General features: G+C 61.8%; 48 protein-coding genes and 1 pseudogene. 28 read left to right on the top strand and 21 right to left on the bottom strand.

From position 1 onward, the window contains the following. Positions 1-104: 104 nt before the first annotated feature. Positions 105-677 (bottom strand): xanthine phosphoribosyltransferase, encoded by a 573-nt coding sequence (locus ACIPQ1_RS04510; protein ID WP_434573604.1) that lies wholly within the window; start codon positions 675-677, stop codon positions 105-107. Between the two features lie 56 nt (positions 678-733). Then, on the bottom strand, positions 734-2743 hold the full coding sequence (gene rep, locus ACIPQ1_RS04505) for a DNA helicase Rep (RefSeq protein WP_446533657.1): 2010 nt from the start codon (positions 2741-2743) through the stop codon (positions 734-736). A 274-nt stretch (positions 2744-3017) separates the two neighbouring features. Between rep and ACIPQ1_RS04500 the strand changes: the two genes are divergently transcribed. Next, entirely contained in the window at positions 3018-4691 is a 1674-nt protein-coding gene (locus ACIPQ1_RS04500) for a putative bifunctional diguanylate cyclase/phosphodiesterase (RefSeq protein ID WP_411385940.1), read from the top strand. Positions 4692-4804: 113 nt separating this feature from the next. Here the strand turns inward: ACIPQ1_RS04500 and ACIPQ1_RS04495 are convergent, their stop codons facing one another. Next, positions 4805-6199, bottom strand: a complete 1395-nt coding sequence (locus tag ACIPQ1_RS04495; RefSeq protein ID WP_411387568.1) for a NorM family multidrug efflux MATE transporter — start codon at positions 6197-6199, stop codon at positions 4805-4807. A 158-nt stretch (positions 6200-6357) separates the two neighbouring features. Here ACIPQ1_RS04495 and ACIPQ1_RS04490 point away from each other — a divergent pair, with 158 nt between their 5' ends. The 3 genes from ACIPQ1_RS04490 (at position 6358) to ACIPQ1_RS04480 (ending at position 10921) form a co-directional block, all read left to right on the top strand. Beyond that, positions 6358-7278, top strand: coding sequence for a LysR substrate-binding domain-containing protein (locus ACIPQ1_RS04490; RefSeq protein ID WP_186730321.1), 921 nt, complete (start codon positions 6358-6360; stop codon positions 7276-7278). A 207-nt stretch (positions 7279-7485) separates the two neighbouring features. Beyond that, positions 7486-9462 carry a methyl-accepting chemotaxis protein gene (locus ACIPQ1_RS04485; RefSeq protein ID WP_446533656.1) on the top strand — a complete coding sequence of 659 codons (1977 nt, stop codon included), beginning with the start codon at positions 7486-7488 and terminating at the stop codon, positions 9460-9462. Positions 9463-9706: 244 nt separating this feature from the next. Continuing rightward, positions 9707-10921, top strand: coding sequence for an aldose 1-epimerase family protein (locus ACIPQ1_RS04480; protein WP_411385938.1), 1215 nt, complete (start codon positions 9707-9709; stop codon positions 10919-10921). Positions 10922-10927: 6 nt separating this feature from the next. Here ACIPQ1_RS04480 and ACIPQ1_RS04475 read toward each other — a convergent pair whose 3' ends face one another. After that, positions 10928-12421: a YifB family Mg chelatase-like AAA ATPase gene (locus ACIPQ1_RS04475; RefSeq protein ID WP_411385937.1), complete on the bottom strand. Its 1494-nt coding sequence runs from the start codon at positions 12419-12421 to the stop codon at positions 10928-10930. A gap of 214 nt (positions 12422-12635) precedes the next feature. Between ACIPQ1_RS04475 and ACIPQ1_RS04470 the strand changes: the two genes are divergently transcribed. The 3 genes from ACIPQ1_RS04470 (at position 12636) to ACIPQ1_RS04460 (ending at position 15603) form a co-directional block, all read left to right on the top strand. Beyond that, positions 12636-13544, top strand: a complete 909-nt coding sequence (locus ACIPQ1_RS04470; protein ID WP_446533655.1) for a hypothetical protein — start codon at positions 12636-12638, stop codon at positions 13542-13544. Between the two features lie 82 nt (positions 13545-13626). Further along, positions 13627-14082: a hypothetical protein gene (locus tag ACIPQ1_RS04465; RefSeq protein ID WP_446533654.1), complete on the top strand. Its 456-nt coding sequence runs from the start codon at positions 13627-13629 to the stop codon at positions 14080-14082. Positions 14083-14325: 243 nt separating this feature from the next. Then, on the top strand, positions 14326-15603 hold the full coding sequence (locus tag ACIPQ1_RS04460; RefSeq protein WP_446533653.1) for a sensor histidine kinase: 1278 nt from the start codon (positions 14326-14328) through the stop codon (positions 15601-15603). A gap of 18 nt (positions 15604-15621) precedes the next feature. On the opposite strand, the gene ACIPQ1_RS04455 is transcribed toward ACIPQ1_RS04460, so the two are convergent. After that, the gene (locus ACIPQ1_RS04455) at positions 15622-15882 is read right to left on the bottom strand and encodes an accessory factor UbiK family protein (RefSeq protein WP_053126510.1); all 261 of its coding nucleotides are present in this window, start codon (positions 15880-15882) and stop codon (positions 15622-15624) included. A 415-nt stretch (positions 15883-16297) separates the two neighbouring features. Between ACIPQ1_RS04455 and glnK the strand changes: the two genes are divergently transcribed. From glnK to sutA, 4 genes are all read left to right on the top strand, one after another. Further along, a complete protein-coding gene (gene glnK / locus ACIPQ1_RS04450) occupies positions 16298-16636 on the top strand; it encodes a P-II family nitrogen regulator (RefSeq protein WP_002555808.1) in 339 nt (112 codons plus the stop codon). A 33-nt stretch (positions 16637-16669) separates the two neighbouring features. Further along, positions 16670-18004 carry an ammonium transporter gene (locus ACIPQ1_RS04445; protein WP_186706865.1) on the top strand — a complete coding sequence of 445 codons (1335 nt, stop codon included), beginning with the start codon at positions 16670-16672 and terminating at the stop codon, positions 18002-18004. Positions 18005-18216: 212 nt separating this feature from the next. Next, positions 18217-18642, top strand: coding sequence for a secondary thiamine-phosphate synthase enzyme YjbQ (locus ACIPQ1_RS04440; RefSeq protein ID WP_186706864.1), 426 nt, complete (start codon positions 18217-18219; stop codon positions 18640-18642). 102 nt (positions 18643-18744) lie between these two features. After that, the gene (gene sutA / locus ACIPQ1_RS04435) at positions 18745-19068 is read left to right on the top strand and encodes a transcriptional regulator SutA (RefSeq protein WP_072406034.1); all 324 of its coding nucleotides are present in this window, start codon (positions 18745-18747) and stop codon (positions 19066-19068) included. Positions 19069-19410: 342 nt separating this feature from the next. On the opposite strand, the gene ACIPQ1_RS04430 is transcribed toward sutA, so the two are convergent. From ACIPQ1_RS04430 to lptM, 6 genes are read right to left on the bottom strand one after another with little or no spacing between them, the layout of a single operon-like run. Then, the gene (locus ACIPQ1_RS04430; protein WP_250964773.1) at positions 19411-20115 is read right to left on the bottom strand and encodes an HAD family hydrolase; all 705 of its coding nucleotides are present in this window, start codon (positions 20113-20115) and stop codon (positions 19411-19413) included. Next, on the bottom strand, positions 20112-21011 hold the full coding sequence (gene xerC, locus ACIPQ1_RS04425) for a tyrosine recombinase XerC (protein WP_186706862.1): 900 nt from the start codon (positions 21009-21011) through the stop codon (positions 20112-20114). The genes ACIPQ1_RS04430 and xerC overlap by 4 nt, the downstream gene beginning before the upstream one ends. Positions 21012-21013: 2 nt before the next feature. Then, positions 21014-21736, bottom strand: coding sequence for a DUF484 family protein (locus ACIPQ1_RS04420; protein WP_053126501.1), 723 nt, complete (start codon positions 21734-21736; stop codon positions 21014-21016). 13 nt (positions 21737-21749) lie between these two features. After that, positions 21750-22580 carry a diaminopimelate epimerase gene (gene dapF, locus ACIPQ1_RS04415; protein ID WP_411385934.1) on the bottom strand — a complete coding sequence of 277 codons (831 nt, stop codon included), beginning with the start codon at positions 22578-22580 and terminating at the stop codon, positions 21750-21752. Between the two features lie 4 nt (positions 22581-22584). Next, complete coding sequence (gene lysA, locus ACIPQ1_RS04410; protein ID WP_446533652.1) at positions 22585-23832, bottom strand: diaminopimelate decarboxylase; 1248 nt, start codon at positions 23830-23832, stop codon at positions 22585-22587. Positions 23833-23841: 9 nt separating this feature from the next. After that, the gene (lptM, locus tag ACIPQ1_RS04405) at positions 23842-24021 is read right to left on the bottom strand and encodes an LPS translocon maturation chaperone LptM (protein WP_018605419.1); all 180 of its coding nucleotides are present in this window, start codon (positions 24019-24021) and stop codon (positions 23842-23844) included. Positions 24022-24205: 184 nt separating this feature from the next. On the opposite strand from lptM, the gene cyaY reads away from it, so the two are divergent. The 3 genes from cyaY to rnk all read left to right on the top strand — a co-directional run bounded on the left by cyaY (position 24206) and on the right by rnk (position 25507). Then, a complete protein-coding gene (gene cyaY / locus ACIPQ1_RS04400) occupies positions 24206-24538 on the top strand; it encodes an iron donor protein CyaY (RefSeq protein ID WP_250964771.1) in 333 nt (110 codons plus the stop codon). Positions 24539-24542: 4 nt separating this feature from the next. Then, on the top strand, positions 24543-24761 hold the full coding sequence (locus ACIPQ1_RS04395; RefSeq protein ID WP_250964770.1) for a DUF1289 domain-containing protein: 219 nt from the start codon (positions 24543-24545) through the stop codon (positions 24759-24761). A gap of 335 nt (positions 24762-25096) precedes the next feature. Beyond that, positions 25097-25507, top strand: a complete 411-nt coding sequence (gene rnk / locus ACIPQ1_RS04390) for a nucleoside diphosphate kinase regulator (protein ID WP_186706858.1) — start codon at positions 25097-25099, stop codon at positions 25505-25507. 13 nt (positions 25508-25520) lie between these two features. Here rnk and ACIPQ1_RS04385 read toward each other — a convergent pair whose 3' ends face one another. The 3 genes from ACIPQ1_RS04385 to ACIPQ1_RS04375 form a co-directional block, all read right to left on the bottom strand. After that, the gene (locus ACIPQ1_RS04385; RefSeq protein ID WP_446533651.1) at positions 25521-28361 is read right to left on the bottom strand and encodes a class I adenylate cyclase; all 2841 of its coding nucleotides are present in this window, start codon (positions 28359-28361) and stop codon (positions 25521-25523) included. Between the two features lie 168 nt (positions 28362-28529). Then, on the bottom strand, positions 28530-28775 hold the full coding sequence (locus ACIPQ1_RS04380; RefSeq protein ID WP_157711860.1) for a TIGR02647 family protein: 246 nt from the start codon (positions 28773-28775) through the stop codon (positions 28530-28532). A 279-nt stretch (positions 28776-29054) separates the two neighbouring features. Then, positions 29055-29339: a hypothetical protein gene (locus tag ACIPQ1_RS04375; protein ID WP_186706856.1), complete on the bottom strand. Its 285-nt coding sequence runs from the start codon at positions 29337-29339 to the stop codon at positions 29055-29057. A gap of 124 nt (positions 29340-29463) precedes the next feature. Between ACIPQ1_RS04375 and ACIPQ1_RS04370 the strand changes: the two genes are divergently transcribed. Then, entirely contained in the window at positions 29464-30123 is a 660-nt protein-coding gene (locus tag ACIPQ1_RS04370) for a glutathione S-transferase family protein (RefSeq protein WP_250964767.1), read from the top strand. 130 nt (positions 30124-30253) lie between these two features. Here ACIPQ1_RS04370 and argH read toward each other — a convergent pair whose 3' ends face one another. Continuing rightward, a complete protein-coding gene (argH, locus tag ACIPQ1_RS04365; RefSeq protein WP_411385932.1) occupies positions 30254-31648 on the bottom strand; it encodes an argininosuccinate lyase in 1395 nt (464 codons plus the stop codon). A gap of 462 nt (positions 31649-32110) precedes the next feature. On the opposite strand from argH, the gene ACIPQ1_RS04360 reads away from it, so the two are divergent. From ACIPQ1_RS04360 to rsd, 7 genes and pseudogenes are all read left to right on the top strand, one after another. Next, positions 32111-32857, top strand: coding sequence for a LytR/AlgR family response regulator transcription factor (locus ACIPQ1_RS04360; protein WP_060740100.1), 747 nt, complete (start codon positions 32111-32113; stop codon positions 32855-32857). Positions 32858-32994: 137 nt separating this feature from the next. Next, the gene (hemC, locus tag ACIPQ1_RS04355; RefSeq protein WP_446533650.1) at positions 32995-33936 is read left to right on the top strand and encodes a hydroxymethylbilane synthase; all 942 of its coding nucleotides are present in this window, start codon (positions 32995-32997) and stop codon (positions 33934-33936) included. Beyond that, positions 33933-34679 (top strand): annotated as a pseudogene (locus ACIPQ1_RS04350) (uroporphyrinogen-III synthase); the annotation flags it as partial. The gene hemC and the pseudogene ACIPQ1_RS04350, both read left to right, overlap by 4 nt. 36 nt (positions 34680-34715) lie before the next feature. Continuing rightward, a complete protein-coding gene (locus tag ACIPQ1_RS04345) occupies positions 34716-35849 on the top strand; it encodes a uroporphyrinogen-III C-methyltransferase (RefSeq protein ID WP_250964782.1) in 1134 nt (377 codons plus the stop codon). Then, positions 35846-37078 (top strand): heme biosynthesis protein HemY, encoded by a 1233-nt coding sequence (locus ACIPQ1_RS04340; protein WP_250964765.1) that lies wholly within the window; start codon positions 35846-35848, stop codon positions 37076-37078. Before ACIPQ1_RS04345 ends, ACIPQ1_RS04340 begins: the two co-directional genes overlap by 4 nt. 451 nt (positions 37079-37529) lie before the next feature. Continuing rightward, entirely contained in the window at positions 37530-38072 is a 543-nt protein-coding gene (locus ACIPQ1_RS04335; RefSeq protein WP_250964764.1) for a disulfide bond formation protein B, read from the top strand. A gap of 175 nt (positions 38073-38247) precedes the next feature. After that, entirely contained in the window at positions 38248-38706 is a 459-nt protein-coding gene (gene rsd / locus ACIPQ1_RS04330) for a sigma D regulator (RefSeq protein ID WP_250964763.1), read from the top strand. Between the two features lie 59 nt (positions 38707-38765). On the opposite strand, the gene ACIPQ1_RS04325 is transcribed toward rsd, so the two are convergent. Continuing rightward, positions 38766-39431, bottom strand: coding sequence for an FKBP-type peptidyl-prolyl cis-trans isomerase (locus ACIPQ1_RS04325; RefSeq protein WP_250964762.1), 666 nt, complete (start codon positions 39429-39431; stop codon positions 38766-38768). A gap of 191 nt (positions 39432-39622) precedes the next feature. Between ACIPQ1_RS04325 and ACIPQ1_RS04320 the strand changes: the two genes are divergently transcribed. Next, a complete protein-coding gene (locus ACIPQ1_RS04320) occupies positions 39623-40795 on the top strand; it encodes an AlgP family protein (protein ID WP_250964761.1) in 1173 nt (390 codons plus the stop codon). Here the strand turns inward: ACIPQ1_RS04320 and ACIPQ1_RS04315 are convergent. Further along, positions 40792-41256, bottom strand: a complete 465-nt coding sequence (locus ACIPQ1_RS04315) for a TIGR02444 family protein (RefSeq protein ID WP_411385930.1) — start codon at positions 41254-41256, stop codon at positions 40792-40794. The two genes, ACIPQ1_RS04320 and ACIPQ1_RS04315, sit on opposite strands and share 4 nt — an antisense overlap. A 50-nt stretch (positions 41257-41306) precedes the next feature. On the opposite strand from ACIPQ1_RS04315, the gene ACIPQ1_RS04310 reads away from it, so the two are divergent. The 3 genes from ACIPQ1_RS04310 (at position 41307) to ACIPQ1_RS04300 (ending at position 44575) form a co-directional block, all read left to right on the top strand. Further along, positions 41307-43217: an ATP-binding cassette domain-containing protein gene (locus ACIPQ1_RS04310; protein WP_411385929.1), complete on the top strand. Its 1911-nt coding sequence runs from the start codon at positions 41307-41309 to the stop codon at positions 43215-43217. Continuing rightward, positions 43217-43798, top strand: a complete 582-nt coding sequence (locus ACIPQ1_RS04305) for a mechanosensitive ion channel family protein (RefSeq protein ID WP_186706844.1) — start codon at positions 43217-43219, stop codon at positions 43796-43798. The genes ACIPQ1_RS04310 and ACIPQ1_RS04305 overlap by 1 nt, the downstream gene beginning before the upstream one ends. Positions 43799-43942: 144 nt before the next feature. Continuing rightward, positions 43943-44575, top strand: coding sequence for a LysE family transporter (locus ACIPQ1_RS04300; RefSeq protein ID WP_434573634.1), 633 nt, complete (start codon positions 43943-43945; stop codon positions 44573-44575). 239 nt (positions 44576-44814) lie between these two features. Here the strand turns inward: ACIPQ1_RS04300 and ACIPQ1_RS04295 are convergent, their stop codons facing one another. The 4 genes from ACIPQ1_RS04295 to ACIPQ1_RS04280 all read right to left on the bottom strand — a co-directional run bounded on the left by ACIPQ1_RS04295 (position 44815) and on the right by ACIPQ1_RS04280 (position 48140). Continuing rightward, positions 44815-45558, bottom strand: coding sequence for a penicillin-binding protein activator LpoB (locus tag ACIPQ1_RS04295; RefSeq protein WP_250966054.1), 744 nt, complete (start codon positions 45556-45558; stop codon positions 44815-44817). 3 nt (positions 45559-45561) lie between these two features. Next, entirely contained in the window at positions 45562-46149 is a 588-nt protein-coding gene (gene lpoB, locus ACIPQ1_RS04290) for a penicillin-binding protein activator LpoB (protein ID WP_053126460.1), read from the bottom strand. Between the two features lie 206 nt (positions 46150-46355). After that, positions 46356-46727, bottom strand: a complete 372-nt coding sequence (locus ACIPQ1_RS04285) for a YcfL family protein (protein ID WP_186706841.1) — start codon at positions 46725-46727, stop codon at positions 46356-46358. A gap of 18 nt (positions 46728-46745) precedes the next feature. Continuing rightward, positions 46746-48140, bottom strand: coding sequence for a COG3014 family protein (locus tag ACIPQ1_RS04280; protein WP_446533649.1), 1395 nt, complete (start codon positions 48138-48140; stop codon positions 46746-46748). A gap of 315 nt (positions 48141-48455) precedes the next feature. Between ACIPQ1_RS04280 and ACIPQ1_RS04275 the strand changes: the two genes are divergently transcribed. After that, positions 48456-50354 carry an FTR1 family protein gene (locus ACIPQ1_RS04275; protein WP_446533648.1) on the top strand — a complete coding sequence of 633 codons (1899 nt, stop codon included), beginning with the start codon at positions 48456-48458 and terminating at the stop codon, positions 50352-50354. Positions 50355-50464: 110 nt separating this feature from the next. Continuing rightward, positions 50465-50920 carry a YaiI/YqxD family protein gene (locus ACIPQ1_RS04270; RefSeq protein WP_446533647.1) on the top strand — a complete coding sequence of 152 codons (456 nt, stop codon included), beginning with the start codon at positions 50465-50467 and terminating at the stop codon, positions 50918-50920. Positions 50921-51017: the final 97 nt, after the last annotated feature.

The raw sequence follows: 51017 nt of genomic DNA, 5'->3' as shown, positions 1-51017 counted from the left end.
CTGTGGGAGCGGGCTTGCTCGCGAAGGCGGTGTGTCAGCCACATCAATGCTAACTGATACACCGCCTTCGCGAGCAAGCCCGCTCCCACAGGGGTATGAGGGGGTTATTCTATGAAGGTCACAACCCCACCCGCCAGCGACTTCACCCGGGCCAACGACTCGACGCGATAGCCCTGTGCATCCAATTCCGCGCGACCGCCCTGGAATGACTTCTCGATCACGATCCCCAGACCTGCCACGGTGGCGCCGGCCTGCTTGATGATGGAAATCAGCGCCTGGGAGGCTTTGCCGTTGGCCAGGAAGTCATCGATGATCAGCACCCGGTCACTGCTGGTCAGGTGACGCGGGCTGATGGCGACGGTGCTTTCGGTCTTCTTGGTGAACGAATACACGGTGGCCGACAGCAGGTTCTCCGTCAGGGTCAGGGACTGTTGCTTGCGGGCGAAGATCACCGGCACGCCAAGGTTCAGCCCGGTCATGATCGCCGGGGCAATGCCCGAGGCTTCGATGGTGACGATCTTGGTAATGCCCGAATCCTTGAACAGCGCGGCGAATTCGTCGCCGATCAGCTTCATCAATTGCGGGTCGATCTGGTGGTTGAGAAACGCATCGACCTTCAGGACTTGGTCGGACAGCACGATGCCTAGCTCGCGGATTTTCTGGTGCAGGGCTTCCATGAAGCCTCCTCTGATGGCGCGTGGGCGCCTGAAGTCGGTAAAAAAAGTAGTCGATTCTAGCGCTTTAACATCGCGCGTATATCCGCCAGGGCACTGTTGCCGCGAACGACTTTGACTTCCGTCGGCGTGTCGTCGTTACCTTCCCAGGCCAGGTCGTCCGGCGGCAGTTCATCGAGAAAGCGACTCGGGGCGCAGTCGATCACTTCGCCGTATTGCTTGCGCTTGGCGGCGAAGGTGAAGGCCAGCGTCTGGCGTGCCCGGGTAATGCCGACATAGGCCAGGCGCCGTTCTTCCTCGATGGTGTCGGCCTCGATGCTGGAACGGTGCGGCAGGATTTCCTCTTCCATGCCCATGATGAATACGTAGGGAAACTCCAGGCCTTTGGAAGCATGCAGTGTCATCATCTGCACGCCTTCGGCGCCTTCTTCCTCTTCCTGCTGGCGCTCGAGCATGTCCCGCAGCACGAGTTTGCCGATGGCGTCCTCGACCGTCATGTCGCCGTCTTCGTCTTTTTCCAGAGTGTTCTTCAACGCCTCGATCAGGAACCAGACGTTGCTCATGCGGTAGTCGGCAGCCTTGTCGCTGGAGCTATTGGTGCGCAGCCAGTTCTCATAGTCGATGTCCATCACCATGCTGCGCAGCGCCGAGATTGGATCTTCTCCGGCGCACTGCTCGCGGACCTTGTCCATGAAGCGCTTGAAGCGCGCCAGGCGATCGGTGAAGCGGCTGTCCAAGTGCTCGCCCAGGCCGATTTCATCGGTGGCGGCGTACATCGAGATCTTGCGCTCGGTGGCGTAGTTGCCGAGTTTTTCCAGGGTGGTCGAACCGATTTCCCGGCGCGGCACATTGATCACCCGCAGGAAGGCGTTGTCGTCGTCCGGGTTCACGATCAGGCGGAAGTAGGCCATCAGGTCCTTCACTTCCTGGCGTCCGAAGAAGCTGTTGCCCCCCGACAGGCGATAAGGCACCTGGTGATGCTGCAATTTCAGCTCGATCAGCTTGGCCTGGTAGTTGCCGCGGTACAGGATCGCAAAGTCGCTGTACGGCCGGTCGGTGCGCAGGTGCAGGCTGAGGATTTCCATGGCCACGCGCTCGGCTTCGGCGTCTTCGTTGCGGCAACGGATCACGCGGATCTCGTCGCCGTGGCCCATCTCGCTCCACAGCTGCTTTTCGAACTCGTGGGGGTTGTTGGAAATCAGCACGTTGGCGCAGCGCAGGATGCGGCTGGTGGAGCGGTAGTTCTGCTCCAGCATTACCACTTTGAGCGACGGGTAGTCATCCTTGAGCAACATCAGGTTTTCCGGTCGCGCGCCGCGCCAGGCATAGATCGACTGGTCATCGTCGCCCACCACGGTGAACTGGTTGCGTTTGCCGATCAGCAACTTCACCAGCAAGTACTGGCTGGCGTTGGTGTCCTGGTATTCATCCACCAGCAGGTAGCGGACCTTGTTCTGCCATTTTTCGAGAATGTCGGCGTGGTCCTGGAACAGCTTGACCGGCAACAGGATCAGGTCGTCGAAGTCCACCGCGTTGAACGCCTTGAGCGTGCGCTGGTAGTGGGTGTAGACGATGGCGGCGGTCTGCTCCTTGGGATTGCGGGCGTTTTCCAGGGCCTCGGGCGGCAGGATCAGGTCGTTTTTCCAGGCGCCGATCATGTTCTTGATCTCATCCACGCCGTCGTCGCCCGAATATTCCTTCTGCATGATGTCGGTCATCAGGGCCTTGACGTCGGTCTCGTCGAAAATCGAGAAGCCTGGTTTGTAGCCCAGCCGCGCGTGTTCCTTGCGGATGATGTTCAGGCCCAGGTTGTGGAAGGTACAGACCGTCAGGCCGCGACCTTCGCCGGCGCGCAGCAGGCCGCCGACCCGCTCTTTCATTTCCCGGGCGGCCTTGTTGGTGAAGGTCATGGCGACGATGTACTGGGCGCGGATGCCACAATTCTGGATCAGGTGCGCGATCTTGCGGGTGATCACGCTGGTCTTGCCGGAGCCTGCACCGGCGAGCACCAAAAGAGGGCCGCCGACATAGTTCACGGCTTCTTGCTGCCGGGGATTGAGTCGGGACATGACAGGGTTCAGGGAGTCGTTTGCGAAATGGGCCGGCATTTTAACAGGCTCAGAGAATTGTGCTGCTCTGTCCGACTTGTGACGCACACAGGATTGTCATTTGCCGCTTTTGTCACTTTCACGCAGGATGTGGAGCCAATTGGGTCCTGCGTAGCATTTCGAGCGGAAAAAACCACCGAAAAGCGCGTGTTTGAGAACCATTGGCATTGGTCATTGCCCATCGGCAGGTCATAATGCCCGGCGCCTACCACCTTGCAGAGTCTAGGGAGTCAGCTTGTCAACGCCTGTCGAACCCTTGCGTTTGCTGTTATTGGCCCAAGAGCCAGAGTGGGCAGCAATCTTGCGCGAGTGCCTGGTGCCCTTGGGGCCCTCGGTCGTGTTGATCAGCGCTCCAAGCTGGGAGTCAGTGTGCAGCCTGTTCGAAGACAATCGCAACGCGGTGTTGCTGACCGTTGCGGCGTTGCAACCGGCGCCGGGTCGTTGCAGCCTGCCAACCATCCTGTTGCTTGAGCACGAGCCGGCGGCTGCCCCCGACGGTGTCAGCGACTGGCTGGTGCGCGACGTGCTCGACAGTGCGACCCTGCGTCGTTGCCTGCGCCATGTGCGTGAACGCGGCGTGCTGGAAAACACCTTGCAGCGCCTCGCCGAACAGGACCCATTGACAGGCATCGCCAATCGCCAGGGCTTCCAGACCTTGCTGGCGGCGCGCCTGGCGGAAAACGACGGCCGTGGCCTGGCGCTCGGTCACCTGGACCTGGACAACTTTCGCCACGCCAACGACGCCCTCGGCCACCAGGCCGGTGACCGCTTGATCCTGCAAGTGGTGTCGCGGCTCAAGAGCTCGCTCGAGGCCGGCGATCAACTGGCGCGATTGGGCAGTGATGAATTCGCCTTGTTGATAGACACCCGCCGCGCACCACAGCGAGCCGAGTGGATGGCCGAGCGTATTACCGAGGCCTTGGCCGAACCCTATTGGGTGGACGGTGAAAGCTTGCTGATCGGCTGTAGTCTGGGCGTCGCCCATGCCCGCGCCCAGGCCGGCGCCGATCCGCTGATGTGGCACGCCCACATCGCCATGCAACAGGCCAAAAGCACCCAGGGCTGCACCTTTCATATCTTCAACGAGCGCATCAATCGCAATGCCCGCAGCCTCGCCGACCTGGAAAGCGAGCTGCGCCGGGCACTGCGCCGCGACGAGTTGGAACTGCATTACCAGCCCCGATTGAACCTCGATGGCGGCCACATCGTCGGCCTCGAAGCGCTGGTGCGCTGGCGTCACGGCGAGCGCGGCTTGCTGCCGCCGAGTGAGTTCGTGCCGCTGGCCGAACAGAGCGGCCTGATCGTGCCCCTGGGCTACTGGGTGATTTCCCGGGCGCTGCGGGACATGCAGGCCCTGCGCGAGCGAGGGCTGGCGCCGTTGCACATGGCGGTCAACCTGTCGTTCCGGCAGTTCCAGGACAGCCAGTTGCTGCCGACCTTGAGCCGGCTGATTGCCGAGCGGGGTGTCGAGGCGCAATGGCTAGAATTCGAACTCACCGAAACCGCCGTCATGCGCCGCAGCGAACTGGTCAAGCAGACCATGGATGCCTTGGGCCGCCTGGGGGTGCGCTTCTCCCTGGACGACTTCGGCACCGGCTTCTCGTCGTTCGTGCACCTCAACAGCCTGCCGATCGCCTTGCTCAAGATCGACAAGAGCTTCGTCGGCGGCATGGAACAGCGCGAAGAGAACCGCAAACTGGTGCACGCCATGATCAACCTGGCCCACAACCTCAACCTGGAGGTGGTGGCCGAAGGTGTGGAAACCCAGGAACAACTAGACTTGCTACGCGGTTTCGGTTGCGACCAGGTGCAGGGTTTCCTGATCAGCAAGCCGTTGCCGTTGCCGGAGTTGGTTGAATATTTGACGTTCGAGGGTGATCAGCAGTCCACCCACGAAGTCGTGGTCTGACTCCTTTCCCTTGTGGGAGCGAGCTTGCTCGCGATAGCGGTGTATCAGTCAAAAATCGATGTGACTGACCTATCGCCATCGCGAGCAAGCTCGCTCCCACAGGGGGATGAGTTTCATTTGGCCTGGATCGCTTCGAAACTGGGCTGCCCAGGCTCATTGCGAATCATCCGTTTCATCTTCCATTCGAACGCCAGCGTCAGGCTCACGGCCGCACAGGCCAGCCCCAGGGCCAGGCCCCACCAGACACCGGTTGGCCCCCAGTTCAAGTGGAAAGCCATCCACCACGCCGACGGCGCACCGATCAGCCAATAGCAACCCAGGCCCACCAGGAAGGTGGTCTTGGCGTCCTTGAGTCCGCGAATGCAGCCCATGGCGATGGTTTGCGTGCCGTCGAACAGCTCGAACCACGCCGCCACCGCCAGCAGGCTCACCGCCAGGTTGATCACCTCGCGAAACGCCGGGTCGTCGTGGTCCAGAAACAAGCCGATCAATTGATGAGGCAACAACCAGAACACCATGGCGAACGCCAGCATCGCGGCTGCGCCGAAGCCGATCCCGACCCGCCCGGCCAGGCGCGCCATCAGCAGTTGCCCGGCGCCGTAGTGCTGGCCGATGCGCATGGTGATGGCGTAGGACATCCCGGCCGGCACCATGAACGCCACCGAGACGATTTGCAGGGCGATCTGGTGAGCCGCCAACGGTGTGCTGCCCATGGTGCCCATGCACAGCGCGGCGAACGCGAACAACCCGACCTCCACTGCGTACGTGCCGCCAATCGGCAGGCCCAGGCGCCACAGTTCCTTGAGGTATTGGCGGTTGGGCCGCGACAGCCCATCCAGCAGCGGATAGGCACGGTAGGCCGGGTGCCGATGGATGTGCCAGGCCAGCGTCAGGGCCATGCAATTGGCGACGATGGCCGTGACCAGGCCGATGCCCATCAAGCCGAGTTTCGGCAGGCCGAACATGCCGGTGATGAGCGCGTAGTTGAGCAGGAAGTTGGCCACCGTACCGCCGAGGCTGATCACCATTACGGGTGTGGCTCGGCCGATGGCGCTGGTAAAGCCGCGCAGGGCCATGAAGCTCAGGTAGCCGGGCAGGGCGAATGGCAGCGCCAGCAGGAACTGCCCGGCGGACAGTACGTTGGTTTCGGTCTGGCCGAACATCAGCAGCACCGGCTTGAGGTTCCACAGCAGCAACCCGGCCATCAGCGCCATCAACCAGGCCAGCCATAATCCGGCCTGGGTCAGCCGGGTAGCCCCCTCGATATCGCCTGCGCCCTGGCGAATCGCAACCAGGGTGCCCACCGCGGCGATCACACCGATGCAGAAGATCGACACGAACGAATAGGTGGCCGCCCCGAGCCCACCACCGGCGAGGGCTTCGGGGCTCAGGCGCGCCATCATCACGGTGTCGGTGAGCACCATCAGCATGTGCGCCAACTGCGAGGCAATCAACGGCCCCGCCAGCCGCAGGATGGCCCAGAGTTCGGTACGCACCGGATGCCGCATGATCATCACGCTCCCTGTTCAAAGAAGGCAGTAAAGCGACGATTCTCGGCGCTCTCGACGGATTGCACAAAAGGATAAAAAAGATCGCTGGCATGATTAAAACTCATGCTGGACGCGTTTCTGGTAGGGTTTGCAAACACCGCCATGGAGCTTTTGCGATGCCTCGTCGTCTTCCTCCGCTTTATGCGCTGCGGGCATTCGAAGCCGCGGCACGCTACAGCTCGTTCACCCGGGCCGCCGAAGAGCTGTCGATCACCCAGAGCGCCGTCAGCCGGCACATTCGTACCCTGGAAGATCACTTTGCCTGTCGGCTGTTCCAGCGCAGCGGTCGCAACTTGCAATTGACCGAGGCGGCACGGCTGCTGCTGCCGGGCGTGCGCGAAGGTTTCATGGCGCTGGAGCGGGCCTGTCACACCTTGCATGGCGAAGACGGCATCTTGCGCATGAAGGCACCCTCCACATTGACCATGCGCTGGCTGTTGGCGCGCCTGAGCCGTTTCCGGCATTTGCAGCCTGGTAACGAAGTGCAACTGACCAGTGCCTGGATGGACATCGATTCGGTGGACTTCAACGTCGAGCCCTTCGATTGCGCCGTCTTGCTGAGTAACGGGCATTTTCCGGCGGACTGGGAGGCCAGTCTGCTGTTCCCCGAGGAGTTGATTCCGGTGGGCGCACCGAACCTGCTGAACGATCAGCCCTGGGATGTGGCGCGGTTGGCCAGCGCCGAACTGCTGCACCCGACGCCGGATCGCCGGGACTGGCGCAACTGGCTGCAACGTATGGGCCTGGCCGACAAGGTCTCGCTCAAGGGTGGGCAGGTGTTCGATACCCTGGAGCTGGGCATGATCGCGGCGGCACGCGGCTATGGAGTGTCCATGGGCGACCTGCTGATGGTGGCCGAGGACGTTGCCCAAGGGCGCCTGAGCCTGCCATGGCCGACGGCGGTTGCCAGTGGCGAGCACTATTACCTGGTCTGGCCGAAAACCCGGCCGGGAGGTGAACGTTTGCGCCGGCTCAGCGACTTTCTCCAGGGTGAGGTCAAGGCCATGCAATTGCCCGATGTGCAGCGTCTGGGCTGAAACGTTGCTGACACGCGGTTACTGATGGAAAGTGGCGTGCTAGCCACTTGGCATTAATCCGTCCAAACCGCTCAAGTATTTGGCTTTGCCGCCGAATCCGTGAAGATGGAACCCTCGTTCAGAAAGGGTCTACTTACACCTCACCCGAATAAAATGCCGAGCGTGCGACGTGATCAGGATGATCCGGTCTCTCGGCCAGGAGCCGTCATGTCTCAACCCCGCGCCCGGATCGCCTCGCAGCTAGGCCTTGCCCTTGCCGTGATACTGGCGGTCGTGATCTCCGGCAGTACCGTCTTCGCCCTGCGTTCCCTGGACACCGCCAACCTTGCCACCCGTGAAGAGCACTTGGCCAGCGAAGCGCGCCTGATGGCCGACCAGCTCAACACTTTTCACAGCACCTTGCGTGAGAGCACCCAGCGCTTGGCCGGTCTGTTCGAAAAGCGCTTCAGCGCGGGTTTGACCGTGCATCCAGACCAACCGGTGACGGTGGCGGGGGTACAGACCCCAGGCTTGAGCCTGGGCAGCGAAGTGTTGAACAACAACTTCAAGGAAGTGGATGACTTCAAAGCGATGACCGCCGGTGTGGCCACGGTATTCGTGCGCAGCGGCGACGATTTCATCCGCGTCAGCACCTCCGTCAGTAAACAGGACGGCACGCGGGCCATCGGCACCGTGCTCGACCGCGCTGGTCCAGCCTACGGTCCGGTGATCAGCGGGCAGAGCTACATCGGTCGAGCCCTGTTGTTCGGGCGCTTCTACATGTCGCAATACACGCCCGTACGTGACAGCAGCGGCAAGATCATCGCCGTGTTGTATGTAGGCTTCGATTACACCGACGCGCAGAACGCGCAGTTCGAAAACCTCAAGCGTTTCCGCATTGGCCAGACCGGCTCGCTGGCCTTGTTGGATGAGCAAAACAAATGGCTGGTGCCACCGGCAGGTGTACAGGCGCTGGATAACGCGACCACGGCCATTACGGGCCTGATCAAAAAACCGGGCAAGGGTGCGTTCTGGACCGATACCGCCGAAGATTTCTACAGCGTTGCCGTGCCGTTCGAGGGCGGGCCGTGGGCGGTGGTGGCGAGCATGCCGAAAACCGAGATCCGCGCCGTGACCTGGAGCGTCGGTACGCAGTTGGCCATCGGCAGCCTGCTGGCGATGCTGTTGGCGGTCGGCTCGGCGATGTGGTTGTTGCGTAGCAAGCTGGCACCGCTGGGGGATCTGGTGCGCCAGGCCGAAGCATTGGGCGCTGGCGACCTGAGCGTGCGCCTGAACGTGTCGAGCCATGACGAAATCGGTCAGTTGGCCCGTGCCTTCAACCAGATGAGCCAGGCCCTGTCGACCATGGTCGAGCACATCCGCAAGGCCTCCCAGGAAGTCAACAGCCGCGCCCAGGCCCTGTCCGGGTTGTCCAGCGGGGCGTACGAGGGCATGGAGCAGCAGTCCGGCGAAATCACCAGTATGGCGGGCGCGGTGGAAGAGTTCAGTGCGACCTCCTTGAACATTGCCGACAACATGGGCAACACCGAGCGCCTGGCCCAGGAAAATGCCCAGCAAACCCGCATTGGCCGGACCTCGATGGATGAGGCGTCGTCGTCCCTGGAGCAAATTGCCGGCGCGCTGAACAGCACGGCCTCGGTCATCAATACCCTGGGCCAGCGTTCCCAGGAGATCGGCGGCATCGTCGGTGTCATCACCTCGATTGCCGAGCAGACCAACCTGCTGGCATTGAACGCCGCCATCGAGGCCGCCCGCGCTGGCGAGCAGGGCCGTGGTTTCGCCGTGGTGGCCGATGAAGTCCGCAGCCTGGCGTCCCGCACCCGCCAGGCCACTGACGAAATCTCCAGCATGATCAACAGCATCCAGCAGGAAACCGGCAATGCCATCAGCACCATGGAGCAGGGCAACCTGCTGATGCAGGAAGGCTTGTCGCGCAACGCCAACGTGGCCTCGGCCCTGGCGCGCATCGACGAGCAGAGTCGCTCGGCTGGCCAGCAATTCGCGGCGATCACCACCGCCACCCAAGAGCAAAGCAGCACCGCGACCCTGCTCAGCAGCAACCTGCAGAGCATCGCCATGGCCAACAGCGAACAGCGCCAAGTGGTCTCGAACCTGGCGCTCACCGCCAAGGAGCTGGAAAAACTGGCCCAGGACCTGCGCCAAGAGGTTGATCGGTTCCGCTGAGGCCTCTGCAACCAGTGCGAGCAGGCACCCCCGCGATTAATGTGGGAGCGAGCTTGCTCGCGAAGGCGGCAGTCCAGTCACCCTCATCTCAACCTGACCCACCGCTATCGCGAGCAAGCCCGCTCCCACAAAAGCCCTCAATCCAGCGGTCCATCCTTTTTTAAGATTATTGCTGTTTTTTAGCTTGCTGAAACGTTTCTTCAAGTCTATAAAAACCGCACAACTCCAATAAAAGGTCGCGTCCATGACTCCGCTCAAACTGCTCGTTACCCTTGGCGCCTTGGGCGCTGCTTCCCATGCGATGGCTTGGGATTACGTCCTGCTGGATACCGATAAAGCCGCCCAACCCTGGCAAATCACCAGCCAGCAACTCGGCGTGAAGACCGACAAACCCTTTTCCGTGACGATGCGCACCCTGCACGGTGGTCGGCAGGAAGGTGTCAGCGTGGTCGACATCGACAACGGCACCCTGAAGCTTTCAGTGGTCCCGACCCGTGGCATGAATGTGCTGCAGGCATCGGTTGGCGACGTGCGCATGGGGTGGGATTCGCCCGTCAAGGAAGTGGTCAACCCGGCGTTCATCGAGCTCAACGGCCGCGGCGGCTTGGGTTGGCTTGAAGGCTTCAATGAGCTGGTCACCCGCTGCGGCTACGAATGGGTCGGCCATCCCGGCATGGACAACGGCGAGCTGCTGACCCTGCACGGTCGCGCCGCGAATATTCCGGCCAACAAGGTCACCTTGCACATCGATGAGAAACCGCCCTACGCCATTACCCTGCGGGGCGAGTTGAAGGAGCAGGCATTCAAGAAGGTCGATTTCTCGGTGCAGACCGAACTGGTCACCGAGCCCGGCAGCGTGACGTTCGCGCTCAACGACACGCTGACCAACAACGGCGATTACCCGAAGGAATACCAAGCGCTCTACCACAGCAATTTCAGCACGCCGTTCCTGGAGCAGGGCGCTCGTTTCGCGGCACCGGTCAAGCAGGTCTCGCCGTTCAACGACAAGGCCAAGGGCGACTTGTCCGATTGGCAAACCTACCGGGGCCCGACCAAGGATTACGACGAAACCGTTTATAACGTCGTGCCCTACGCCGACGCCAAGGGCGACACCCTCACGGTGCTGCACAACAAGGCCGGCAGTCTCGGGGTGTCGGTGGGCTTCAACACCAGCACGCTGCCCGTGTTCTCCCTGTGGAAAAACACGGATACCCAAGGCCAGGGCTACGTGACCGGGTTGGAGCCCGGTACCAGTTTTTCCTATAACCGCCGCTATCAGCGCCCCTTGGGCCTGGTGCCCACCATCGCGCCGAAAGAGCACAAGCAATTCCAGATCCACTACAGCCTGTTGGCAGACAAGGGCGCTGTGGATAAGGCACTCAAGCGCATCGATACGATCCAGAACGGTCAAAAAACCGAGGTTCGGCAAACACCGTTGGTGGACCTGAGCAAGCCATAAAGCGGTTCAAGCCGTAGCCGGCCGGTACTGCAACGCTTCGGCCAGGTGCTCGCGGCGAATGCTCCCCGCTTGCTCCAGGTCTGCCAGTGTCCGGGCGACCTTGAGCAGGCGGTGGGCGGCGCGCAGCGACAGCGTCAGCCGCTCGCAGGCGGTTTCCAGCCAGGTTTCGTCGGTTGTGGATAACTTGCAATGCCGGCGCAATCCCGGCAGATCGAGGAAGGCATTGGCACAGCCCTGGCGGTCGTGCTGGCGCTCCCGGGCTTCGGCGACGCGCTCGGCGACCGTGGCCGTATCGTCCCCGGGTTCGTGCTTGGGGTTCAAGGCCGTGGCTTCCCGGGCGACGGTCAGGTGCAGGTCGATGCGGTCCAGCAGCGGGCCGGAGAGTTTGTTGCGGTAGCGCTGCACCATGTCCGGTGTACAGGCGCAGCGGCCGCTGGGCTCGCCAAGATAGCCACAGGGGCAGGGATTCATCGCCGCCACCAACTGGAAGCGCGCCGGGAAGCGCACCCGGTCGCGGGCGCGAGACACCACGATGTGTCCGGACTCCAGCGGTTCTCTCAAGACCTCCAACACCTTGCGGTCGAATTCCGGCAGCTCATCCAGAAACAGCACGCCATGGTGGGCGAGGGTGATCTCCCCTGGCTGCGGTTTTGACCCGCCACCGACCAGCGCCGGACCGGAAGCCGAGTGGTGTGGCTGGCGAAACGGACGTTGCGGCCAATGGCTCAACGGCACGCAACTGGCCACCGACTGAATGGCTGCGACCTCCAGGGCTTCGCTCTCGGCCAGTGGCGGCAGCAGCCCGGGCAAACGGCTCGCCAACAGGGTCTTGCCGGTGCCCGGTGGCCCGCTGAACAACAGGTTGTGAGCCCCTGCGGCGGCAATCAGCAACGCCCGCTTGGCCGCGGCCTGGCCTTGCACTTCATTCAGGTCGGGGTAGGGTTTGCTGGCCGAAAGCAGCCCATTGGAAACGAACGGCTCGACCGGCGTGTGACCGTTGAAGTGCGCCACCGCTTCCAGCAGATGGTCCACGGCGATCACCTTCAGCCCCGAGGCCAGGCAGGCTTCCTCGGCATTGGCCCGGGGCACCACCAGCATGCGCCCGGCCTTGCGCGCCGCCAGCGCCGCGGGCAATACCCCTCGCACTGGGCGCACTGCGCCAGACAAGGCCAGTTCCCCGAGGCATTCCACGTCGTCCAAGGTCAGGGTCGGTACCTGCACGCTGGCCGAGAGGATCCCCAGGGCGATGGCCAGGTCGAAGCGGCCGCCGTCTTTTGGCAGGTCCGCCGGCGCCAGGTTCAGGGTGATGCGACGCGCCGGAAAATTCAGCCCCGAGTTGATGATCGCGCTGCGCACCCGATCCTTGCTTTCCTTGACCGCCGCTTCCGGCAGGCCAACCATCGTCAGCGACGGCAAGCCATTGGCCAGGTGGACTTCAACGGTAACGGCAGGCGCCTCGACCCCTACTTGGGCGCGGCTGTGGACAATGGCAAGCGACATGAATCGTTCCTTGAGTGAATGGGGCGCCGCGTCCTGCGGCTCCTGAAGGTTAGTCGTGGGGATGAATTTGGCGCGGCAATTGATAGGGCAAATTTTGGCAGGATGTTGCGGGGTGCTGATCCAGTTTAAGTTTGGCTATAGGAGGTGGATGAGATGATGCCGTGGAGGTGGCAATTCTCTTCTACACTCTTGGCCTATAAAGGGAGGGGGTCGCATGAAGCTCTTGACTTGGCTGATAACAATTATTGTGCTGGTGGGGTGTGCAGGTCATAAGGGGACGGATTACCAGAATGCCAAAATGCATATGCTTTACATTGATGGGGATGGAAACCTCATTGATCCAAACCAGAAAACAATCATCGGTGAGCGAGGCGATCTAAAAAAAACAAAAGAGGACGAGAAGGCCTATCTTGAGAATATTTTCCAGAATTACATGGCGCTCCAGAGCAAGGATAAGACATTAAGAATTACCTTGTTCATACACGGCGGTTTGAATAATTTTTCTACAGCAGTTGACCGTCCTGGAAGAATGGTCGACGACATGCTTGCTGATCATCAATACCCTATTTTTATTGCTTGGAACTCCGATTTTTGGCCTAACTATGGTGACCATCTATTTAGAATTCGAAAAGGGCTGAATAGGCCGGTGTTGGGTGCAATGACCTCTCCCGTTGTGTTGATCGAGGATTTAGGGCGGTCCTTGGTCAGGGTTCCATCATCGCTGTACAAGGAAATTTCAGACCCTGTCGCGGTTCTCAAAAGCGTCACTGTCGCTGATGAGAAGGATTACCAAAAGAGAGTCGATAAACTGGACGAGAAGGGATTTCAAATAAGCAATTCGCCGCCCCATGTCGGTGTGCGCAGTGATTACTACACCGTGTGGAATCCAGTCAAACTGGGGATGGCCCCCTTGGTCGACGGCTTTGGAACTGGGGCATGGGATGGAATGCTTCGTCGTACTGACCTGGTGTTGACTAAAAATATAGCGTTTGAGGGCGATTTAATCACCGAGCCAGATAGAGAGTTCAAGGGGCCGGTTCGCTACGCTGATACGGCCGTTACCGCACTGCTCCATCGTTTGGAAAAAAAAGGGCAATCAACAAGGCTCTCCCTATCATGTTGAGGGGAGTGAGATAAACATCGTTGGCCATAGTATGGGGGCGATTGTCGCGGTTAATATCCTTGCCAGGCATCCGGATCTTAACGTGAATAACCTGGTGTTCATGGGGGCTGCCGCCCGGGTAAAAGAAGTCGAGAATGTCGTTGTGCCTTGGTTGGTAACAAGGCCTGAAGTGGACTTCTGGAATTTGAGCCTGGATCCGTACAGAGAGGTTGGTGAAAATTTCTTTTTTGATTTCATGCCCCGCGGGAGCCTCTTGAACTGGATTGATTACACGTTTGGCGAAGTCAATTCATTCAAGGATCGAACGGCTGGGTCTTGGTGGAACATGACTCGGTTGGCTGAAGATATTTTTCCGGATACCCAGGTTGTTGATGACGTGGCGTGTTACCGGCCACTGCGCAATAGGGTGCATTTAACTCGCTTTCCTATCGATAATCACGGCAAGTGGCCACAAAAACATGGGGAGTTTGCAGACTACAAATTCTGGCGGGAGGGCTATTGGATGGCTGAATCTGCGGTGAAGCTGGACAGGCCATAGAGGTTCACGGTTGTCCATGTGACAGAGCGCGGAGCGTTAAGTCGTTCCGCGCTAACCTTGTGCAACTCCCTTGGCACTCGGCTGCCAGTGTCTTCAGGTTGTGAACCTTTGCGCTTTCTTCACTATCACGGGAGCCCTACAAAAAAGCTCCGCCGGTGGGCAAATTGTCCGGGACCGGCCTGCTAGACTCGATTTTGCCCAGTCGGCACTTGGCGGTATCAACGGCACAGCGAGGAAGTGGCCATGAACGATCTGCTGGCTCTGTTAACCGACAAGCGCTTCATGCCTCACGGGCATTGCTACATGTGGCGTCCGGATTTGCTGTGGACCAATGTGATCGCCGACGGCTTGATCACCCTGTCCTACGTCACCATCCCTTTCACCCTCCTGTACTTCATCCACAAGCGCAAGGATGTGCCGTTCGATTGGATGCTGGCGGCTTTCGGCGTGTTTATCCTGGCCTGCGGGACCAGCCACGTGTTGGAGATCCTGACCATCTGGCAGCCCTATTACTGGCTGTCGGCGCTGGTCAAGGTGATCACTGCGATCGCCTCGGTGATTACCGCCATCCTGCTGGTCCGGTTGGTGCCGGCGGCCCTGAAGATTCCCAGCCCACAGCAACTGGCCAAGGTCAACGACGAGTTGCGCGAGGCGCAGGCCGAACTGGTGACCACTGCGCGCCGGGCCGGCATGGCGGAGATCGCCACCAATGTGCTGCACAACGTGGGCAATGTGCTCAACAGTGTCAATGTGTCAGCCCAGGTCCTCTACGATAAGGTGCACACCTCCAAGGGGCCTGCGGTGGCCAAGGTCGCCCAGTTGATGAAGGACCATCCCGATGACCTCGGCGACTTCATCAGCACTGATCCGAAAGGGCGCGCGCTACCCGACTATCTCGACAAGCTTGCCGACGCGCTGGCCGTCGAGCAGCAAGGCATGATCGCCGAGCTGGCCCAATTGACCCGTCGAATCGACCACATCAAGGAAATCGTCGCCACCCAGCAGTCCTACGCCGGTAATGCCAGTGTCTTGGAGCCGGGCTCGCTGCGGGAGTTGGTCGAGGATGTCGTGCGTATTTGCGATGTGTCCCTGGCCCGCCACCACATCACGCTGATCAAGGAATTCAGCGATACCCCGCAAATGCCGCTGGATAAGCACCGAGTGCTGCAGATCCTGGTCAATCTGATCAACAACGCCAAGCAGGCGCTGGACGCGGGTACGAACCGGCCGCCGCAGATCGTCCTGCGCCTGAAGGTCGTTGACGAGGGGCGCGTGCGGGTCGAGATCGAGGACAACGGCGAGGGGATCGCGCAGGACAATCTGGCGCGGGTGTTCGAGCACGGCTTCACCACGCGTGTCGACGGCCATGGTTTTGGCCTGCACAGCTGCATCCTGGCTGCGCACGAGATGGGCGGCGATCTGACCGTGCAGAGCGCCGGGCCGGGCAGGGGCGCGCTGTTTATCCTGGAGCTGCCGCTGGCACTGAGCCCGGCCCCGTCTCAACATGTTGCGAGGGGTTGAGTGGCCTGCAGGGGCTGCTTATTCCTGTGCCGGAGCCAGTCGCGCTTCCAGCTCCGCGACCTTGGCCTCCAGGCTTTCGAGCCGCGCCCGGGTCCGGGCCAGTACGACCATCTGGCTGTCGAATTCTTCCCGGCTGACCAGGTCCAGCTTACTGAAGCCGCTTTGCAGCAGGGCCTTGAACTGGCTTTCGATTTCGCTTTTGGGCAGCGGCGTGTCACCACTCAAGAGGCGGGAGGCGTGGCCGCTCAGGGCGTCGAGGAGGTCTTTGGGCGCAAGCATGTACAGGTGTCCTGGAAACGATGGCGGGCAGTGTACCACGCAGTGTCTATAGTCAATTCGCAAGCCAGGGATGCACGCTTTTCGCGCATTGCGCCGGGCGTTGCTGCACTGTTGTTGTGCGTAACGTTGCGGTTCATGACGCAGTGCACGTCAAGCAGGTGGCCAAGAGATTGAAATCAGAGGGTTTGGGTGCAGATGGCAAGGTTTCTGCTTAGAGGCTGATGACCCATGCACTGATGCAGTCGCTGTGACGAATGCAGTGCAGCAGGCGGAACGGGGAGTTTCGTCAGGATCGGTTAACTGGCACCTGTCGGGCAACTTGGGCCGACGACGCGTTACAAAGCCAGGCACTGCGCTTAGACTTGAGTCGGGTTTGTTTTCCTGGGGCAAGTCCACCAATTCGGGAGAAAGTTTCATGAAGCTAGTCACTGCCATCATCAAGCCGTTCAAGTTGGACGACGTGCGCGAGTCGTTGTCCGAGATCGGCGTGCAGGGCATTACCGTTACTGAGGTCAAGGGCTTCGGTCGGCAGAAGGGCCACACCGAGCTGTATCGCGGCGCGGAATACGTGGTCGATTTCCTGCCCAAGGTGAAGATCGATGTCGCCATTGACGACAAGGATCTTGACCGGGTGATCGAGGCAATCACCAAGGCCGCCAACACCGGCAAGATCGGTGACGGGAAGATCTTTGTGGTCAATCTGGAACAGGCTATCCGCATCCGTACCGGCGAAACCGATACCGACGCCATCTAAGCCGCCAAACCCAACGCCCCAGGAGAAAACAATATGACTCTGCGTAAATTCGCAGGGCTAGGAGCCCTGTTGTCCTTCGCAATGCCTGGCCTGGCCATGGCAGAAGAAGCGGCAGCCCCTGTCCTGAACTCCGGCGACACCGCCTGGATGCTCACGGCCACGATTCTTGTACTGTTCATGACCATTCCCGGCCTGGCACTGTTCTACGGTGGTATGGTCCGGTCGAAAAACCTTCTTTCCGTGATGATGCAGTGCTTTGCCATTACCGGTCTGATCAGCGTCCTGTGGGTCATCTATGGCTACAGCATCGCGTTCGACACCACCGGCATGGAGCAGGGCGTCGTCAATTTCAACTCCTTCGTCGGTGGCCTGGGCAAGGCGTTCCTGGCGGGCGTCACGCCGGCGAGCATCACCGGTCCGGCGGCGCTGTTCCCTGAAGCGGTGTTCATTACCTTCCAGATGACCTTCGCCATCATCACCCCGGCCCTGATCGTCGGCGCATTTGCCGAGCGGATGAAGTTCTCCGCCATGCTGATCTTCATGGGCGTGTGGTTCACCCTGGTGTATGCACCGATTGCGCACATGGTCTGGTCCGGCAACGGCGGCCTGATGTGGGACTGGGGCGTGCTGGACTTCGCTGGCGGCACCGTGGTGCACATCAACGCCGGTATCGCAGGTCTGGTGGCGTGCCTGGTATTGGGCAAGCGCAAAGGCTTCCCGACCACCCCAATGGCGCCGCACAACCTGGGTTATACCCTGATGGGCGCGGCCATGCTGTGGGTCGGTTGGTTCGGCTTCAACGCCGGTTCCGCTGTCGCCGCCAACGGCACCGCCGGCATGGCGATGCTGGTGACCCAGATCGCGACCGCTGCGGCGGCGCTGGGCTGGATGTTTGCCGAGTGGATCACCCACGGCAAGCCAAGCGCGCTGGGCATTGCCTCGGGCGTGGTCGCCGGTCTGGTTGCAATTACCCCGGCTGCCGGCACCGTGGGCCCGATGGGCGCCCTGGTCATCGGCTTGGCGGCGGGCGTGGTGTGCTTCTTCTGCGCTACCACCCTCAAGCGCAAGCTCGGTTATGACGATTCCCTGGACGCCTTTGGCGTACACGGCATCGGCGGTATCCTCGGCGCGATCCTGACCGGTGTGTTCGCCGCTCCGGCACTGGGTGGCTTCGGCACCGTGACCGACATCGGCGCGCAAGTGTGGATTCAATTTAAAGGCGTGGGTTTCACGGTGGTCTACACCGGGATCGTCACCTTCATCATCCTCAAGGTGCTGGATGCCGTCATGGGTCTGCGTGTCACCGAGGAAGAAGAAGCCGTGGGCCTGGACCTGGCCCAGCACAACGAGCGTGGCTATAACCTGTAAATACGCGCCCTAAAAAATGCCCGGTTCGCCGGGCATTTTTTTGCCTGGAATTTGTCATTGCTCACAGGATGCGGCGGTTTTTCCGACGCCTTTTGTTGTGGATGCGACATGGGTTTTTATACCGCCAAAGGCTTACATCGAAGCAAGAATATTAGGGCCTTTGTTTTTTCCCAGAGCGCGCTAGAATGCGCGCCGAACGTGCGGAGATCTGTATGTGGCAACAGACGCTGATAACCCTGCGGGCAAGGCCCCGGGGCTTTCATCTGGTGACGGACGAGTTGCTGGCCGGCCTGCCTGAACTCAAGGCGTGTCGTGTTGGTCTGTTGCATCTGTGGCTGCAGCATACCTCGGCCTCGTTGACCATCAACGAGAACGCCGATCCGGCGGTACGTCGAGACTTCGAACGATTTTTCAATCGGCTGATCCCACAAGGAGCCGCCGGTTATGAGCACAACGACGAAGGCCTGGACGACCTCCCGGCGCACTTCAAGGCCAGCGTGCTCGGTTGCCAGCTCAGCCTGCCGGTTACGGCAGGAAGGCTGGCGTTGGGAACCTGGCAAGGTGTTTATCTGGGCGAGCACCGTGATCACGGCGGTGCTCGTAAAGTCCTCGCCACCTTGTACGGTGAAGAGGCATAACCGCTGATTGCCGGCGGATGTTGAATTTTTTCTGGCAGCCTTCGAACAGATGGCGAAGCTGGGCTATAACTAATCTGCTTTTCGCAAGTCATGAGGTAGAACATGAGCGACGATGATCTGGAAAACGACGACCTCGAAGTAGGCGACGAAGACGAGACCGAAGAAGGCCTTGAAGTGGCGGCGGAAGACGTTGCCGAAGACGATGGCGCCGACGTTCCGGCTCCTACCGCCAAAGGCAAGGCCAAGGCAGCGGTATCGGTCGACGAATTGCCGAGCGTAGAGGCCAAGAACAAGGAGCGTGATGCGCTCGCCAAGGCCATGGAGGAATTCCTGGCCAGGGGCGGTAAAGTGCAGGAAGTGGAGGCCAACGTGGTCGCTGATCCGCCCAAGAAGCCAGACAACAAGTACGGCAGCCGCCCTATCTGAGTGTCTGCTTCTTGCTTGCTGAAAAAGCCCGCCGTCGCTGCGGGCTTTTTCATGGGGGCGATTCCATTCCCTGGCCTGGCGCGGTCCCTGTGGGAGCGAGCTTGCTCGCGATAGCGGTTTGTCTGTTGGCATTGATGTTGGATGTGCCGCCGTCTTCGCGAGCAAGCTCGCTCCCACAGGGATTTGTGCCTGGCGCAGCGCCTCAGGGCACAGCAGAACCAGGGTGGGAGCGAGCTTGCTCGCGATAGCGGTTTGTCTGTTGGCATTGATGTTGGGTGTGCCGCCGCCTTCGCGAGCAAGCTCGCTCCCACATAGGGGTTTGGGGAGCTGCGAAGCAGGGGTTCAGGGCTGGCTATGCCACCCTGCCAATAACCCCGGCAGTTCGGTCAGGCTGCGGATTTGCGCGTCTGGCGCGTGATCGGCACTCCAGGGCTTGCCCGCCGGGTTGAACCACACCGCGCGCAGGCCGGCCTGTTGGGCGCCGGCGATGTCGTCGCCGGGGTGATCGCCAACGTGTACGGCGGTGCGTGCCGTGGCGCCGCCGCGTTGCAAGGCTTCGTGGAACAGCCGGGCGTCGGGCTTGGCGATGCCGATGTCTTCGGCGCACAGGGCGAACTTGAAATAGTCCGCCAGCCCCAGGCGGCGTACGTCGGCGTTGCCATTGGTGACCACGCCGAGGGCGAAATGATTGGCCAGGATTTCCAGGGTGGGCTGCACCTCGGGAAAAATGTCCAGTTGATGGCGGGCATGCAGGAACGTCTCGAAGGCCTGGTCCGCCAGTTCAGAGGCTTGCCACTGGTCGTAGCCGGCCTCCTGCAAGGCACGGAACAGCACCCGCCGGCGCAACGCACTGATGCGATGCTTCAGGTTGGGTTCTTCGCGCAACACTTGCTCGCGAATCGAAAAAAGATGCTCCACCGGCAGCCCGCCCAGGTTCGGGGCGTTGTCGGTCAGCCATTGGCGGAGTACGGCTTCGGCGCTGGCGATCACCGGGGCGGTGTCCCACAAGGTGTCGTCCAGGTCGAAAGTGATGAGCTCGATGGTCATGATTCGTCGCCCTTGATGCGTTTGGCCCTGGGGTGGGCACTGTCATAGACCGTTGCCAGGTGCTGGAAGTCCAAATGGGTATAGATCTGTGTGGTCTTGATGTCCGAGTGACCCAGCAGCTCTTGCACAGCGCGCAGGTCCTGGGAGGATTCCAACAGGTGGCTGGCGAAGGAATGCCTGAGCATGTGCGGGTGCAGGTTCTGCCCCAGCTCGCGTTCGCCGGCGGCCTTGACCCGCAACTGGATCGCCCGCGGGCCGAGGCGCCGACCGCGTTGGCTGACGAATACCGCATCGTCGGCAGGGTTGGCCAGTGCTCGCAGGGGCAGCCACTGCTCCAGGGCTTCCCGGGCCTTGCGGCCGACGGGCAGCAGGCGCGTCTTGCTGCCCTTGCCGAGCACCTGGACCATGCCGTCGGCCAGGTCCAGCTGATCCAGGTTGAGCCCCGTCAGCTCTGAAAGCCGCAGGCCGGAAGAATAGAACAGCTCGAGAATCGCCTGGTCGCGTCGGGCCAGGAAATCATCCTCGACGGCGCCTTCAAGCAATTGCAGGGCGCGGTCGGTGTCGAGTGTCTTCGGCAGTCGACGTTCGCCCTTGGGCGGCGCCAGGCCAGTGGCCGGATCGTGATCGCACAGGCCTTCGCGATTGAGGTAGTGGTACAGGCCACGCACCGCCGATAACAGGCGCGCCAGGCTGCGGGAGGATTGGCCTTGTTGATGCAAGCGGGCGATCAGGCTGCGCAAGCGCTGGATGTCCAGGGCCGACCAACTGCCGATATTCTGCTTCTGGCACCAGCCCAGCACTTTTTCCAGGTCGCGGCGATAGGCCGATAACGTGTGGGGCGACACCTGGCGCTCACTGCGCAGGTGTTCGCAGTAGGCGTCCAGTTGCCGTTCCATCATCAGCGTACCGGGCGCAGCGAGCCGGCGACCCTTGGCAGCACCCGGCCGGTAACTTCGGCGATGTAGCTCAGGAACAGCGTGCCCACCGAACTCTTGTAGTGCTGCGGATCGCGGCTGGCGATGGCCAGCACGCCGTGCACGCCCTGGTGGGCGATGGCGACGACGGCAGTGGAGCCGATCTGCTTGCGTTGTTCTTCGCCAAACAGGAAATCCAGCTCATGCTCGCGCAGGCTGCCGCTGACGCTTTTGTCTTCCGTGAGCAGGCCGCCAATGGCCGTCTGCGCTTCGGCGTGGGTCACCCAGCGGCCCACCGGCATGGCGTTGTCGCCGAACAGGATCAGGCTGACGAAGGGCACCTGGAAATCCTGGCGCAGGCTGTCTTCGACGCTCATGACCAGGTCTTCGAGGGTGCTGGCGTCCATCAGGGCCAGGATCAGCCGACGGGTCTTGTCGAAGAGCCGGTCGTTGTCCCGGGCCACGTCCATCAGGTGCGAAAGCCGATGGCGCATTTCGATGTTGCGCTCGCGCAGGATTTTCATCTGGTGTTCCACCAGCGACACGGTATCGCCGCGCCGGTGGGGGATGCGCATCGTCGCAAGCAGTTCTTCATGCTCGACGAAGAAGTCCGGATGGGCCTCCAGGTAAGCAGCCACGGCCGCGGTTTCTGGAAGACTGGGGGATTCGTCGGGCTGTGGGGCTGGAACCTGTGGCTGATCGGTCATGGGTTTGGCTCACTCAAAGACGAACTTGTCCTTCGTATACACGCACTGCCGGGCCGGTCATCATCACCGGTTGGCCAGGGCCTGCCCATTCGACGGACAGGCGCCCGCCGGGCAGGTCGATCAACAATGGCGAATCCATCCACCCCTGGCTGATCGCAGCGACGGCAGCGGCACAGGCGCCGGTCCCGCAGGCCTGGGTTTCCCCGGCGCCGCGTTCCCAGACGCGCAATTGTGCGCGGTGGCGGTCGATGACTTGCAGGAAACCGACGTTCACCCGCGCCGGAAAGCGCGGATGATGCTCGATTTTCGGCCCCAGCTCATGCACCGGGGCACTGTTGATATCGGCCACGCGCAGCACCGCATGGGGGTTGCCCATGGAGACTGCCGCCAGTTCCACCAGGGTGCCATCGACGTCCACCTGATAGCTCAAGGCCTGGGCCGGCGCCTGGAACGGGATGTCCGCGGGCACCAGGCGCGGAGCGCCCATATTGACGCCGATCTGGCCGTCGCTGCGCACATCGAGCTCGATGATGCCGCTCTTGGTCTCGACGCGGATCTGCCGCTTGGCGGTCAGGCGCTTGTCCAGCACGAAACGGGCGAAGCAGCGCGCGCCGTTGCCGCATTGCTCCACTTCCGAACCGTCGGCGTTGAAGATCCGATAGCGGAAATCCACGTCCGGGTTGTTCGGCGCCTCGACGATCAGCAACTGGTCGAACCCGATGCCGGTGTGGCGGTCGCCCCATTGCTTGGCATGCTTGGGCTGGATGTGCGCGTGCTGGCTGACCAGGTCGAGGACCATGAAGTCATTGCCCAGGCCGTGCATCTTGGTAAAACGCAGCAGCATGGTTTTACTCCGGCAGCAGGCTTTCGCCGGCAAACAACTCGGCTACCGTCTCGCGGCGACGCACTTCGAATGCCTGATCACCGTCCACCAGCACCTCGGCGCAGCGGCCGCGGGTGTTGTAGTTGGAACTCATGACAAACCCGTAGGCACCGGCCGAATGCACGGCCAGCAAGTCGCCTTCTTCCAGCGCCAGCTCCCGACCTTTTGCCAGGAAATCACCGGTTTCGCAGATCGGCCCGACGATGTCGTAGGGGCGGGCCGCGGTGTCGCGAGGGCGCACGGCGGTGACGTCCATCCACGCCTGGTACAGCGCCGGGCGGATCAGGTCGTTCATGGCCGCATCGACGATGGCGAAATCCTTGTGCTCGGTGTGCTTGAGGTATTCGACCTGGGTCAGCAGCACGCCGGCGTTGGCCACGATGTAGCGGCCGGGCTCGAACATCAGCGCCAGGTCGCGTCCGTCGAGGCGTTCACGCACGGCCTTGATGTAGTCGGCCACCAGCGGCGGCTCTTCGTCGCGATAGCGCACGCCGACACCGCCACCCAGGTCGATGTGACGCAGGTAGATGCCGCAGTCGCCGAGGCGGTCGACCAGCGCCAGCAGGCGGTCGAGGGCATCGATGAAGGGTTCGAGGGTGGTCAACTGCGAGCCGATGTGGCAATCGACGCCCAGCACTTCCAGGTTCGGCAGTTGGGCGGCGCGCACGTACACGTCCTCGGCGTCGGCGATGGCGATGCCGAACTTGTTTTCCTTCAGACCGGTGGAAATATACGGGTGAGTGCCCGCGTCGACGTCCGGGTTCACGCGCAGGGAAACCGGCGCGCGCACGCCCAGCTCGGCGGCGACGACTTGCAGGCGCTCGAGCTCATCGGTGGACTCAATGTTGAAGCAATGCACGCCGACTTCCAGGGCGCGGCGCATGTCTTCGCGGGTCTTGCCGACGCCGGAGAACACGATCTTGTCGGCGCTGCCGCCCGCGGCCAGCACACGCTCGAGCTCGCCACCGGAGACGATGTCGAAACCGGCGTCCAGGCGCGCCAGGACATTGAGCACGCCCAGGTTGGAGTTGGCCTTGACGGCGAAACACACCAGGTGCGGCATGCCGTCGAGGGCGTCGGCAAACGTCCGATATTGCGCTTCGATGTGGGCACGGGAATAGACGTAGGTCGGCGTGCCGAAACGTTCGGCGATCGCGGACAGGGCAACCCCTTCCGCGAACAGCTCCCCGCCACGGTAGTTAAAAGCGTCCATGGCGTTCCCTTAGTAAGTGGTGTGGGTGTCGTGCGAGTGTGACTTGGATTGCGACGACTTGGCCTGTTCTGCTTGTTCTTCGGGAGACTTGCTGTCATCAGGCAGGTACAGCGGACCCTTTTGACCACAAGCTGTCACGAGGCAGGCAACCGCGACGAGCGCAGCAAGGGAAGAGATCAGGCGCTTCATGGCGAAATCCTTGAAAATGCGTTAATTGCGCCGGAGTATACCGGCCACCCGTCAGCTTGCCTATGCAACGGGGCGCCCGTCCGGCGGCACTGGTGTCGTCAGTCGGTATATCCTTTGCAATCGCCGGGAAGCGTCCGTATCTTGCGGCGCTTGAGCATGAGCAGACATTTTCGAGGTTGCCGCAATGAGTTTGACTGAAGCCCGTTTCCACGACCTGGTCGATGCGACCCAGCAAACGCTGGAGGATGTGTTCGATGACAGTGACCTGGACATCGACCTGGAAATCTCCGCCGGTGTCCTCACCGTCAAGTTCGAAAACGGCAGCCAACTGATCTTCAGTCGCCAGGAGCCGTTGCGGCAGTTGTGGCTGGCAGCGGTCTCCGGCGGCTTTCATTTCGACTATGACGAAGAAAGCGAACGCTGGATGTGCGACAAGAGCGAAGAGCAACTGGGCGAGATGCTCGAGCGCATCGTCAAGCAGCAGGCTGGCGTGGAACTCGATTTCGAAGGCCTGTGACGGCGTGAGCCAGACCGCCCCGCCACGGCCACCCAAGCCGCTCTACAGCAACGTCAGCCCCGCCGTACCGTCGCCATGTACCGGCGTGTGCAAGTTGGATGAACGCAAGGTCTGCCTCGGATGTTTGCGCCATGTGGAAGATATCCGCGAATGGCGCTCAGCCGATGACGAGCGCCGGCGGGTTATTTGTGCCGAGGCGCTCAAGCGCCGATCCCTGACGTAACCACTCACCGGGTGGCTGGGTTCGTTGTGCTTGGGTGAATTGAAGATTGCCATCGCGAGCAAGCTCGCTCCCACATTGAGTTGTGTGGCCGCGATATCTACGACAACACCGCCCCTCTGTGGGAGCGAGCTTGCTCGCGATGACTCTTGCCCAGGCAACCCAGAACCTGTGGCGAGGTGGTGTCCTTGGGCAAGGCAAATCCTGCCCGGGTTGTTTATTTATTGAGCTGTGGTAGTGTCCGGCTACGCCTCAACTTATCGAGGCCCGTGAAAACCCCGCCTTTTTGTGGCGGGGTTTTGCTTTTTTTGTGCAGAAGAAAGGAGTCTGCCTGGATCATGACCGCACCTTCCATCACCCTTACCCGCCTGGACGTACAGCGTCTGGAACGCCTGATCGACAGTCTTGATGAAACGCTGCCGGGCGTGATTGCGCTGCAAACCGAGCTGGATCGCGCCGAGAACGTGGTGGGCCACGAAGAAGTGCCTGCCGATGTCGTGACCATGAACTCGCGCGTGCACTGCCGCGAAGAAAGCAGCGGCAAGGACTATCACCTGACCTTGGTTTATCCACAGGACGCCAAGGCCGACGAAGGCCGGATCTCGATCCTGGCGCCGGTGGGCAGTGCCTTGCTGGGCCTGAAGGTCGGCCAGCACATCGACTGGCCGGCCCCGGGCGGCAAGACGCTGAAGCTGACCTTGCTGGACGTCGAATACCAGCCCGAAGCCGGCGGTGATTTTCAGCTCTGAGTGCCCGGGCGCATCAGGCCAGGGCCAGCGCCTCGTTCAGGGCGCGTTCCAGGTCGGCCTTGTAGCGCAGGTACAAGTTTGTTGAGCAGGCACCGTCGCCCACCAGTCCCGAGAGGTCCAGGTCGGTGATGTAGCAGCGATAGCGCTGGGCTTCGCGGCGCTGTTCGACGATCTCCCTGGCGACCACGCGGAACAGCTGGTCGCCATGCTCCAGTTCGGAAAACTCCTGTTGATCGCAGTACAAGGTGACGTGCACCTGCCCGTGCGCCGCTTTGCCGATGATCGCCTGCACGTCATAGAACGGTTTGTTGACCGGCATCTGCGGGGCTTGCCGTGCTTCGATCCGTCGTGCCCGGCCACCCGAAGGCAGCAATTGGTAGTACAGGGTTTCCAGGCTTAGCGGCTGGGCGGCATCCAGCGGCAGCAAGGCGTCGCGGCGGTACAGCACCGATTGCACAAAGCGCTGCAGCGGCACCAGCAGGCTTTGTTCGTCGTGATACGGCACGTGTTGTTGCCACAGCGCGTTGAATTCATCGAGCACGTACAGGTCGGCCTCGTCCTCGTTGGTCCGGTAGAACACCTGGATGCACTCGGGCTGCCCCATGGGCAGGATCAGCGCCAGGTCATGGTCTTCCAGCGCCATCGGGTCCAGGTGCAAGGGGCTGTAGGCCGTCAGTTCTTCGCCCAGGTAATCCATCAGCGCCGACAAGCTGCCCAGGGCTACGTGATTGACCTGGCCGGGCACCAATTCCAGCACGTGATAGTGCTGCTGGACCTGAAGCAGATAACGGTAATTGAGCCTGCTCAATAATAGGGTCTGGGCTGTTTCGATGACGTCCTCGACGCGCCGCGCAATGAACTGGGCGCGGTTGTGGCAGAAGCAGCGCACCTGCAAGCGCGGCTGGCGCTGGGTGACGGGCAGGTCATTGAGGTAGTCGCGCAGGCAATCGAGCAGGGCGTGTTCGCCGTCGAAACGGTTGACCAGCACCTCATTCCAACTATTGAGGGTGACTTGGTCGAGGGTCAGCACCAGGTTTTCCCGGACCCCGGCATAGCTCAGGGAATCGGTACGCTCGGTGGTCATCAGAATGTTCAAGTCGCGGTGGTGCTTGAGCGGGTCGACGCCGACGTTCACCAGGATCAACACTTCGCTGGGCACGCTGGCCCGCAGCAACTGCGCTTCGTCCACCGTGACCAGGGGCAGGGCGATGGACTGCTGCAGGCTTCCCAGCAGGTTGAACAGTTCGAACTCGCTCAGGTCGCTGCTACCTGGGTGCAGCGCCAGGCGGGTGCTGCTGTCGATCACGCCGTTGCGATGGCACCAGGTCAGCAGCTCCAGCAACTCCCGGCAGCGCTTGATCGGCGCGAAGTTCTCCCACTCCAGGGCGTTGAGGCTGCCGTTGTACAGGCCCCACTGGTTCTGCCCGGGTTCTTTCTTGTTGGGCGACTGGACCAGGGTCAAGGTGTCTTCGGCCAGGTCCGGCGCGATGCCGGGGTTGATGAACTCGACCTTGTCGGCCTTGCGCTCGAAGGCGGCGTACAACCGCCGGCCCAGCACGTTGAGATCGCGCTTGTTGATCAGGCTGACGGTTTTCTCGGTGCGGGCGAACTGGGTCAGGAAGCGGTAGCTGTGGGTGAGTTCGTTGACCAGGGCGCGCCGCTCGTGGCTGACCTGGCGGACTTTCCACTGGCTGCGGCTGTCCAGCAAGGCCAACTGACGCTGGTCCCAGCCCCACTCCCGGGCCAGTCGCTCAAGCAGTACCCGTTGCCAGCCACCGCTGCGCGCCTGGCCGGTGAGTTTGCGATTGACCTTCAAGTACAGCGCGCGGCGGATCAGCTCCAGGCGTTCGGGTTCGCCACGGGCATTGAGGTATTCCTCGATGCGGCGGTAAACCAGCATGTATGGGTCCAGCTCTTCCAGGTCCAGGCGATTGGCAAACACCGCCTGCTTGAAACGCAGGCTCAGGCAGCGCACGTTCGGGTGTTCGCTGGCATAGACTTCGGTCAGCAGCAGCTTGAGCACGGACTTATAGGGCGATTCGATGCCCTTGAACAGTTGCCAGAGCCCGGCACCGACGAATTCGCCTGGCGGGATGTAGGCCAGATGTCCCAGGTCCAGGGTTTCATCCGCACGAATGAAACGCTTGGACATTAGCGTATGGGTGTATTGCTCGTAGTTCTCTTCTTCATAGACCGGCACCAGCCACCAGATCGGCGTGCGCCCGGCCAGCCAGATCGCGGTGCGGTAGAACTCGTCGAGCAACAGGTAATGCTGGGTGGTGCCGCAATCGTCGGAACTGAGCTGGTTGTCCCGCTCGCCCCGCACAAAACGCGCCGGGTCGATCAGGAAAAAGTGGGCTTCGGCGCCCTGGGTCGCGGCCCATATCTCCAGCAACTGGCATTTCTTGCGCAGCTCGGCCAGTTCATCGTCGCTCAGGTCCGGCCCATGGCAGACCCACACGTCCATGTCGCTCTGATCGGCCTGGGCCAGGGTGCCGAGGCTGCCCATCAGGAACAGGCCCAGGATCGGGCGAGGCGGGTTGCCGCCGTGCCGAGGCTTGTAGGAAAACGAACGGGTCAGCCGCTGGGCTTCGGCAAGGACGTCGGCGTCAGGCTCGTAATTCGACAGTCCGGCAGGCGTGCTGCCGGAGACGTAGCCGGGCAGCAGCGGGTGGTTGACGTGGAAGAACAGCGGCAACAACGTCAGCACGCCTTGCTGGCGCGGCGACAGGCCTTCGAGGGCGCGCTCCATCCGCACGGTGTTGAGCTTGAGAAAACGTGCGCGCAATTGGCTCAGCACCTTGCGGTCGATTCCTTCGTCCAGATCGGGGCGTATTTCGTGGTTGCGGGTCATGTCGGCTCAAACCGGCTCGCGGCGTCGAACGTGGGGTGATGGCAGGTTAGCGCCCGGTCTTGGGAATACTTAAGCTGAAAACAGGATTTTGAGGTTGGTTTTTTACGCAGGGCGCCAGTGCGCCGGCGGAAATCCCGTAGAGGAGATTTCCGTGGGCGACAGGGGGGATCAGGCGGTTTCTTGAACGCTGAGAATAGTCAGGACGGTTTGTACATTCTGCGCGGCATCACGCCCAAGGCTGGTCAGGTAGCCACCATCGGGTTGATCGATCAGCTCTTTTTCGAACAGGCGTTGGGCAGCGGCAATCGCTTTAGGGGCAGCGGTCTGATGAATTTTCAGGCCTTCCTGGGAACTGTCCAGGTTGAAGAGTGCGAGGATTTCCAGTTCGGCAACCAACTCAGGGGTAAGCGACATAAGGACTCCAGACTTTCTAGGAATTTGGTCGACAGCGTCACTAAGGTGAGCGCACTCGGCCGAGCTGTCCAGTGTCAGTGTCATGCTTTTTTTGTTTAAAGCGATTCTTTTGTGGCCTGTAGGAGCTGCCGAAGGCTGCGATCTTTTGATCTTTCGCTTGGGATTCAAGTGTCAGGGGGAAGATCGCAGCCTCGTTACACTCGACAGCTCCTACAGGGCGCAGCCGAGCGGGAGCAAGCTCCCTCGCCACAAGAGCGGTCCAGTCTTCACAAGAGCGGTTCAGTTTTTTTCCGGCGGCAACTCGGGGAGGGCACGCAAGGCGGCTTCGTACCACTCGGTATTGAACGGACGGTCCTCTTCCAGGATCGCGTCGATTTCCACCGCGAGCACATGGGCCATCAGGTTGAGGATTTCTTCGCGCTCATAACCCACCAGGGTCAATTTATTGAAAACAGCCTTGGCCGCTGGTGGATTGTCACTCTCGATCTGGTTTTCAATCGCCTCGATCAGCGTGTTCTCGACGAACGCTTCTTCGTCGTTGTCGATATCGGTTGGCTCGCTCATGGCAGGCTCCTGTAGGAAAGGCCGCCAGTTTACCTGCATTCAGCGTCGTGATGCGCCTGGCAGGAAACGCCTCGACGGTCTATAACGCAAGGCTGCCAACCCCGCACGGCCTGGAGGCTTTGTAATGCTCAAGCTTTATGGTTTCTCTGTCAGTAATTATTACAACATGGTCAAGCTGGCGCTGCTGGAGAAGGGCCTGCCCTTCGAAGAGGTCCAGTTCTTCGGCGCCCAGACCCCGGAAGCCCTGGCCATCAGCCCACGTGGCAAGGTGCCGGTATTGAAGACCGAGCACGGGTTTATCAACGAGACCAGCGTCATCCTCGAATACCTCGAGCAGACCCAGCCGGGTAAAGCCTTGCTGCCAGCCGACCCGTTCGAGCGCGCCCAGGTGTTGGCCTTGTGCCGGGAAATCGAGTTGTACATCGAGCTGCCCGGACGAGCCTGCTATGGCGAGGCGTTCTTCGGTATGCAGGTGGCCGATGCCATCAAGGAAAAATCCAAGGCCGAATTGCTGCTGGGGTTCGCCTCGCTCGGCCGACACGGCAAGTTCTCGCCCTACGTGGCGGGCGACAGCCTGAGCATTGCCGATCTGTATTTCTACTACAGCCTTTCGCTGGCTCTGCAGGTGGGCAAGAAGGTCTTCGATATGGATCTGCTGGCGGACATGCCGGCGGCCAAGGCGCTGATGGAACGGTTGGGGGAGAACCCGAACGTGCAGCGGATCGCGGCGGACAGGGAGGCAGAAATGCCGGCGTTTTTGGCGAGGATTGCCGCCAAGAAGTGAGCTTTTTGCTGTTTTGAAGTGAGTCATCGCGAGCAAGCTCGCTCCCACATGTGATCTTCATGGCCACACATTATATGTGTTCACCGAAGATCCATTGTGGGAGCGAGCTTGCTCGCGATGCTTTGGGCTTTTAGCGGCTGGCGAGCAGAGCCTGGCCACGCACCACGGCTGCCTTGACCTGCGCCGGCGCGGTACCGCCGATGTGGTCGCGGGCATTGACCGAGCCTTCGAGGGTCAGCACGGCAAACACGTCCTGCTCGATCTGGTCGCTGAACTGGCGCAGTTCATCCAGGCTCATTTCCGCCAGGTCCTTGCCACTGTCTACACCGTATTTCACGGCATGGCCGACAATCTCATGGCAATCGCGGAACGGCAGGCCGCGGCGTACCAGGTAATCGGCCAGGTCGGTGGCAGTGGAGAAGCCGCGCAGGGCCGCTTCGCGCATCACCTCATGCTTGGGCTTGATGGCCGGGATCATGTCGGCGAACGCCCGCAGCGAATCGCGCAAGGTGTCGGCGGCGTCGAACAGCGGTTCCTTGTCTTCCTGGTTGTCCTTGTTGTAGGCCAGCGGCTGGCCTTTCATCAGGGTCAGCAGGCCCATCAGTGCGCCGAACACCCGGCCACTCTTGCCGCGCACCAGTTCCGGCACGTCGGGGTTTTTCTTTTGCGGCATGATCGAGCTGCCGGTGCAGAAGCGGTCGGGCAAATCGATGAATTGGAACTGCGCGCTGGTCCACAGCACCAGCTCTTCGGAGAAACGCGACAGGTGCATCATCGCGATGCTCGCGGCGGCGCAGAATTCGATGGCGAAATCGCGGTCCGAGACATTATCCAGCGAGTTGCCGCCGACGGCGTCGAAGCCCAGCAACTGCGCGGTGTATTCACGATCGATCGGGTACGTGGTGCCGGCCAGCGCGGCGCTGCCCAGGGGCATGCGGTTGGTGCGCTTGCGGCAGTCCACCAGGCGCTCGTAGTCGCGGCTGAGCATTTCGAACCAGGCCAGCATGTGATGCCCAAACGTTACAGGTTGGGCGGTCTGCAGGTGCGTGAAGCCCGGCATGATGCTCTCGGCCTCGCGCTCGGCTTGCTCCAGCAGGCCTTTTTGCAGGCGCGTGATTTCGCCCAGGATCAGGTCGATTTCATCCCGCAGCCACAAGCGGATGTCAGTGGCGACCTGGTCGTTGCGGCTGCGGCCGGTGTGCAGTTTCTTGCCGGTCACGCCGATGCGGTCGGTCAGGCGTGCTTCGATGTTCATGTGCACGTCTTCAAGGTCGACGCGCCAGTCGAACTGGCCGGCCTCGATTTCAGTTTCGATGGTCTTCAGGCCGTCGATGATGCAGTCGCGCTCGGCATCGGTGAGCACGCCGACCTTGGCCAGCATGGTGGCGTGGGCGATCGAACCCATGATGTCGTGGCGATACAGGCGCTGGTCAAAATTGACGGAGGCGGTGAAGCGGGCGACGAAGGCGTCGACGGGTTCACTGAAGCGGCCGCCCCAGGACTGATTGGTCTTGTCAGTGCTCATGAATTCGCTCGTGATCGGCTGTGGAGAAAGTAGCGGTTAAAGGCTGCGGCGGATGATAGCAGGGTTGCCGGGACTGGCGCTGGCACTGGTCGGCAGGTTTTTCCGATATGGCCTTGGGATCCAAGAAGGTTTTCGCACAACGATATTTTTCGATTGAGCAATATCGTCGTGGCAACCGTCTACAGTGGACGGTAGGACTTTTGCTTTTTCCATCCATGGCGCACCGGAAAAATAGAAGAAGGGGGAGCTCATATTGGTCAGATCGACAGTTAACAATCCCTACGGCGACGCCGTGCGACAACGGGCCTCGGGCATCGGTCGGCAAGCGCTGGTAAAGATAGGCAACCGCCTCGCGGCACTTTTTGGCCCTCGAACGAGTCTTAGCGTGGATCGCGGTGACGGATGTCACTTCCCCTGTCTACGCTATCCTTGTGCGAGACTCACGCAGGAATCCAGCGCAATATGAATGTCCTGATCGTTGATGACGAACCACTGGCCCGCGAGCGCCTGAGCCGAATGGTTGGCGAGCTCGAGGGTTACAGTGTCCTGGAGCCGAGCGCCACCAATGGCGACGAGGCATTGGCCCTTATCGACAGCCACAAGCCGGATATCGTGCTGCTCGACATTCGCATGCCTGGCCTGGACGGCCTGCAGGTGGCGGCGAAGTTGTGCGAACGAGAATCGCCGCCCGCCGTGGTGTTCTGTACCACCCGGGACGACTTCCCACCCGAGGTGTTGCAGGCCGGTGCCGTGGGCTATCTGGTCAAGCCCGTGGCGTCCGAGGCTTTGCTCGAAGCCTTGCGCAAGGCCGAGCGGCCCAACCGCGTGCAACTGGCGGCGCTGACCCGTCCGGCCGCCGAAAGCGGCAGTGGCCCACGCAGCCACATCAGTGCGCGCACCCGCAAAGGCATCGAGTTGATCCCCTTGAACCAGGTGGTCTATTTCATTGCCGACCATAAGTACGTGACCTTGCGTCATGAGAGTGGCGAGGTGTTGCTGGACGAACCCCTCAAGGCCCTTGAAGACGAGTTCGGCGAACGCTTCGTGCGCATCCATCGCAACGCCCTCGTGGCCCGCGAGCGCATCGAGCGCTTGCAGCGCACCCCCCTTGGGCATTTCCAACTGTTCCTCAAAGGCCTCAATGGCGACGCGCTGATTGTCAGCCGGCGGCACGTGGCCGGCGTGCGCAAGATGATGCAGCAGCTTTGACCGGGCGGTCCAAGGCGTCCAACGCGTTTCATTTCGAGGATCTGGCGGCCAGGGAGGCCTTGGGGTCGTGATTCAAATCAAAGCGGTTTTGGCTGAGCTGTTATTATCTGCCGTATCTTTTAAGTACGGATTGATCCATGTCCCCTCGCGAGATCCGCATCGCCACCCGTAAAAGTGCCTTGGCCCTCTGGCAGGCCGAATACGTCAAAGCCCGCCTGGAAGCGGCCCATCCCGGGCTGAGCGTGACCCTGGTGCCCATGGTCAGTCGCGGTGACAAGCTGCTGGACTCGCCGCTGTCGAAGATCGGCGGCAAGGGCCTGTTCGTCAAGGAGCTGGAAACCGCGTTGCTGGACAACGAAGCCGACATCGCCGTGCACTCGATGAAAGACGTGCCCATGGACTTCCCCGAAGGCCTGGGCCTGTTTTGCATCTGCGAGCGAGAAGACCCCCGCGATGCGTTCGTCTCCAACACGTTTTCCAGCCTTGAGGCGCTGCCTGCCGGGAGCGTGGTCGGCACGTCCAGCCTGCGTCGCCAGGCACAATTGCTGACGCGGCGCCCGGACCTGAAAATCCGCTTCCTGCGTGGCAACGTCAACACACGCCTGGCCAAGCTCGATGCCGGCGAATACGACGCCATCATCCTCGCCGCCGCCGGCTTGATCCGCCTGGGCTTCGAAGACCGCATCACCTCGGCCATCAGCGTCGATGACAGCCTGCCGGCCGGTGGCCAAGGGGCGGTGGGTATCGAGTGCCGCAGCGCCGACAGCGACATCCATGCCCTGCTGGCGCCGCTGCATCATGCAGACACCGCCACGCGGGTGTTCGCCGAGCGCGCCCTGAACAAACATCTCAATGGCGGTTGCCAGGTGCCGATCGCCTGTTACGCCGTGCTGGAGGGTGAGCAGGTCTGGTTGCGCGGTCTGGTGGGGGATCCCAACGGCGGCCGACTGCTTAGCGCCCAGGCACGGGCGCCGCGCCACGATGCCGAGGCGCTGGGTGTGCGCGTGGCTGAAGACCTGCTGAGCCAGGGTGCCGCCGACATCCTCAAGGCGGTCTACGGCGAGGCCGGCCACGCGTGACGGGTTGGCGGCTGTTGCTCACCCGGCCGGCGGACGAGTCGTCGGCGCTGGCGGCGGTTCTGGCCGAAGCGGGGGTCTACAGCAGCAGCTTGCCGTTGCTGGAGATCGAGCCGGTCCCGCTGTCCGATGCCGGGCGCGCGATATTCCAGGCGCTGGATCAATACGCTGCCGTGATCGTGGTCAGCAAACCGGCCGCGCGCCTGTGCGTCGAGCTGCTGCGCCAATACTGGCCCCAGCCTCCGGACCAACCCTGGTTCAGCGTGGGCGCGGCCACCGGACAGATCCTCGCCGATGCCGGCCTCACCGTGTTTTATCCCGATCACGGCGATGACAGCGAAGCCTTGCTGGAACACTTGGTCTTGCGCCAGGCTGTATCGCGGCCCGACCCCAAGGTCTTGATCGTGCGGGGCGAAGGCGGCCGCGGCTTGCTGGCAGAGCGTTTGCGCGAGCAAGGTGCTAGTGTCGATTACCTGGAATTGTACCGACGCCACTTGCCCAGTCATGGCGAAGGGGCATTGCCGGCAATAGTCGAAGCGGAACGCTTGAACGCCCTGGTGGTCAGCAGTGGGCAGGGCTTCGAGCATTTGCAGCGGCTGGCCGGCGATGCGTGGTCGGCCCTGGCGCGCTTACCGTTGTTTGTGCCAAGCCCAAGGGTGGCCGAGATGGCGCGTGTCGCCGGGGCCCGAACAGTTGTGGATTGCCGTGGCGCCAATGCCGCGGCTTTGCTGGCGGCGTTACGGGAACACTCCGTGCCGTTTTCTAATGCAAAGGATGGATACGTGAGCGAAACAGCCTTGCCAAAAGAAGATCTGGACCAGCCAGCGATCGATGCGCCGGTTGAAACCCCACCTCCCGTAGCGCCGCGTCGTGGCAACGGGCTGGCCGTTGTTGCACTGTTGCTCGGCGCTGCCGGCGTAGCCGTTGGCGGCTGGGGCGTGTGGCAGGTGCGTCACCTGCAAACCAATAACCAGCAGCAGTCCGCCCAGGTCCAGGCGCTGAACGACCAGTCCCAGGCCCTCAAGCTCAACGAGCAACGCCTGAGCGAGCGCCTGGCGCAATTGCCCCCGGCTGAAGAGCTGGAGGAGCGGCGGCGCCTGGTGGCCCAGTTGCAGAGTGATCAGCAACACTTGAATCAGCGCCTGGAAACCGTGCTCGGTGCCAGTCGCAAGGACTGGCGCCTGGCAGAGGCCGAGCACCTGTTGCGCCTGGCCAGCCTGCGTCTTTCCGCGCTGCAAGACATCAACAGTGCCCAGGCGCTGGTCCAGGGCGCTGACGAAATCCTGCGGGAGCAGAACGACCCTGGTTCGTTCGCCGCCCGCGAGCAATTGGCCAAGACCCTCGCTGCGCTGCGCAGCACCGAACAACCGGATCGCACCGGGCTGTTCCTGCAATTGGGTGCCTTGCGTGACCAGGTGCTGCAACTGACCGAACTGGCACCGGAGTACAAGGATCGCGGCGAATCGCTGCTGGGCCTGACCGCCGATGGCGATGGAGCCAGTCGGTGGGCGCAGTGGTGGGATCAGATCTCGCGCTATATCCGCATCGATTTCAACGCGGACGAGAACGTTCGTCCGCTGCTGGCCGGGCAGAGCCTCGTGCAAGTGCGCCTGGCCCTGAGCCTGGCGCTGGAGCAGGCGCAATGGGCCGCCCTCAACGGCCAGGCGCCGGTCTACACCCAGGCGCTGACCGAGGCGCGGGATGTGTTGAAGAGCAATTTCAATCAGGACAACCCGCAAAGCAAAATCATGCTCGAGCGCGTGGGTGAGCTGTCCAAGCAACCGGTGACGGTGGTCACCCCGGACCTGACCGGCACGCTGAGCAGCGTCCAGGCCTACCTTGAGCGCCGCAACCTCAATGCCGAGGAATCGGTCAAGCCGCTGCCCGCGCCTGGCGCGCAGGAGGCCACGCCATGAAACGTCTCTACGTGATTCTGTTCATGGTCATCGCCGCCGCCGGCTTGCTGGGCGTGGCGATTGCCGAGCATTCGGGTTACGTGCTGGTGGCGTACAAGAACTTCCGTTATGAAGCCGGACTGTGGGTCACCCTGGCGCTGGTGGCGGTGCTCTGGCTGGTGTGGCGAGGCCTGAGATTCCTGATCGGGCTGGTGACCACGTCCAGTGGCGTGGTCAACCCGTGGTCGCGGCGCAACCGCAGCCGTCGGGTGCAAGTGGCGATCGAACACGGCCAGTTGGACCTGGCCGAAGGTCGCTGGGCCAGTGCCCAGCGCCACCTGCACCGTGCCGCCGAAGCGGAGCGCCAACCGCTGCTGTATTACCTGGGGGCCGCCCGCGCGGCTAACGAACAAGGTCTTTACGAACAGAGCGACAGTTTGCTGGAGCGCGCCCTGGAGCGTCAGCCCCAGGCGGAGCTGGCCATTGCCCTGACGCACGCGCAACTGCAGACGGACCGGGGCGACACGGACGGGGCATTGAGCACGCTGCAGGCCATGCATGAGCGTCATCCCCATAACGTCCAGGCCCTGCGCCAATTGCAGCGACTGCATCAGCAGCGCGGCGACTGGTCGGCGGTGATCCGGCTGTTGCCGGAGTTGCGCAAGGATAAAGTCCTGCCGCCGGCTGAACTGGCTGAACTGGAACGGCGTGCCTGGGGCGAAAACCTCACTCTGGCGGCCCACCGTGAAGAGGACGGCAGTGTCGGTTTGCAGTCGCTCAATCGTGCCTGGCAACAGCTGACCTCCGCACAGCGCCAGGAACCGGCGTTGGTGTTGGCCTATGCCGAGCAACTGCGTCAGTTGGGCGCTCAGGTCGAAGCCGAAGAGGTGCTGCGCGGCGCGCTCAAGCGTCATTACGACAGCCACCTGGCGCGTCTATATGGGCTGGTTCGTGGCAACGATCCGATCCGCCAACTGCAAACGGCCGAGGGCTGGCTCAAGGATCACCCGGCCGATCCAAGTCTGTTGCTGACCCTGGGGCGCCTATGCTTGCAGAACAGCTTGTGGGGCAAGGCGCGGGATTACCTGGAAAGCAGTTTGCGGGCCCAGCGCAATCCCGAAGCCTGCGCCGAACTGGCGCGCCTGCTGGCGCAACTGGGGGATGCCGAGCGCAGCAACCAATTGTTCCAAGAGGGGTTGGGGTTGCTGGATGAGCGCCTGCTGGCCGCGCCGCTGCCGGTTCCGGCTTAGGTGTTGTCGACTTGAGAGGGGCGTGACTTATTCTTGAACGTGGCATGAGTCATGTGGCGAGGGAGCTTGCTCCCACTCGGCTGAGAGGCCTGTGGTGAATTGAAGATCGCCATCGCGAGCAAGCTCGCTCCCACATCGATCCCTGGTAACCGCCAACCCCCTGTGGGAGCGAGCTTGCTCGCGATGACGTCACCCCAGGCAACCCAGAACCCGTGACGAGTGAGCAAGCTCCCTCGCCACGGGTTGGTGAACCTTAAATGCGCTGTTGCGAATACGGTTTTGGGGCTTTGGTCATACCATCAGTAAAGTCCTACAGCTCATCGCGCCGTATCCTCCTCGGCCTGTTGGGAATTCCCTACACTCCTGGTGAAGTGTCTGCGCGGGGCTGCCTTGAAAGGCCCGAGGGCTTTCCTCTACCGTAACAGCTTGTCTCTTCTGTTACGGAATCGCCATGTCTTTGGCCAGCTCACGTTTCTTGTTTCTCATGGCTTCCATCGCCGCCGCCCTGGCTTTGGGCATCAGCACGTATCTGGAGTATTCGGTCGGCCTGACGCCTTGCAGCCTGTGTGTCTTGCAGCGGTTGTGCCTGATGCTGTTCCTGGTGAACAGTCTCGTGGCCTGCGTACAGGGTCCAGGTCAAAGAGGCACGCTCTTCTACGGTACGGCAGGGTTGGTTTTTGCGACGGGGGGAATGACCCTGGCCTGGCGTCAGGTCTTGATGCAAAGCCATTCGTTCGAGCCGTTTGCTGATTGTGTTGCCCAGCCCAAGCTGATGGATTCGTGGTGGTGTGCGTTGCAGCGTGTCCTCGATGGCACCGTTGACTGCGCGAATATCACTTGGACGTTGTTCGACCTGAGCATCCCCGAGTGGAGCCTGTTGTTTTTTCTTGCGGTGTCCAGCGTGATGACCTATCTGCTGCTGCGCCTTGCCTGGAGTGCTCTGGTACAACCGCTCAGCGGCGAGACGTCGCAGTTGGTCCGGGCCGTGGATTAAACACTTGTATGAACTTTATCTCCTGCGTACCTTGAAGCCGTTGTCGTGCGGGCATAATCTGGCCCGCACGTGTTATTGGAATTGTGCCGCTCGATCATGTTGTGTCTGGCTTGTCCCTGGTTCATCAGGCGTGCACAGGCTGCGAGGGGCATGACTCACAAGGGAAGAAATCACCATGCTCGAAAGTTGTCAGAATGCTCAGGAACGCTGGGGTGGGGTGCATCTGTTGATCGATCGCTGGCTGCAAGAGCGTCGCGAACTGATTCGGGCCTACGATGATCTTGGCGACAAGCCTGAAGCCCTGGGCGAAAGCCGCAAACCCTTGCAAGAGTTCTGCGGTGTGCTGGTCGACTATGTGTCTGCCGGTCATTTCGAGATCTATGAACAACTGACGGGCGAGGCCAAGGCCTTCAACGACAAGCGCGGCCTGGAACTGGCCGAGACGATTTACCCGCGCATCGATGTCATCACCGAGAAGCTGCTGGCGTTCAACGACCTGTGCGATGAGGGCAAGTGTGTAGCGGAAAAATTCAAGGAGCTGGGCGGCTTGCTGCACGAGCGTTTCGAATTGGAAGACTGCCTGATCGAAGTGCTGCACAACGCTCACAAGGAAGAAGATACCGTCCAGGCCTGAGGGCTCGCGGTCATGAAAAAACGGTGCGCATTGCGCACCGTTTTTTTATTGGGTAAACGTCAGGTCGTCGCGCCCAGCAACTCGATCTCAAACACCAATGGCGTGTACGGCGGGATCACATCCCCGGCCCCTTCAGCGCCATAGGCCAGGGACGACGGAATCACCAGTCGCCATTTCGCGCCGACCGGCATTTGCGGCAACGCACTGCGCCAACCGTCAATCACACTGTCGAGGTTGAACCACTGTGCCTGGCGATTGGCGTCGAATACGGTGCCGTCCGGCAATCGACCGGTGTACAGCACCTGGACCTTGCCGTGAGGGCCGGCCTTCGCGCCATGGCCTGGCTTGATTTCGGTCAGCAGGATGCCGTCTGCCAGTTGCTGGACGCCAGGGCGGTTCTTTTCTTCGACGAGAAATTGTTGCTCGGTTTTCAATGCGGCTTCGGTTTGCGGCGTTGTCGAAGGCGCGTTCAGTTGCGCCTGGTGCTCGGCCAGGATTTGTTCGATGCGTTCATCCTTGAGAGCCAGCGGCTTGCCCAGGTAGGCCTGTTGCAAACCTTCGACCAAGGCTTTGATCTGCAGGTCCGGCACGTCCTGGCGCAGGCGTTCGCCGAGGCTGGCGCCCAGGCTGTAAGCCAAATCGTGGGCATCGTTTGCGCTGGTTTTTTCAGCGGCCTGGACCGTGGCGCAAGCCATGCACAGGAGTAAAAACAGGTGACGCGACATGTGTGCTCTCCGGCCTCGAATCGAGGAATTATGCCAGTGCCGATATCTGTAGAGGTGGATTGCCAAGGCACTGGCGCAGAAGATTTTTCCTCCCTTGCAACGCAACGTCTTGTGTACTGTCAACATGCCCTAGCGGCGGTTGCAGCAGAGGTCTAGTATGAGCCGCACTCACGTCAGTCAGGAGGTAAACCATGTCGGCCACCAAGAAGCCTGTAAACACTCCGTTGCACTTGCTCCAACAACTCTCGGGCAGCCTGCTCGAACATCTGGAAAATGCCTGCTCCCAAGCGCTGGCTGATGCTGAAAAACTGCTCGCCAAACTGGAAAAGCAACGCGGCAAGGCGCAGGAAAAACTGCACAAGTCGCGCACCAAACTGCAAGACGCAGCCACCGCTGGCAAGGCCAAGGCCCAAGCCAAGGCTAAAGACGTCGTGAAAGAACTCGAAGACTTGCTCGATGCCTTGAAGGATCGTCAGTCCGAAACCCGCGCCTACATTCTGCAACTCAAGCGTGATGCCCAGGAAAGCCTGAAACTGGCCCAGGGCGTCGGTCGCGTGCAAGAAGCCGCGGGCAAGGCGCTGTCGCTTCGTGCTGCCAAGCCTGCCGCTGTATCGGCCAAGAAGCCGGCGGCTAAACCCGCCGTGGCAAAAGCACCGGCCAAAGTCGCTGCCAAGCCTGCCGCCAAAGCCGCCAGCAAGCCGGCTGCCAAACCCGTCGCTGCCAGCGCTGCAAAACCTGCGGCAAAAAAACCAGTCGTCAAGGCGGCTGCCAAGCCCGCTGCAAAAACGGCGGCCGCTAAACCTGCCGCTGCCAAGCCCGCTGTAAAAGCGGCTGCTAAACCTGCCGCCAAGCCAGCGGCGAAAGCTGTCGCCAAACCTGCCGCTAAAACCGCCGCCGCCAAACCAGCCGCGACGAAAACCGCCGCCGCTAAACCGGCTGCCAAAGCGCCGGTAAAAGCCACTGCAAAACCGGCTGCCGCCAAGCCTGCTGCCAAACCGGCAGCGAAGCCTGCGGCAACCAAAACGGCTGCGGCCAAGCCCGCTGCAAAAACCGCTGCCAAGCCAGTCGCTGCCAAAGCCGCGGCTAAACCCGCTGCCAAACCGGCCGCGGCCAAGCCTGCAGCTGCGAAGCCAACGGCTGCCAAGCCAGCCGCCGCGAAACCAGCTGCTGCCAAGCCCGCCGCGAAACCGGCCGTGAAAAAACCAGCCGCTGCAAAACCTGCGACTGCGCCAGCCGCCAAGCCCGCAACATCGGCTCCGGCTCCGACCGCGGCACCTGCGCCAACCGCCAGCACGCCGGCCGCGGCGACCAGCCCAGCTGCCGTTGCGCCGACCGCCAGCAGCACCCCAACCAGCGCTTCCTAAGTGCCGGACACCGCGACGCGCAGCTGATGCAGCGCGTCGCGGCTCGCGGGTTCGGCATTCGCCGCCAGCCCTTGCAGCCATTGCGCTGAATCGTTCTGTTGTGCCCTCGGCCAATCCTTGGCCAGCGCTTCCAATCGTTCCAACAATCGCCGTTCGGCGGCCAACTCCAGTTGCTTGACCTGTTCGCGCAGGCCATTGAGTGCCGCGTCCTGGAGGGCTCCGGCTTTCCATTGATTGCGAAGCGTACGCAGTGGCCGCACCACCTCGGCCTCCCACGGCTCGGCCATTTGTCGAAGTCGCTGCAGCCTGTGTTCATTGCAGGCCACGCCGCGCTGCGCCAGCCACAGGCCACAAAGCAGCAGGCAGACGTTGGCGCCGGCGTCTTGTGCCGCCAGGCACGCAGGCTCTACGCCAGGCTTGGCATAGAGGTCGAGGGAAAAACTCCACAGGTCAGGGGACATCGTGCTACTCGCGCCAGTTGCGAGCGAAGCTGGTAGACTCCGCCGCCATTATGATCCGACTTCAGAACCTGACTTTACAGCGTGGCCCGCAACGTCTGCTAGAAGACGCCGAGCTGACCCTGCACGCCGGCCACAAAGCCGGCCTCATCGGTGCCAACGGTGCCGGCAAATCGAGCCTGTTCGCCTTGCTGCGAGGCGAGCTGCACCCGGACTCGGGCGATTGCCTGCTGCCGGCCGATTGGCGCATCGCCCACATGCGCCAGGAGGTCGACACCCTCGAGCGCCTGGCGGTGGACTACGTGCTCGATGGCGACCTGCGCCTGCGCCAGGTGCAACGTGACCTGGCGGCGGCCGAAGCGGCCCACGACGGTGCCGCACAGGCCCGCCTGCATTCGGAACTCGACAGTGCCGATGGCTACACCGCCGATGCCCGCGCGCGTAAATTGCTCGCCGGCCTGGGCTTCACCAATGAACAGATGGACCGCCAGGTCGGGGATTTCTCCGGCGGCTGGCGGATGCGCCTGAACCTGGCGCAGGCGTTGATGTGCCCTTCGGATCTGCTGCTGCTCGATGAACCGACCAACCACTTGGACCTCGACGCCATCATCTGGCTCGAAGACTGGCTCAAGAGCTACCCGGGCACGCTGCTGCTGATTTCCCACGACCGCGATTTCCTCGATGCGGTGGTGGATCACGTGGCCCATGTCGACCAGCGCAAGCTCACCTTGTACCGTGGCGGCTACAGCGCCTTCGAGCGCGCCCGTGCCGAACGCCTGGCCCAGCAACAGCAAGCCTATGAGAAGCAACAGGCGCAACGTGCGCACATGGAAAGCTACATCGCCCGCTTCAAGGCCCAGGCCACCAAGGCCCGCCAGGCCCAGAGCCGGATCAAGGCACTGGAGCGGATGGAAGAGCTGTCGGCGGCCCACGTCGATTCACCGTTCGATTTTGTCTTCCGCGAATCGACCAAGATCTCCAGCCCGTTGATCGACCTGTCTGACGCACGCCTGGGCTACGGCGACAAGACCGTGCTGGAGAAGGTCAAGCTGCAACTGACCCCCGGTGCGCGGATCGGCCTGCTGGGCCCCAACGGTGCCGGTAAGTCGACCCTGATCAAGAACCTTTCCGGCGAACTCGAGCCTCTGGCCGGGCGCCTGACCCGAGGTGAAAACACCGTCGTCGGCTACTTCGCCCAGCACCAGCTCGACTCCCTGGATTCCAAGGCCAGCCCGCTGTTGCACCTGCAACGGTTGGCGCCGACCGAGCGTGAGCAGACCCTGCGCGATTTCCTCGGCGGTTTCGATTTCCGCGGGGCGCGCATCGACGAGCCGGTGTTGAATTTCTCCGGCGGCGAAAAGGCCCGCCTGGCACTGGCATTGATCGCCTGGGGTCGACCGAACCTGTTGTTGCTCGACGAACCGACCAACCACCTGGACCTGGAAATGCGCCTGGCCCTGACCATGGCCTTGCAAGAATTCAGTGGCGCGGTATTGGTGGTGTCCCACGATCGGCATTTGCTCAAGAGCACGACGGATAACTTCTTCCTGGTCGCCGATGGCAAGGTCGAGGAGTTCGACGGTGACCTGGAGGACTACGCCCGTTGGCTGGTGGAGTACCGCCAGCGTAACGCGCCGGTCAGCAGCACACCGGTCAACCCGGACAAGACCGACAAGAAAGCCCAGCGCCAGGCCGCCGCCGCGCTGCGCCAGCAACTGGCGCCGCACAAACGCGAGGCCGACAAGCTCGAAGCCGAGCTGGGCAAGCTGCATGAAAAATTGCAGAAAATCGAAACCAGCCTGGGCGACAGTGGTCTCTACGAGGCCGCGCGCAAGGATGAGTTGCGTGACCTGCTGGCCGAACAGGCCAAGCTGAAGGTCCGGGAAGCGGAGCTCGAGGAGGCTTGGATGCAAGCGCTGGAATGGCTGGAAAACCTGCAAGCGGAGCTGGAGGCGTTGTCCTGATGGAAGCGTTGGCGTTGCCTGTCCCTGTCATGTGGATCGAGCCGATCTGGCTCGGTGTGCAAATCCTGCTGATCCTGGTGGCCGGTTATGTCTCGCAGCGCTTCGTCGCGCGTGCGCTCACGGGCCTGGGTGAGCGTTACCCGCTCCCACCCCAACTGGTGATTATCCTGCGGGGTGTGCTGCGCTGGCTGATCATGGGCACTGCGGTGCTGGTGGTGCTCGAACGCCTGGGTGTCTCGGCCACGGTGCTGTGGACGGCGCTGTCGGGCTTTGTCGCGGTGGCAGCGGTGGCGTTCTTCGCCATCTGGAGCGTGCTGTCCAACCTGTTCTGCGCCGTTTTGATCTACACCGTCGGACCCTTTCGCCTGGGCGATGTGGTCGAGTTGGTGGATAGCACCGACAAGCCCGGTATCAAGGGGCGCGTGGTGGCAATCAATCTGCTGTACACCACGCTGATCGAACCCGAGGAACTCGGCACCGGCAGCGCGATGGTGCAAGTGCCCAACAGCCTGTTCTTCCAGCGCTCGGTGCGGCGCTGGCGCGGCAGCGAAGCGTTCCCGGTGGGCGGTTTCGTCGAATAACGCAAAGGGCCGCTACGCGGCGCAGCGGAAGCAAGCTCCCTCGCCACGGTTCATGCCCGCTTGAGGCTTGCGCAAAAAACGGTGGTCAACCACGTGACGGCGCATTAGCTTAGTCGTTTCGACGAATCCGAGCCGGGGAGTGCAATGGTGCTGGAAACATGGTTGGCGTTTTTCGCTGCGTGCTGGGTGATCAGTCTTTCGCCGGGTGCCGGCGCGATTGCATCGATGTCCAGCGGTCTGCGATATGGCTTTTGGCGCGGTTACTGGAACGCCTTGGGCCTGCAATTGGGCCTGGCGTTGCAAATCCTGGTCGTTGCCGCCGGTGTTGGCGCGATCCTCACGGCGTCGGCCACTGCGTTCTATGCCATCAAGTGGTTCGGCGTGGCCTACCTGGTCTACCTGGGGGTCAAGCAGTGGCGAGCCATTCCCGGCGACATGACCGACGACGCGGCCCCACGGCCCATAGGTAAGCCCCTGGCGCTGGTGTTTCGCGGTTTCCTGGTCAATGTCAGCAACCCCAAGGCGCTGGTGTTCATGCTGGCGGTGTTGCCGCAGTTCATCAATCCCCATGCGCCGTTGATCCAGCAGTACCTGATCCTGGGCGTCACCATGATCGCCGTCGATCTCATCGTCATGGCCGGGTACACCGGGTTGGCGTCTAAAGTCCTGCGTCTGTTGCGTACACCGAAACAACAGCGGCGGATGAACCGTGCCTTCGCGGGTATGTTCATTGGCGCGGCGGGTTTGCTTGCGACGATCAGAAAGGCTGCTGCATAAAGCAAAACCTGTGGCGAGGTAGCTTTTGTGGCTGGCTTTTGTAGAGGGCTTTTGTGGCGAGGGAGCTTGCTCCCGCTCGGTTGCGCAGCGACCGCAAGATCTTGGGGCCGCTTCGCCCGAAGCGTCGGACCGGCCCAGCGGGAGCAAGCTCCCTCGCCACAAAAGCATTCAGCTCATCACAGAAGCCAAAACAGCTAGCTCGCCACAAGAGCCGCTAAACAGCTACCCGACGGTATGCCTCAGCGCAAGATCACCGGCGCCGTGTCCCGGGGCAGGTTGTTGCGCGGCACCGGCTCGCCAGGTTGCTCGTAGCTCGGGCCGCCGAGTTGTTCGCTCAGTTGCCGCGCCACGTCTTCACCCAGGGCCTTGGACACTTCGCGTACCACCCGCGGACGGTTGAGGCTGATGCGTGCGTCCCGGTGGTTCAGCAACTTGGTGTCCTGGCCTTCACCCATGGCCGTGAAGGCCGAGGTGATCTCGTAGGTCTTGGTGTTGATCAGGCTGAAGTCCGCCACCAGGGTCAACGCCAGCACAGCCGAGTAGCTGTCGGTATGGGCCAGCTCGTTGATGTCGCGGGTGAAATCGATGTCCGACACGGTGCCGAACAGCACGTAGTCGGCACCCTTGAAGTTGCCGGCCTTGATGCGCTTGATCACGTCATACACGTCGCCACTGGATGCCGCCGTGTGGGGCGTGCCCTGGGTCAGCTGGAACATGCCGCTGCGCAGGATCTCGCCCTTGATGTCGCCGGTGAACTTGCGCAGTTCGCCCTGCTCGATGTAGCTGCTGGTGGCTTCCATCTCGTCGTAGCTCGAGGAAGCGCTGGCGCTGTAGGGGTTCGCCTGGAAGTTGCTCTGCGCCGAAACGGTGTGGATGTATTCCTCCACCCGTTCCTGGTACGCCAGGTCGGTTACCGCGACTTTTGGGGCCGCCTGGGCACTGAATGCGCAGGCCAGGGCCATGATGCCTATCCATGTGCGCATGGCTTAGCGCTCCGTGGTCTTGCGGATTTCTTTTTCGTCCATCCACTCGGCCAGACCGCTCTCGACGTCGATCAATTGCAGGCTGAATTTGTAGAAGACGTCCTTGTAGTCGCTGCTGCGCTTGACGATCGAGCTGATGGAGCCCTCGAGGCGGTACTTGGCAGCGATCATGTTGCCGGTCTTGGCCACGGTGCTTTTCTTGTACAGGCCGCTCTGGTTCTGCAGCTTGAGCTGGTCGACCTGGCTTTCCATGGCGGTGTTGTCGCTGGCGAAACGGGCCGCGCCGGTCTTCATCAACTGGGTCTTGATGCTGGTGGTGATTTCGCGGGTGTCGATGTATTCGCTGGTCTTGTTCTTCACGTCATAGACCTGGACAACCGGGCGACCCTGCAGGATGCCGGACTGGGCCAGGGAGCGGGTCATGGACTCGGCGATCATTTGCAGGTCGGTGGAGCCGAACTCGTTGGTCACGGTTTCCACGGCCTTGGTATCGCCGTAGCTGATGTTCTTGTTGCCCAGGACCGGCGAGTTGTTGGCACAGCCGCTGACCAGCAGGGCGGCGAGGGCGAGGGAGGAAATGCGTACGAACATGTGGGGGCTCTCGAAAACTGAATGAATATGGGCTTAGGTGCAATGCCGATCGGTAAAGGAACTTGTGCCGACGATCCCTGTGGCGAGGGGGCTTGCTCCCGCTCGGGTGCGCAGCGACCGCAAGATCTTGGGGCCGCTTCGCGGCCCAGCGGGAGCAAGCTCCCTCGCCACAGGTCCGGTGCTGGCTTGACCGACCGGGATCAGGCTCAAGGGGTATTGATTTCCAAACGGAAATCCACGGCCTTGGGTGTCGGTGCGATGGCCGGCAGGAAACTGGTCTGTTCGCCATACATCGTCAGGCTTTTCCAGGTTTCTTCTTCGGCGATCGGAAAGCCTTCCGGCCCCAGCCAGGCAAAGCGGTAATACATCGTCTTGTTGTTGTAGCTGGTATTGCTCAACTGGACATTGACGGTCATGTAGCCGTTTTCCCTGGCCACGCGCATGGCGCCGACCACGATGTTCTTGGTCTTGCCCATCGCCACGACCTTGCTGGCGGCGCTGCCCGGCTCCGGTGGCGGCGGGGTGGCGCAACCGGCCAGCAAGGCCAGGGCGCCGACGGCGATCAGTTTTAAACGCATGTGAACAAGACTCCGTTCTTAAGGTTGCTTGAGGGCAATGGCGGTCGGATTGGCGCTTGGTATCACCTGGGCCGCCAGGCCGCCGGCGAACACTTGGTTACCCACCGCTCGCAGCGTGATGACCTGGTAGCGCTGGTCGACGGTGATTTTGACCATCGAGCCGCCCACCGCGCTTGGCAGGGTGACCTGGTGCTCGCCTTTCTTCAGGCGCAGGCGCACGACCTGGGTGTAGTCGGGCAGGGTGCGCCAGGTCCGGGTGTCGGCGCCTTCGAGTACCGCCGAGGTAAGACCCACGGCCAGGCCGGCCAGGGGGTTGGTTTCGTTGATCTGCTTTTGCGCCACACCACGGGTGATGGCGCGCACGGTGGTGCGCAGGATGATGCCCGGCATGTCATCGCGCAGGGCGCGACGCGACATGGCGGTGGTGCTGTTGAGCTGGGTCAGGTCCAACTGGCGGCCGTCGACACCGATCTGGCCGAAGGTGGCTGTGGAGGTGTCAGGCTTGATCAGCGGGAACGACAACGGTGTGATGACCAGGTTGCCGCTGATCGGCAGCGGAAGGGGAATGCGGATCGAGTCCCGGGACGGCGCCAGGCCACTCTGCACCACGATCAGGATGTCGCTGTCATCGCTTTTGGCGGCAGGTTTGTCCAGGTCACGCAGGGCCTGCTCCAGCAATGGCGTGTTGGGGCGCAGTTCGGCGGCCTTGCGATAACCCGGTGCGGCCAGGTCCTTTTCACCCAGGGCTTCATAGACGAAACCGGCCAGGTAATGGCTGAACGCGCTTTGGTAGCTGTTTTTGAGGCCGACGACTTCCGGGGCATCGAGGCTGGCCACCGGGTAACCCTGGAGGTCCTTGTATTCGGTCTTGACCCCTTGTTTCTCGGCTTCTTCCTCGCGCTTGAGGTATTCCTTGTCCCGCAGGTCGGCGATCACCGCTTCGCGTTCGTGGGTCTTCTTGATCTGGGTCCGGGCGCCGTCGAAGTCGTTCACTGCCAGCAGATTCAGGGCCATCTGCGTGGTCAGCATGACCTTTTCGTAATCGTAGCCTTCGTAGCGGCGGACTTTATCGTTGACCAGGAAGCTGCCGAACTGGGCCAGGTACTTGGCTGTGTCGAGCTTGACCGCGTCTTCCCACTGGCCAACCTGCTGATCGGCGCTGTTCCAGGCGGTCTGGCTGCCGGACAAATCGCCCTTGGCGCGCAGCAGCTCACCTTTCTCGAAGTAATACAGCAGGTCTTTGTCCTGGCTGGAATTGTTCTTCTCCAGCAGGGTCAACGCGCCGTCGACGTTGCCGGACGCCAACTGCTGGTTGGTCTGGGCCAATTCGCTGTCGTAATTGCGAAAGGCCGAGCAGCCGGACAACAAGGTGATCGCGCCGAGGGCGACCGAAAGAACGGCACGGGATGCCATGAACATTTTCTTCCCTGATAGCAGCCGGGGGTGTGCGGGCCGGGCTGGAGCGATCCACGGACGAGCGTCGAAACGCTGTCGGTTCCTCATAAAAAGAGGAGCTTTTATGCCATCGAATGATAAGAAGGCCGCGGGATTATAAACATGGCGCTTGGCTATGTAATGGCTTTTCAATTGCGAAATGCTGTTTTTGTGACATCACCTCCAAAGCATGAAAATCCGATGAAAATCGGCTCCCTAGGCACATGCGCCCTTGAGCCAAAGCCATTGGAAGTGAACAATGTGTTACTTCTTATTACCAACCGAGAGTCATTCATGACTGCGCCGTTCCGTTTGCTGGCCTGGCTTGTATTGCCATTGCTTGCGCTGTGCAGCACTTCGCTGCTGGCCGACACCCTCGAAAGTGCCCCCCAGGCGCTGCATTTATTGGATTACATCGGGGCGGATTACCCGGCTACGGTCGAGGCGGGCAAGGTCATCGACGACGCGGAGTACCGCGAGCAGTTGGAGTTCACCCAGGCGCTGGAAGGGTTGATCGTCGGGTTGCCGGCCAAACCGGAAAAGGCCGAGTTGGTCCAGGGCATCGGCGGCTTGCGCACGGCGATCACCCAGCGCCAGGACGGCGGCGAAGTCGCCCGTCTGGCGCGGCAGCTGGGGGCCAAGCTGGCGGTGGCGTATGAAGTCAGCCAAGCGCCGGTCATCACTCCCGATCCCATTCGCGGTGCGCCGTTGTATGCGCAGAATTGCTCGGTGTGCCACGGTGCCAGCGGTGCCGGCGACGGTCCTGCCGGTGTTGGCCTGGAACCGCCGCCCGCCAACTTGCGGGACGCCCAGCGCCTGGATCGCCTGAGCCTCTATGGGATCTATAACACCCTCGGCATGGGCATCGAAGGCACCGACATGCCGGCTTTCGCCGATCAGCTCGACGACCGTCAACGTTGGGATTTGGCGACCTATATCGCCAGCTTCAGCGCCGACCCGGCCGCGGCCAAAAGTGAACAAGTCTTTAACCTCGCTGACCTGGCGCGCCAGACCCCGGGCGAAGTCCTCGCCGCGCAAGGCCCGGCGGCGGCGGCGACATTCCGTGCCCAGCGCGCCCAGCCGCCACAGGTGCAACGTGGTCCGGCGCAGTTGCTCGACTACACGGCCGCCACCCTGGACAAAAGCATCGCGGCGTATCGCGCCGGTGACCATGACCAGGCCTACGACCTGTCGGTAGCGGCTTACCTGGAAGGTTTCGAGCTGGTGGAAAGCTCGCTGGACAACGTCGACGCCAACGTGCGCAAAGACACCGAAAAGGCCCTGATGGCCTACCGTCAATCGCTGCAGGACGGTCTGCCGGTTGAGCAGGCCGAACAGCGCCTGGACGCGGCCAAGGCCAAGTTGAAAGAGTCCGCCGGCCTGCTGGGCGGCGATGGCTTGAGCTGGTCGCTGAGCTACATCTCCGGGTTGCTGATCCTGCTGCGTGAAGGGTTGGAAGCGATCCTGGTGCTGGCGGCAATCCTGGCATTCCTGCGCAACACCGGCCAGCAGTCGGCGGTGCGCAGCGTCAACGTCGGTTGGGGCCTGGCGCTGCTGGCCGGCCTGGCGACCTGGGGCCTGGCGGCCTATGTGATCGACGTCAGCGGTGCCCAGCGCGAGCTGCTCGAAGGCGCGACGGCGCTGTTCGCCAGTGTGATGGTGCTGTGGCTGGGCGTCTGGATGCACGACCGTCGTCACGCCGCGGCCTGGCAGGATTACATCAAGAGCAGCCTGGTGGGCGGCGGTGGTCGTTTTGGTTTTGCGATCCTGGCGTTCTTCTCGGTCTATCGCGAACTGTTTGAAGTGATCCTGTTCTACGAAACCCTGTGGCTGCAAGCGGGGCCTGCCGGGCACAACGCGGTGCTGGCCGGCGGCGCGACCGCGCTGGTGTTGCTGGTGGGGTTGGCCTGGGTGATCCTGCGCGGCTCGGCGAAACTGCCGCTGGCGCTGTTCTTCAGCATCAACGCCGCGTTGTTGTGCGCGCTGTCGGTGGTGTTCGCCGGTCATGGCGTGAAGGCGTTGCAGGAAGCCGGGATCTTCGGCACCCATCCCGTGGCGTTCTTCGACTTCGACTGGCTGGGCATTCATGCCGATGCTTATTCGCTGGCCGCCCAAGTGGTGGCGATCCTGGCGATCGTGGTGCTGTATGGGCGCAGTTGGGTGGCGGAGAAGCGTCGGGTGCAGGTTTCCTGAAAAAGCATTCGCTGCGCTCATAATCGCGAGCAAGCTCGCTCCCACAGGATGTAGGCTGTCCTCTGTGGGAGCGAGCTTGCTCGCGATGCATTTAGAAGAGGAAGACCCCGATGCGCGTATGGATCGACGCCGACGCCTGTCCCAAGGCGGCGAAGGAACTGGTGGTCAAGTTCGCCTTGAAGCGCCGGTTCGAGGTGGTGCTGGTGGCCGGCCAACCGCAGATCAAGCCGGCCCTGGCCTGTGTGAAATTGATCGTGGTGCCCAGCGGCCCTGACGCGGCGGACGACTACCTGGTGGAGCACGCCGCGCCGGGTGAGCTGGTGATCTGCAGCGACGTGCCCTTGGCCGACCGCTTGGTAAAGAAGGGCGTCGCCGCCCTGGACCCGCGGGGGAAGGAGTTCGATGCGCAAAACATGGGCGAGCGCCTGGCGGTGCGCAACCTGTTCACCGATTTGCGTGAGCAGGGGCATATGGGGGGCGGCCCGGCGGCGTACAGCGAGCGGGATAAGCAAGGGTTTGCCAATGCGCTTGATCGGATCCTGACGCGGTTGGCTCGATTACCTTAAGCCTTGTGCATAACCCTGTGGGAGCGGGGGGTGGGGGGGGGGGGGGGGGGGTGGGCAAAACACAGGCACGGCAAGAGCGGCCAGCGCCGCGAGCACG

The organism is Pseudomonas sp. LARHCG127 (genome assembly GCF_052871455.1).
Note: the sequence above shows the minus strand (reverse complement) of the source record. Positions and strands in the feature narration are given on the sequence as shown.

Bases quoted from the DNA above. Each gene is read 5' to 3' on its own strand.
- ACIPQ1_RS04510 (WP_434573604.1), bottom strand. From the start codon at position 677: ATGGAAGCCCTGCACCAGAAAATCCGCGAGCTAGGCATCGTGCTGTCC.
- rep (WP_446533657.1), bottom strand. From the start codon at position 2,743: ATGTCCCGACTCAATCCCCGGCAGCAAGAAGCCGTGAACTATGTCGGC.
- ACIPQ1_RS04495 (WP_411387568.1), bottom strand. From the start codon at position 6,199: ATGCGGCATCCGGTGCGTACCGAACTCTGGGCCATCCTGCGGCTGGCG.
- ACIPQ1_RS04490 (WP_186730321.1), top strand. From the start codon at position 6,358: ATGCCTCGTCGTCTTCCTCCGCTTTATGCGCTGCGGGCATTCGAAGCC.
- ACIPQ1_RS04485 (WP_446533656.1), top strand. From the start codon at position 7,486: ATGTCTCAACCCCGCGCCCGGATCGCCTCGCAGCTAGGCCTTGCCCTT.
- ACIPQ1_RS04480 (WP_411385938.1), top strand. From the start codon at position 9,707: ATGACTCCGCTCAAACTGCTCGTTACCCTTGGCGCCTTGGGCGCTGCT.
- ACIPQ1_RS04475 (WP_411385937.1), bottom strand. From the start codon at position 12,421: ATGTCGCTTGCCATTGTCCACAGCCGCGCCCAAGTAGGGGTCGAGGCG.
- ACIPQ1_RS04470 (WP_446533655.1), top strand. From the start codon at position 12,636: ATGAAGCTCTTGACTTGGCTGATAACAATTATTGTGCTGGTGGGGTGT.
- ACIPQ1_RS04460 (WP_446533653.1), top strand. From the start codon at position 14,326: ATGAACGATCTGCTGGCTCTGTTAACCGACAAGCGCTTCATGCCTCAC.
- ACIPQ1_RS04455 (WP_053126510.1), bottom strand. From the start codon at position 15,882: ATGCTTGCGCCCAAAGACCTCCTCGACGCCCTGAGCGGCCACGCCTCC.
- glnK (WP_002555808.1), top strand. From the start codon at position 16,298: ATGAAGCTAGTCACTGCCATCATCAAGCCGTTCAAGTTGGACGACGTG.
- ACIPQ1_RS04445 (WP_186706865.1), top strand. From the start codon at position 16,670: ATGACTCTGCGTAAATTCGCAGGGCTAGGAGCCCTGTTGTCCTTCGCA.
- ACIPQ1_RS04440 (WP_186706864.1), top strand. From the start codon at position 18,217: ATGTGGCAACAGACGCTGATAACCCTGCGGGCAAGGCCCCGGGGCTTT.
- sutA (WP_072406034.1), top strand. From the start codon at position 18,745: ATGAGCGACGATGATCTGGAAAACGACGACCTCGAAGTAGGCGACGAA.
- ACIPQ1_RS04430 (WP_250964773.1), bottom strand. From the start codon at position 20,115: ATGACCATCGAGCTCATCACTTTCGACCTGGACGACACCTTGTGGGAC.
- xerC (WP_186706862.1), bottom strand. From the start codon at position 21,011: ATGGAACGGCAACTGGACGCCTACTGCGAACACCTGCGCAGTGAGCGC.
- ACIPQ1_RS04420 (WP_053126501.1), bottom strand. From the start codon at position 21,736: ATGACCGATCAGCCACAGGTTCCAGCCCCACAGCCCGACGAATCCCCC.
- dapF (WP_411385934.1), bottom strand. From the start codon at position 22,580: ATGCTGCTGCGTTTTACCAAGATGCACGGCCTGGGCAATGACTTCATG.
- lysA (WP_446533652.1), bottom strand. From the start codon at position 23,832: ATGGACGCTTTTAACTACCGTGGCGGGGAGCTGTTCGCGGAAGGGGTT.
- lptM (WP_018605419.1), bottom strand. From the start codon at position 24,021: ATGAAGCGCCTGATCTCTTCCCTTGCTGCGCTCGTCGCGGTTGCCTGC.
- cyaY (WP_250964771.1), top strand. From the start codon at position 24,206: ATGAGTTTGACTGAAGCCCGTTTCCACGACCTGGTCGATGCGACCCAG.
- rnk (WP_186706858.1), top strand. From the start codon at position 25,097: ATGACCGCACCTTCCATCACCCTTACCCGCCTGGACGTACAGCGTCTG.
- ACIPQ1_RS04385 (WP_446533651.1), bottom strand. From the start codon at position 28,361: ATGACCCGCAACCACGAAATACGCCCCGATCTGGACGAAGGAATCGAC.
- ACIPQ1_RS04380 (WP_157711860.1), bottom strand. From the start codon at position 28,775: ATGTCGCTTACCCCTGAGTTGGTTGCCGAACTGGAAATCCTCGCACTC.
- ACIPQ1_RS04375 (WP_186706856.1), bottom strand. From the start codon at position 29,339: ATGAGCGAGCCAACCGATATCGACAACGACGAAGAAGCGTTCGTCGAG.
- ACIPQ1_RS04370 (WP_250964767.1), top strand. From the start codon at position 29,464: ATGCTCAAGCTTTATGGTTTCTCTGTCAGTAATTATTACAACATGGTC.
- argH (WP_411385932.1), bottom strand. From the start codon at position 31,648: ATGAGCACTGACAAGACCAATCAGTCCTGGGGCGGCCGCTTCAGTGAA.
- ACIPQ1_RS04360 (WP_060740100.1), top strand. From the start codon at position 32,111: ATGAATGTCCTGATCGTTGATGACGAACCACTGGCCCGCGAGCGCCTG.
- hemC (WP_446533650.1), top strand. From the start codon at position 32,995: ATGTCCCCTCGCGAGATCCGCATCGCCACCCGTAAAAGTGCCTTGGCC.
- ACIPQ1_RS04340 (WP_250964765.1), top strand. From the start codon at position 35,846: ATGAAACGTCTCTACGTGATTCTGTTCATGGTCATCGCCGCCGCCGGC.
- ACIPQ1_RS04335 (WP_250964764.1), top strand. From the start codon at position 37,530: ATGTCTTTGGCCAGCTCACGTTTCTTGTTTCTCATGGCTTCCATCGCC.
- rsd (WP_250964763.1), top strand. From the start codon at position 38,248: ATGCTCGAAAGTTGTCAGAATGCTCAGGAACGCTGGGGTGGGGTGCAT.
- ACIPQ1_RS04325 (WP_250964762.1), bottom strand. From the start codon at position 39,431: ATGTCGCGTCACCTGTTTTTACTCCTGTGCATGGCTTGCGCCACGGTC.
- ACIPQ1_RS04320 (WP_250964761.1), top strand. From the start codon at position 39,623: ATGTCGGCCACCAAGAAGCCTGTAAACACTCCGTTGCACTTGCTCCAA.
- ACIPQ1_RS04315 (WP_411385930.1), bottom strand. From the start codon at position 41,256: ATGTCCCCTGACCTGTGGAGTTTTTCCCTCGACCTCTATGCCAAGCCT.
- ACIPQ1_RS04310 (WP_411385929.1), top strand. From the start codon at position 41,307: ATGATCCGACTTCAGAACCTGACTTTACAGCGTGGCCCGCAACGTCTG.
- ACIPQ1_RS04305 (WP_186706844.1), top strand. From the start codon at position 43,217: ATGGAAGCGTTGGCGTTGCCTGTCCCTGTCATGTGGATCGAGCCGATC.
- ACIPQ1_RS04300 (WP_434573634.1), top strand. From the start codon at position 43,943: ATGGTGCTGGAAACATGGTTGGCGTTTTTCGCTGCGTGCTGGGTGATC.
- ACIPQ1_RS04295 (WP_250966054.1), bottom strand. From the start codon at position 45,558: ATGCGCACATGGATAGGCATCATGGCCCTGGCCTGCGCATTCAGTGCC.
- lpoB (WP_053126460.1), bottom strand. From the start codon at position 46,149: ATGTTCGTACGCATTTCCTCCCTCGCCCTCGCCGCCCTGCTGGTCAGC.
- ACIPQ1_RS04285 (WP_186706841.1), bottom strand. From the start codon at position 46,727: ATGCGTTTAAAACTGATCGCCGTCGGCGCCCTGGCCTTGCTGGCCGGT.
- ACIPQ1_RS04280 (WP_446533649.1), bottom strand. From the start codon at position 48,140: ATGGCATCCCGTGCCGTTCTTTCGGTCGCCCTCGGCGCGATCACCTTG.
- ACIPQ1_RS04275 (WP_446533648.1), top strand. From the start codon at position 48,456: ATGACTGCGCCGTTCCGTTTGCTGGCCTGGCTTGTATTGCCATTGCTT.
- ACIPQ1_RS04270 (WP_446533647.1), top strand. From the start codon at position 50,465: ATGCGCGTATGGATCGACGCCGACGCCTGTCCCAAGGCGGCGAAGGAA.